Below are 51,269 nucleotides of genomic sequence, written 5' to 3'. Positions count from 1 at the left end.
CCGAGTACGAACGCGACTTCTGGCAGAGCCAGGAACGAGCCCCGCAGTCCGCCTGAAACAAGATCACCGGACTCTACGAAACTCGGGGCAGCTCAACTCGCCCACCGAGCAACCGCTTTGGGCCGCCCGGTGACCACCACCGCCGTGTGCCGCATCGAACGCACCCCACGACGCCCCGGTATCGACGCCCTCGTCGTCATTGCGGTCGCGCTGCGCGTCTCGCCCTCCGCACCGCTGCGGGAGCCAACCGCCCCTAGCCGGGCCGGCACTGCCTCTCCCCGCCCTTCCGCGATCAACACCCAAGGCGCCGCCCAGGGATGCCAGTCCCGCGCGCCGGATAAGGAACGTTCTTGCACCGCTCCCATGCCTGCCAAGTGAGACACCCCTTGCAACAACCTGCAATACGCCGTGTCTCCGCGCCGGCCGCGCACGCCGCCGATACGCTGCCGCGCCTCCACCGCCCCGAGGAAGTCGCAGCTGTCCTCGGCTGCTCTGCCTGGTGGGTCAAGGACCGCGCCCGCCGGCGGCTCATCCCGTTCACCCGCGTCGGCCGCGCCTACCGCTTTACCGGCGAACACCTTGCTGAGATCGTCCGCATGTACGAAGAGCGTCCGGACCGGAAAGCGCAGCGTCCCAGGGGCATCGTTACGTCCGCTCCAAAGCCCGCAACGCGGCAGCGCACCGAGACAGCCACGCCCACCGTGCGTCTCAAGGCCCGCCCTCCTAGGCACAGGCTCAAGCCACAGTACGGAACCGCCGCCTAACGCAGCCCAGCACGAGAGAAGGGAGGGAGAACAGTGGGGTACGCCGAGAAGCGCAGCGGCTACTGGCGTGGCCGGTACAAGATCGAAGACGGCAAGTACGGCACGGTCGCCGATTCCGTTGGCGCCGTCGTCAAATTCGCGACCAAGCGCGAGGCTAAACAGGCTGCAGACGCGGAAGAAGTTGCCGTCCGGCGCGGCCAGTGGCTAGACCCGGGCCTGGGCCAGGAGACCTTCGGCGAGTACGCGAGTCGCTGGTACGCGGGTCAGGATCTGGCCGCCTCGACGATGCAGAACTACAAGCGCCATATCGAGGAGCACCTTCTCCCCGACTTCGAGGACAAGGCGCTCGCGGGCATCCTGCGTACGGACGTCGCCGCCTGGGAGAAGAAGGAGAAGGCGGTGTACGCGGCTTCCAGCGTCAAGACCTGGCGCTCGACGCTTCACCTGATCTTCGAGGATGCGATCGACGAGGGCCTAATTACCTCCAACCCTGCGGCCAAGCGCCGTGGGCGTGGCAAGCGCGCCGGCCGCTCCCGGGACCGTGGCCCGGAGAAGGTCGTCACCGACGCCCTCGGCATCCTGCTGACCGCCGAGCGGGCCGCCCTGCTGTCCGGACGTGACGACGAGTTCGTCGCTGTCGTCCTTAAGGGCTACACGGGGAAGCGCTGGGGCGAAATCGTCGGCCTGGAAACGGGGTTCGTTCGCCCCGGTGCGTTCCGCGTCGAGTGGCAGCTGTACGAGCTGGACACCGGCGAGATGGTGCGCTGTCCGCCGAAGGATGACAGCTACCGCACCATCGATTCGGTGGGCTGGCTGTCATCTCTGGTGTTCGACCACATCGCCCGTACGAAGCCGACGCCCTGCCCCTGCCATGGGAGGACGTACGTCTTTCGCGGCCAGGGGGCCGCGCGTACCGGCGGTCACCAGGGCGCGAAGCTCATCGACGTCGCGCGGGTGGCCGGGGTCTCCACGGGGACGGTTTCCAACGTGCTTAACCGTCCCGACCGCGTTGCCGAGGCCACACGGGTGCGGGTGGAGACGGCCGTTTCCAACCTCGGCTTCGTACGGGGTGGCGCGATGTCGGAGCACGCGGCGCACTGGCGCCGAAACGGCTTCGCCACCTGGCTGTTCACTCCGGCGGCCTCCGGCTGGTACCCGAAAAAGGCACCACAGGAGGCCCGTCCTGTGCCGCTGCTCGGCGAGCCGTGGCCGGGAGTTCCGGTGCGAGGGCGCGGCGCCGCCGGCCGGGCCGACGCCTGCTGGCTCCCGATCGCCAAGGGCCTTACGCCTCACGGTCTCCGCCACACCCACCGCACGATGATGGAGGACCTCGGCACCGAGAAGGTCCTCATGGACCAGCGCATGGGCCACATCGACAGCTCTGTCTCGGCGCGCTACGCGCACGTCACCGCCGGCATGCGTCAGCGCCTCACGCTCGGCCTGACCCAGCGGTGGGAAGTCGCTCTCGATGCACGTCGCGCCATGTGCTTGACCTCGCCAGTTCGAGTTCTCGATCGTCTGCTGCGATCGAGGGGATAGAGCGGCTGGCCGATTGGAAGAGACGGGACTGTCTTAAGGACAGCCCCGTCTCTTCTGTGTCGAGCTGCTAGTCCGCTCCCAGCGACGGGTCAGGGCCGAAGTCGGTAACCTTCATGCGGGCAATGCCACCGGGCGGACTGGTCAAGGTGCCGCGCACACGGACGGGTATTCCGGCGTCGTGGCAGTGCACGGCGGTGTGATATTCCCTATCGGGGAGATCCATCCATACGGTGCGGCTGCGACGCTGAATGAGTGTTTGGACCCCGACGCGGCCGGTGTCGTCATCTGGGTGGCGACTGAGGTCGGTGACCACGCCGTAGATCAGGTGTTCTCGGGTGTAGATCTTGGTTTTGAGCTGTTCGGACACCAGGTCGACGATCTCGATCGCTTCGCGGTTGAATTCAACATGTGCTGGTGTCCCTGGTGGTGGCGCAGCCACACGGGACCAGTTGAAGGCCACGTCGAACGAGCTGACGGAGTCTGTGTTCACCACTTTGGCGAGGGCTTGGCACAGTTCGTAGGAGACTCCCTCGCCGATGGAGTCGTTGATCTCGCTCGGCGTGGGCTCGTGGCCTGCACCTGCCATGTCCTCCAGCACGCCTAGCGCGCGAGACATCGTGGCAGTCACTCGGCGGTCGAAGAGGGTCTCCTCGATCTGGACGTCGATGTGATCTTGACCCGGTGAGTAGACGTCCTCAGGGGAGCGCGCCTGGCTAATGATGGGCACGATGTAGGAGCCGCGGCGGGTCTGGCCCAGGCGAACGTCTCGTGCCTGGTCACGTGCCCGGGTGGGGAAGTTGCGGAAGTGGCCTTGCCGTCGGATGGTCGCTGCGGCGGAGGCCACCCGAAGGCGTTTGGCGGAGACGAAGAGTTCGTACCCGGACTGAAGCGGGATCGATCCGTCGCTCATCGATGGGTGAGAGGCACGAAGGTCGGTGACGTCGTTGTAGACCGTGGCGATGGCGTCGTGAACCGTCTGGGTTTCTGCGAACTCGACCCTTGCCAGGTCTTGGACGAGGATCCGTGCCCTTTTGGCGAAGTCCGGTGCGCCGGGTTTCATCGGGACCAGGACGACCTCGTCCGCCGGCCCCGGAAGACTCCATAGCTCGGCGACATCCCCGCCCGACACCGGTGCCCAGCCGGTGACCTTGAGGTAGCTGCGAATTTCTTCTGGGCCGAAGTCTGGGGTGATGTCCGCCATGTCAGCTCAACCCCGGAGCAGCGCTGGTGGTCATGCGACGCGCGGCATCGAACATGGTGCCCATGGCCTTCACGGTGAGCTCCTGGTGCTCAGGAAGGTGGATCGCAGTAGTGGCGCTGCTGGCGGCCTGTCCCATGCCGTAAAGGGAGGACCAGTAGCCGTGGCAGGCGAGGACTATCGAATCCGGCTGGTGAGTGACCCAACGCCCGATGTCGGGCGGAACGATGAGCAGAGCGAGGTGACCAGGCGCTGAGCGCTCCGGGTCACGTAACTTGTCGTAGGTCTCGATGTCCAGGTCGAAGCTGTAGCCGCTCCTGATGGTGCGCGGGTTCTGTGTGCACTTGAGCTGAATATCGACCATGAGCCCGCGCGAGCGGAGTGTTACGTCGACTCCGTCCTTGTCCACGTTCCAGTCACAGATCGTGTACCCGCCCTGTGTGGCTAAGGCGTGCACATAAGCGCGGCTGACTTGCTCCTTCTGCCAACTCGTTGCCTCAGCAGCCATGCCCACCCCCCGGTTGCGTGTTCGCGAGGATAAGTGGGATCTCTGGGGGAGGGAATAGCGCCTCGCGGGGCTTGCGCCATGCCGTTCCTCGCCAAACACAACGGGGATGCTGATTGGCGATCGCACAGGCCCCGGGGCGTGACTGCGGATGTGTGCTCGTCGCAAGATGCGATACCGCTTGGGAGACCCCGACCAAGATCTTCTCCCAGATTTCTCCCAAACGATCACCGGAGACGCAGAAAGGGCCTGATCCTCACTGAGGATCAGGCCCTTGACCTGCTGATTTGGCTGTCGGGGTGGCGGGATTTGAACCCACGACCTCTTCGTCCCGAACGAAGCGCGCTGCCAAGCTGCGCTACACCCCGATGTCGCTCGTGTCGCTGCGACATCGATTACTTTAGCCCACCGGCGCCCGCAGGCGAAATCCGGTTTTGGGCGGTGCGGACCGGTCAGAGGCCGGGGGTCAGCGTCAGTAGCGTGGCCTCCGGGGGGCACGCGAAGCGAACCGGGGTGTAGCGGTTCGTGCCGCAGCCCGCCGAGACGTGGAGGTAGGACGTGTGGCCCCCGGCGTCGTACGTCGAGAGGCCCCTCGCACGGTCCGTGTCCAGGTCGCAGTTGGTGACCACCGCCCCGTAGAAGGGGATGCGGAGCTGGCCGCCGTGGGTGTGGCCGCCCAGGATCAGGGGGTAGCCGTCCGACGTGAAGGCCTCCAGCATGCGGAGGTACGGGGCGTGGAGCACGCCGATCGAGAGGGCCGCGTCCGGGTCCGGGCCGCCCGCGACCTCGGCGTAGCGGTCGCGCTTGATGTGGGGGTCGTCCACGCCCGTGAAGGCGATCTCGTGGCCGTCGATCTTGAGCCGGCCGCGGGCGTTGGTGAGGCCGACCCAGCCCGCCTCGTCGAAGGCGTCGCGCATCGGCTCCCACGGGTTGTGGACGACGTTGACGGCCGGCGCGTTGCCGTTCAGACCGTGCTTGCCCTGGGCCTTCTCGAAGATGTAGCGCGCCGGGTTGCGCAGCGCGGGGCCGTAGTAGTCGTTGGAGCCGAAGACGTAGACGCCCGGGAACTCCATCAGCGGGCCCAGCGCGTCGAGGACCTCCGGTACGCCCTCCGGGTCGGAGAGGTTGTCGCCGGTGTTCACCACGAAGTCGGGGCGCAGGCCGGCCAGGGAGCGGAGCCAGCGCTGCTTCTTGCGCTGGCCGCGGACCATGTGGATGTCCGAGACCTGGAGGACCCGCACCGGTCGCATGCCCTCCGGAAGTACGGGTACGGAGACCCGTCGCAGGCGGAAGGAGCGGGCCTCGAAACCGGCGGCGTAGGCGATGCCGGCCACACCGACGGCCGCGATTCCCGCGGTGACTTTCAGGGGGACTCCGTAGCGTGCGCGCATGGTGTCATCGTCGCAGATTCGGGACGCCAGCCCGGACGCCAGCCCGGACGCCCGCCCGGGGCACACCTCGGCGGCCCGGGAAACCGAACGGCGCGCCGTGGGGGGTACCTGACACACTGTCCGCATGACCACGCTCAAGTCCAAGCTGCACGACGACCTCATCGCCGCGATCAGGGCACGCGACGAGCTGCGCTCCGCCACCCTCCGGCTGACCCTCGCCGCGATCTCCAAGGAAGAGGTCTCCGGCAAGGAGGCGCGCGAGCTCTCCGACGACGAGGTGCAGAAGGTGATCGCCAAGGAGGCCAAGAAGCGCCGTGAGGCGGCCGAGGCCTTCGCGCAGGGCGGGCGGGCCGAGCAGGCCGAGCGGGAGAAGGCGGAGGGCGTACTGCTCGACGCGTATCTGCCGCAGCAGCTGACCGACGACGAGCTCGGCGTGATCGTCGCGCAGGCCGTGGGCGAGGCGAAGGCCGCCGGTGCCGAGGGGCCGCGCGCGATGGGCGCCGTCATGAAGATCGTCGGACCGAAGGTCGCGGGGCGCGCCGAGGGCGGCCGGGTAGCCGCCGCCGTCAAGCAGAGCCTGGCGGGGAGCTGAACCACCGAAACATGAGCAGGAGCATGAGAGGGGCTCCCGCCGATCCTTGATCGGCGGGAGCCCCTTCTTCGTTCACGCCCAGGCTGGACTGGGCGGACTGGTCGGACTAGTCGAACGTGCCCTCCGGGAAGCCCGGGAACGGATTGCCCCCGTCGTTGTCGCCGCCGCCCGGGTCACCCGGCAGCCCACCAGGACCGTTGCCCGGGTCCTGGTCGCCGTTGTCACCGTCGCCGCCGTCACCCGCGTCGCCGTCCCCGCCGCGGTTGTCGCCACCACCGTTGTCGTTCCCGCCGTTGTCCCTCGGACGGTCCCTGTCCCCGTCGCCCTTGTCCTTCTCCGGGTTCGGGATGTGGATGGTGTTGAACGGGGGCGCTTCCTTGCCGTCGAGCGCACCGCTCATCGCGTCGCGCCAGATGGGTCCGGGTACGGCGCCACCGAAGACCTTGTCGTGGTACTGGCCGCCGATGGTGATGTCCACCATCTTCTTCTTGTGTGTCGGGTCACCGACCCACACCGCGCCCGCCATGTTCGGCGTGTAGCCCACGAACCACGCGGCGAGCCGGAAGTCGGTCGTACCCGTCTTGCCCGCGCTCGGCCTGCTGCCGAGGCCGGCCTCCTGGCCCGTACCGTCCTCGACCACGCCCTCCAGCAGCGTGTTTATGGTGTCGGCCGTCTTCTCCGACATCGCCCGCGAGCAGGTCGACTTCGGGACGTCCATCTCCTTGCCGTTCGGGCCGGTGATCGACTCGATGGCGATCGGGGTGCAGTACGTGCCGCGGTTGGCGAACGTCGCGTACCCGGACGCCATCGTCAGCGGCGACATCTCCTGCGTGCCCAGCGTGATCGACGGCACCTGGTCGATCGGCTTGCCGTTGGCACGCTCGACGCCCATCTTCCTGGCCAGCTCGGTCACCGGGCAGACGCCGATCTGGCTGATCAGCTGTACGTAGTAGGTGTTGACCGACTTGGCGGTCGCTTCCTTCATCCCGTACGGGCCGACCTCGGTCTCGTTCTCGTTCTCGACCGGGACGCCCTGGTCCGTCCACGGGCCCTTGCAGGTCTGCACCGGGCTCGGGTAGTCCATCTGGTACGGCGAGGGGTACGACTGCGTCGGCTGGATGCCCTGCTCCAGGGCCGCCGCCGCGACGATGGGCTTGAAGGTCGAGCCCGGCTGATAGCCGGCGCCGCCGCCCATGCTCTCGTCGACGGACAGGTTCATGTACGTCTCGTTCTTGCCGCCGCCGTACGGCCGCGACTGGCCCATCGCGAGGACCTTGCCGGTGCCCGGCTCGACGATCGACAGCGCGGTGGCGACCTGGTCCGTCTTGTAGACGTGGTTCTTGATCGAGTCCTGCGCCGAATCCTGCGCCTGCGGGTCGAGCGTCGTACGGATGGTCAGACCGCCCTGGTTCCAGACCTTGGCCCGGTCCTCCTGCGTCTTGCCGAAGGCGGGGTCGGTGAGGAACACCTTCCGTACGTAGTCGCAGAAGAAGCCCGCGCCCTTGACCGCCGTGATGCAGCCGTTCTTGGGACGGCTCACCTTCAGCGCGATCTCGGTGTTCTTCGCGCGGTCGGCCTCGGCCTGCGAGATGTCCTTCACGTCGGCCATGCGCTGGATCACGGTGTTACGGCGCTTGGTCGCCTCCTCCGTGTCGTTCACCGGGTCGTACCGGCTCGGCGACTGGACGATGCCCGCCAGCAGCGCCGCCTCCTCCAGCTTCAAGTCCTTCGCGGACTTGGAGAAGTAGCGGTGCGAGGCGGCCTCGATGCCGTACGCCTGCTGCCCGAAGAAGGTGATGTTCAGGTAGTTCTCAAGGATCTTCTTCTTGCCCAGCTCCTCCTCGACCTGGATCGCGAACTTGAGCTCGCGGATCTTGCGGCCGATGGTCTGCTGGGTGGCCTGGGCGACCTTGTCGGGGTCGTCGCCGGCCTCCTCGACGAAGACGTTCTTCACGTACTGCTGGGTGAGGGTCGACGCGCCCTGGGAGACGCCGCCCGACTGCGCGTTGCGATTGGCCGCGCGCAGAACGCCCTTGAGGTCGACCGCCCCGTGTTCGTAGAAGCGCGAGTCCTCGATCGCGACGATCGCCTTCTGCATGTAGGGCGAGATGTCGGTGAGAGGGACCACGGTCCGGTCGCGCGAGTAGACGGTGGCGATGGGGCCGCCGTCCTTGTCGAGGATCGTGGTGCGCTGACTGAGCGGCGGCGTCTTGAGATTGGCCGGGATCTCGTCGAATCCCTCGACCGTTCCCTTGGCCGCCAGGCCCAGAACTCCGAAGGCGGGCAAGGCGATTCCCGCCAGTACGGCTCCCGCGAGCACACTGACACCGAGGAACTTGGCGGCCTGCTGGGTCCCGGTCAGACCGCCGCCCGAGCGCTTCTTTGGCATGACAGCAGCCTACGTTCTCAATCGCCGGACACACACAAAGGCTCTGGCCTAAGCTGCACCCAACTGTCACAGCAGTGCGGTTTCGCACCAAGTCTCCGACGTGAACATCCGGCTAACCGTAAAGCGTCGGAAGTCCCGTCCGATTCCGCCCGGTACGTCCTCTGACGTCCGTTGTAACTCAGGAGAGTTGACCCGACTTGTCGGGTTCGTCGCGTATGTCCTCGGGTCACTCCCCTGGGTGATCTGCCGCGTACGCATAGTCCGTTCGGGCCATTCAAGATTGGGCCCGAAGGGGGTGTTGTGCTGTGCCCACCTTCCGTAACGTCCTCAACTGGCAGCGGTGAATATGCCGCTTCCGCCGTGGGGGAGCCTCGATTCGGGAGAGGACGGCGCCGGGATGGGCTGGGTAACCGACTGGAGTGCGCAAGCAGCATGCCGCACTACCGATCCGGATGAATTGTTCGTACAGGGCGCAGCGCAGAACAGGGCCAAGGCGGTGTGCACCGGATGCCCGGTGCGGACGGAGTGCCTGGCCGACGCGCTGGACAACCGCGTCGAATTCGGCGTGTGGGGCGGAATGACCGAGCGGGAGCGACGCGCATTGCTGCGCAGACGCCCCACTGTCACCTCATGGCGACGGCTGCTCGAAACCGCACGCACCGAGTACGAGCGCAGCGCGGGCATTCTGCCCGCCGGCCTTGAGGACGACGACGAGACGTACGGCACGCGCCATTACGTCGACGTCATCGACGAGACATGGGCGGCGGTGGGGTAGGCCGCCGTACGGCAGGCAAGCGGGTAGGCGCGGGTAACGAGCACGCGCCGGCACCAAGCAGGCACGTGCGGCGCAGGCAGGTACCGATGCGCCGGTACCAAGCACGCAGGTATGCGGAGCACGCCCTGGCGGGCGCCCCACACCCGTCGGCTACGCGGCCCCGGTCGCCGCGCTCCCGCCCGCGAGGCGGTCACCGATGGTCCGGAGCCCGGCGAGGTCGTGTACGTCGCCGGGCAGCGCCCCCACCTCGGCCACCGGCACCTCCGGGTGGAGCGCGGTGAAGCGGTCTCGGGTGCGCTGCTCACGCTTGAGCACCTGCATTCGCTCGGCATGCAGGCGCAGCAGACCGGCCGTCAGCTGATTCACCGACGGCTGTTCGGGCGACTGTGATTCCGGTTCCTGGTGCGGGAGTTGGTCGGTCGTGTGGGGTGCCTGGGGGGCATCGGGAGAGGAGCCCGCGGGGGCAGCGGCCTCACGAACACCATTCTTCCCGTGCGCCTGATCCACAATGCGGCCCTCTTCAAGATTTTCCGCGGCGGCCCGCGCCCGCTCGGCCGACAGCCGGGCGGCGCCGCTGCCGTGCACGCGGTTGAGGACCAGACCGGCGAGCGGCATCCCCTCGGCGGCCAGCCGCTCAACGAAGTACGCCGCCTCGCGCAGCGCGTCCCGCTCCGGCGCCGCGACCACCAGGAACGCCGTGCCGGGCGCCTGGAGCAGCCGGTACGTCGCGTCCGCGCGGGTACGGAAACCGCCGAACATCGTGTCCATGGCGGCCACGAACGTCTGCACGTCGCGGAGGAATTGGCCGCCGAGCAGCTTCCCGAGGGTGCCCGTCATCATCGACATCCCGACGTTCAGGAACTTCATCCCGGCCCGGCCGCCCATCTTCGCCGGGGCCATCAGCAGCCGGATGAACTTCCCGTCCAGGAACGAGCCCAGCCGCTTCGGCGCGTCCAGGAAGTCCAGCGCGGAGCGCGACGGCGGGGTGTCGACGACGATGAGATCCCACTCGTCGCGGGCCCGCAGCTGACCCAGCTTCTCCATCGCCATGTACTCCTGCGTGCCCGCGAAACCGGCCGACAGGGACTGGTAGAAGGGGTTCTCCAGGATGGCGCGTGCCCGGTCCTGGTCCGCGTGCGCCTCGACGATCTCGTCGAAGGTGCGCTTCATGTCGAGCATCATCGCGTGCAATTCGCCGGGGCCCTCGACGCCCTTGACCTGCCGCGGGGTGTTGTCGAGCGAGTCGATGCCCATGGACTGGGCGAGCCGGCGGGCCGGGTCGATCGTCAGCACGACCACCTTGCGGCCCCGTTCCGCCGCCCGTACGCCGAGAGCCGCCGCCGTCGTCGTCTTGCCGACACCGCCGGAACCGCAGCACACGATGATGCGCGTCTGCGGGTCGTCGAGCAGCGGATCGACTTCGAGCGGGGCCGCCGCCGGGTCCAGAGTCATCAGGCCTCCCCAAGATTCCGTAGCTCCCCCGCCAGGCGGTACAGACCGGCGAGGTCCATGCCCTCGCCGATCAGGGGGAGTTCGTACGTAGGCAGCCCGAGCTTCGCCAGAAGGGCGCGCTGCTCGCGCTCCAGCTCCACGCGCTGGGCGTGCTCGGCGGCCTGCTCCAGGAGCGGTCCCACGAGCTTCGTGGGCGCGCTCACCCCGGCCGCCGCGAGCGCCTTGGTGACCTCCTTACGACGGTCGCCCGCCACACCGTTGACCGCCTCCTCGTCGAGGACGTGCGGCCGCACCATGTTCACGATCACCTTGCCGACGGGCAGTTCGGCGCCGCGCAGCTCGCCGATGCCGTCGGCGGTCTCCTGGACCGGCATCTCCTCAAGGAGGGTCACCAGATGCACGGCGGTCTCGGGGGACTTGAGCACCCGCATGACGGCCTGCGCCTGGTTGTATATCGGCCCTATCTTCGCGAGCCCGGCCACCTCGTCGTTCACGTTCAGGAAGCGGGTGATGCGGCCGGTGGGCGGCGCGTCCATCACCACGTAGTCGTAACTGAACCGGCCCCGCTTGTCGCGGCGGCGTACGGCCTCGCACGCCTTGCCCGTCAGCAGGACGTCCCGGACGCCCGGCGCGATGGTGGTGGCGAAGTCGATGGCGCCGATCTTCTTCAGGGCGCGGCCCGCGCTGCCGAGCTTGTAGAACATCTGGAGGTAGTCGAGAAGCGCGCGCTCGGCGTCTATGGCCAGCGCGTACACCTCGCCGCCGCCCGGGGCGACGGCGATTTTCCGTTCCTCGTAGGGAAGCGCCTCCGTTTCGAAGAGCTGTGCGATGCCCTGTCTGCCCTCGACCTCTACAAGGAGGGTGCGCTTGCCCTCCGTCGCGAGGGCGAGCGCGAGGGCCGCGGCGACCGTGGTCTTACCGGTCCCGCCCTTGCCGCTGACGACCTGGAGCCTGCTCACACATTCGAGCCTAACCAGTAAGGCCGCGGGCTACGCACGAGGTCGTCCGGAGGCTCCGTACGAGATCCTCCCCGGGCTCCGTACGAGGTCGTGGCGCGGTGCCGATACAGTCGGCCCATGACGAAGTGGGAATACGCGACGGTGCCTCTTCTCGTGCACGCGACGAAGCAGATTCTGGACACCTGGGGCGAGGACGGCTGGGAGCTGGTCCAGGTCATTCCGGGGCCGAACAACCCCGAGCAGTTGGTGGCCTATCTGAAGCGAGAGAAGTCCGCGTGAGCGGCGTGGCCGAGGCGGCCCTCGCTGAACTGGGGCTGACGGTTCCGCAGGTCGTACCGCCTCTGGCGGCGTATCAGCCGGCCGTACGGTCCGGGGTGTACGTCTATACGGCGGGGCAGCTCCCGATGGTGGACGGCAAGCTTCCGGTGACCGGCAAGGTCGGCGCCGAGGTGACGCCGGAGGAGGCCAAGGACCTCGCCCGGGTCTGCGCGCTGAACGCGCTGGCCGCCGTGAAATCCGTCATCGGCGACCTGGACCGCGTGGAGCGCGTCGTGAAGGTCGTGGGGTTCGTCGCCTCCGCCTCGGACTTCACGGGCCAGCCGGCCGTCCTCAACGGGGCGAGCGAGCTGTTCGGGCAGGTCTTCGGTGACAAGGGTGTGCACGCGCGCAGTGCGGTGGGCGTCGCCGTCCTGCCGCTGGACGCCCCTGTCGAGATCGAGATCCAGGTGGAAGTGGCCGCGGACTGAGCGGACCGCCCGCGAGCCCGGCCCGGCGGCCCCCCGGTCGCAGTGGGGTGTCGTCACGCCGTCCCGGGCCGGCTCCGCGCCCTCCCGGGGCCCCCGGGCCCCGGGAAAGTGGCTCTCGAACATCGCCGGGGAAGCCCGTAGCATCCCGGCATGCCCAATGGTCAGTGGTTCCCGCCCGAGTGGTCCGGCCGCATCCGCGCGCTCGCTCAGGGGGAGCTGAGTGTCGCCCCCGCACGGCGGGCCGCGACTGTGATGCTGCTGCGCGATGCCATCGACGGACCCTCCGTACATATGCTGCGCCGAAGCACCTCCATGGCCTTCGCCGGAGGTGCCTACGCCTATCCGGGCGGCGGCGTCGACCCGCGCGACGACGACCGGCTCGTCCGCTGGGCGGGCCCGGGGCGCGACGTGTGGGCCCGGCGGCTCGGCGTGGACGCCGCGTCCGCGCAGGCCATCGTCTGCGCGGCGGTGCGCGAGACGTACGAGGAGGCCGGGGTCCTGCTCGCGGGGGAGACGGCCGAGACCGTCGTCGGCGACACCACGGGGGACGACTGGGAGGCCGACCGGGCCGCTCTCGTCGACCGTGAGCTGTCCTTCGCGGAATTCCTCGACCGGCGCGGTCTGACGCTGCGCAGCGACCTGCTGGCGGCCTGGACCCGCTGGATCACCCCGGAGTTCGAGCCCAAGAGGTACGACACCTGGTTCTTCGTTGCCGCGCTGCCGGCCGGGCAACGGACGCGCAACGCTTCTACGGAGGCCGACCACACGGTGTGGATCCGGCCCGCCGACGCGGCGCTCGGATACGACGAGGGCGAACTGCTGATGATGCCCCCCACCGTGGCGACCCTGCGCGAACTCCAGACGTACGGCTCCGCCGCCGAGGCTCTCGAAGCCGCCGCGGGGCGGGACCTCGCGCCCGTGCTGGCCAGACCGAGGGTGGAGGGTGACGAGGTGGTGCTCAGCTGGCCGGGCCAGGACGAGTTCACCAAGCGCGTGCCGCTGGTGGGCGGGGACCGATGACGGACGCGGCGGCTCTGCCGGGACAGCCGCGCGGAGGCGTCCTGTCGGGCGCCGCGACGGCCCGCGCGGTCAACGTGCTCGCGCCCAACGCGTCGGCGATGACCCTCGACGGCACGAACACCTGGATCCTGTCCGAGCCGGATTCGGCGCTCGCGGTCGTGATCGACCCCGGCCCGCTCGACGAGACGCATCTGCGGGCGGTCGTCGCCACCGCCGAGGAGGCCGGTAAGCGCGTCGCGCTGACCCTCCTCACCCACGGCCACCCGGACCACGCCGAGGGCGCGGCGCGCTTCGCCGAGCTGACGCGTACGCCCGTAAGGGCTCTGGACCCGGCCCTGCGCCTCGGTGACGAGGGGCTGGCGGCCGGTGACGTCGTCACCGAGGGCGGGCTGGAGCTGCGCGTCGTGGCGACCCCCGGGCACACCTCCGACTCGCTCTGCTTCCATCTGCCCGCCGACCGCGCGGTGCTGACGGGCGACACGATCCTCGGCCGCGGTACGACGATGGTGACCCACCCGGACGGCAGGCTCGGCGACTACGTCGACTCGCTGCGGCGGCTGCGCTCGCTGACGGTCGACGACGGCGTCCATACGGTCCTGCCGGGTCACGGCCCCGTACTGGAGGACGCGCAGGGAGCGGTCGAGTACTACCTCGCGCACCGCGCGAGCCGCCTCGCGCAGGTCGAGACGGCGGTGGAGGACGGCTACCGCTCGGCGGCGGAGATCGTGGCGCATGTGTACGGAGGCAGCGGCGTGGACCGGTCGCTGTGGCCGGCGGCGGAGTTGTCGGTGCGGGCGCAGCTGGAGTACTTGCGGGAGCACGGGCTGATCCCCGGGGCGTAGGACAGCTCGGGGGAGGGCCGCGGGGGCATGCGGAAGGCCGCCCGGCTCGGGGAGCTGGGCGGCCTTTCCGATGCGGTCCGGTCTTCTGTCGCGTCCGGGTCAGCGCGAGCGCTTCGCGAGGCGTTCGACGTCCAGCAGGATCACCGCGCGGGCCTCCAGACGCAGCCAGCCGCGCTGGGCGAAGTCGGCGAGCGCCTTGTTGACCGTCTCGCGGGACGCGCCGACCAGCTGGGCCAGCTCTTCCTGCGTCAGGTCGTGGACGACGTGAATGCCTTCCTCCGACTGCACGCCGAAGCGGCGCGACAGGTCGAGGAGCGCACGGGCGACACGACCCGGTACGTCGGAGAAGACCAGGTCGGACATCTGGTCGTTCGTCTTGCGCAGGCGCCGGGCGACGGCGCGCAGCAGCGCGGTGGCCACCTCGGGGCGGGCGTTCAGCCAGGGCTGGAGGTCGCCGTGGCCCAGGCCGAGGAGCTTGACCTCGGTGAGCGCGCTCGCGGTGGCGGTGCGCGGGCCCGGGTCGAACAGCGACAGCTCGCCGATCAGTTCGCCGGGGCCGAGGACGGCCAGCATGTTCTCCCGGCCGTCGGGGGACGTGCGGTGCAGTTTGACCTTGCCCTCGGTGACCACGTAGAGGCGGTCGCCGGGGTCGCCCTCGTGGAACAGCGCGTCGCCACGGGCGAGCGTCGTCTCACTCATCGAGGCGCGGAGCTCCGCGGCCTGCTCGTCGTCGAGCGCCGCGAAGAGCGGGGCGCGTCGTAGAACATCGTCCACGAAATCTCTCCTTGTCGACCTGCTCAGGGGACCGTCGATCCCATGATGCCGGACGTGCTGCATGTTCACGGGCGGCTCGGGCCGGAGGCGACTCTGTCTCCGTACCGGTCACCCGTTGTCGAAAACGTGCGATCAGTCACAAGTTTGACGTACAGCGGCCCCGGACCGTGCCCCGGGGCCCGATTCGGGTGGTGATCGGCCGGGGGCCGGGGCGGATGTCAGTGCAGGGCTCTAGGCTGGCCGGGTGTCCAACTCGCCGGTGAGAGGGCAGGCCAAGGGAGCTGGAAGAGTGTCACCGAAGCAGAATTCCGCTGTGGGCGAACAGCCCGCTGCGAAGTCGAAAAAAACCACAAAAGCTGCAAAACGTACGAGCACCGAGTCCGCGAGTGCCGACTCCACGAGTAGTGAGTCCGTGAGCTCCGAGCACGCGAGCGGCCGGTCCGGGAGCTCGAAGCCCGCGACCAGGGCCCCGAGCGCCAAGCGGCCGAAGAGCGCCAAGCCGGAGTCCCACCTGGGGATGGTCCGCCGTGCCCGCCGGATAAACCGCGAGCTGGCGGACGTCTATCCGTACGCCCACCCGGAGCTGGACTTCCGCAACCCCTTCGAGCTGCTCGTCGCCACGGTCCTGTCGGCCCAGACGACGGACCTGCGCGTCAATCAGACGACACCCGCGGTCTTCGCGAAGTACCCGACCCCGGAGGACATGGCAGCCGCCGTGCCCGAGGAGCTGGAGGAGGTCATCCGCCCCACCGGGTTCTTCCGTGCCAAGACGAGGTCGCTCATAGGGCTTTCGACGGCGCTGCGTGACCGTTACGACGGTGAGGTGCCCGGCACGCTGAAGGACCTCGTGACGCTGCCCGGCGTCGGCCGGAAGACGGCCAACGTGGTGCTGGGCAACGCTTTCGGTGTCCCCGGCCTGACCGTCGACACCCACTTCGGCCGGCTCGTGCGGCGCTGGAAGTGGACCGACCAGGAGGACCCGGAGAAGGTTGAGGCGGAGATCGCCGAGATCTTCCCCAAGAGCGAGTGGACGATGCTCTCGCACCGGATCATCTTCCATGGACGCCGGGTCTGCCACTCCCGTAAGCCCGCCTGCGGCGCCTGCCCGATCGCGCACCTCTGCCCCTCCTACGGAGAGGGCGAGACCGACCCGGAGAAGGCGAAGAAGCTGCTCAAGTACGAGATGGGCGGCTATCCGGGACAGCGGCTCTCCCCGCCGCCGGACTACCCGGGCAAGCCCGCACCGCCGCTCGGCACCCCCGCCGGGGCCGAATGACCGCCCGCGCGGTGAGCGCGCGGCGGGCCGGAGCCGTATCACCGGACAGACCGGCGCGGCTCAGGCGCCGACGGGCCGGCGGGCGGGAGAGGAAGGGCTGCGGCGTATGCGGGCTGGAACGATCCGGGCGACAGCGGGCGTTGTATGTCGGGGGTGCCGATGACACGGGCTGACACGCATGAAGCAAGGACCGCACAGACCGCGCGTACAACCGCACGTACAGCTGAGACGGCACGCGCCGCACGCACCGCGCGTGACGCACGAACCCACGAAAAGGCCGCACGAATCCGCGACGAAGCAGTGACCGACGTCCCCGTCACCACCGAAGGCCTGCCGGCATGGCTGGCCCCGGTGGTGCACGCCATGCGCACTGTGGCGCCGGAACATCTGAGCCGTTTCCTGCCGCCCGAGGACGGCGTCGGCCGGCAGTCCGCCGTGCTCATCCTCTTCGGTGAGGGCGAGCGCGGCCCGGAGCTGCTGCTGATGGAGCGCGCCAGCACTCTGCGCTCGCACGCCGGACAGGCCTCTTTCCCCGGCGGCGCCCTCGACCCCGAGGACGGCGATCCGGCGACGACCGGACCGCTGCGCGCCGCGCTGCGGGAGGCCGAGGAGGAGACCGGGCTCGACCCGGCCGGAGTCCAGCTCTTCGGCGTGCTGCCCAAGCTCTACATCCCGGTGAGCGAGTTCGTGGTGACCCCGGTCCTCGGCTGGTGGCACACCCCCACCCCGGTCGGCGCCGTCGATCTCGCGGAGACGGCCCGGGTCTTCGCCGTCCCCGTGGCGGATCTCACGGACCCGGCCAACCGCGTCATCGCCACGCACCCGAGCGGGGTCCACAGCCCCGCCTTCACGGTCGCCTCCGCGCTCGTATGGGGTTTCACCGCCGGGGTGATCGACCGCATTCTGCACTTCTCGGGCTGGGAGCGCCCGTGGGACCGCTCCAAGGAGGTCCCGCTCGACGGGCGCTCATGACACGCTTGCCCAATCGCTGTGCCGGCCTGGTTCCACGGGTTCGGCACAGCGATTCCGCCGCAGGTCCGTCCCCCCGCCCGACGGGGCGACGGGAGACGAATCCGCGAGGCTAGCGAGGCTATTGACAGTGAACGTGCTGGACATCGTGCTGCTGCTCGCGGCCGTGTGGTTCGCGATCGTCGGCTACCGCCAAGGCTTCGTCGTCGGCATCCTGTCGGTGATCGGTTTCCTCGGCGGCGGTCTCGTCGCGGTCTATCTGCTCCCGGTGCTCTGGGACCAGATCACCGAGGAGGCCGAGGTCACGACGACGGCCACGGTCGTCGCCGTCATCGTCGTGATCGTGTGCGCCTCCGTGGGACAGGCCTTCACCACCCATCTCGGCAACAAGCTCCGCCGCTACATCACCTGGTCACCGGCGCGCGCCGTGGACGCCACGGGCGGCGCGCTGGTCAATGTCGTCGCCATGCTGCTGGTCGCCTGGCTGATCGGCTCCGCCCTGGCCGGGACCTCGCTGCCGACGCTCGGCAAGGAGGTCCGTAACTCGAAGGTGCTGCTCGGCGTCTCGCGGGTGATGCCGGACCAGACGGCGACCTGGTTCACGGGCTTCTCCTCCGTCCTCGCGGAGAAGGGCTTCCCGCAGGTCTTCAGCCCGTTCGCCAACGAGCCGATCACCGCGGTCGACCCGCCGGACCCGGCGCTCGTCGGCAGCCCCGTCGCCGCCCGCGCGCAGCGCTCCATCGTCAAGGTGGTCGGTACGGCGCAGAGCTGCGGCAAGGTCCTCGAAGGCACCGGCTTCGTCTTCGCCGAGCGTCGCGTCATGACCAACGCGCACGTCGTGGGCGGCGTGGACGAACCGACCGTCCAGATAGGCGGCGAAGGCCGGCTGTACGACGCGAAGGTCGTCCTCTACGACTGGGAGCGCGACATCGCCGTCCTGGACGTGCCCGACCTGCGCGCCCCCGTGCTCCCGTTCACCGACGAGGACGCCCGCAGCGGCGACAGCGCGATCGTCGCCGGCTTCCCGGAGAACGGCGCGTACGACGTGCGCTCGGCCCGTGTCCGGGGCCGTATCGACGCGAACGGGCCGGACATCTACCGGCGGGGAGAAGTACGGCGCGACGTCTACTCGCTCTTCGCGACGGTCCGCCAGGGCAACTCCGGCGGCCCGCTGCTCACCACCGACGGCCGGGTGTACGGCGTGATCTTCGCCCGCTCGCTCGACGACCCGGACACCGGCTACGCGCTGACGGCCGACGAGATCCGCGAGGACATCGAGCGGGGCCGCACGGCCAACCAGCAGGTCGACAGCCAGGGCTGCGCGCTCTAGCTGTATTGACCCGGAGGGTTGAGCACACGACGTACGACCCGGACCGAGGACGGGCCGGGCCAGGGGTTCCCCGGTCCGGCCCGGCACTGTCCTCCGTTGTCCCCGCGATCAGTACGTCCGGCTCATTCCGGTCTTCGCTCCGGTCTTCGTTCCGGTGTTCCCTTGACGCTCCTACTCGCTCCCACTGCTTCCGCCGTGCCTAGCCGCGCTGATGCCGCAGCCGTGCCGAGACCCAACGGGCCCTTCGGCGGAGAATCAGTGGAATACCGAGTCGGAGATCATGCCCCTGATCTTCCGGGCCGCCCCTCTCATGGGTGATCGGCACAGAGGCCGAGCGGCGGTTGCGTGCTGCGTCACCGAAGTCGTGCGTCCAGCCCATACACGGACGTTTGCCCGGGGCCCATGGTCGGTAATCGCCCCGGCGTCGGCCAATTGGCCTATGCGCGAGGCAATTGGCTGCTCGTCGTACAAACGTTCTCGGGGTCACCCGTCGACCGGCCGGACACGGCGCTGATCAGCGGTCGGGCTCCGGATCCTTGAGCCAGTTGATGAGCTCCGTGGAGAAAGCCACGGGGTCCTCCTCCTGCGGAAAATGGCCCAGACCGTCGAACAGCCGCCAGCGGTAGGGCGCTTCGACGTACTCGGCGGATCCGGCCGTACTGCGCGTACGCATCGCCGAATCGAGCGACCCGTGCAGCTGGAGAGTCGGCACCCGCACCGGGCGCTTCATCCGGCGGTTGAACTGGATCCCGTCCGGCCGTGCCATCGACCGCACCATCCAGCGGTACGGCTCGATCGAGCAGTGCGCCGTTGACGGGATGGCCATCGCCCGCCGGTAGATGTCGACCGTCTTGTCGTCGGGGGGCTGCGGTCCCGACCAGCCGCGGATCAGCTCTCCCACCAACGCCCCTTCGCGGGCGACGAGCTGACGCTCGGGCAGCCACGGCCGCTGGAATCCCCAGATGTACGAGCCGGCCCGGCTCTGCGAGAAGTCCGACAGCATCGCCGAGCGCCAGCGGCGCGGGTGCGGCATCGACGACACCACGAGCCGGCGCACCAGCTTCGGCCGCATCACGGCGGCGGTCCAGGCGAGATACCCGCCCAGGTCGTGCCCGACGAGCGCGGCGTCCGGCTCGCCGAGCGAGCGGATCACACCGGTGATGTCGAGCGCCAGATTCGCGGGGTCGTACCCCCGGGGCGTACGGTCGCTGCCGCCCACGCCCCGCAGGTCCATCGCGACGGCCCGGTATCCGGCCTCGGCGAGCGCGGGCAATTGGTGCCGCCAGGTCCACCAGAACTGCGGGAAACCGTGCAGCAGCAGCACCATCGGCCCGTCGCCCATCTCGGCGATATGAAAGCGGGCTCCGTTGGCGGCCACGTCCCGGTGCGTCCAGGGACCGTCGAGGCGCACATCGGCCGCGACCGTCGCGGGAAGGCTGCCGGGGATGGAGTCGGGGCCGTTTTCGGGGGCGGTCATGCAGACGAGCGTGCCACAGTCTTGCCCGCCTCATGGACCGGGCGGGGATGCGGTTTGACCGTCTGGAGAACGGCGGCCGTTTCCTTGGCGGACGCGATGCTCTTCTCCGGCGGCTTGACCCGCTTGAACTTCCGCAGGGCGATCAGCGCCAGCAGCCCCGCGATGAGCAGAAACGCTCCTCCCACGATCAGGAACGACCACGCGAGCCCGAGGCCCCAGTTGTGAATCCCGTATGCGGCCGCGAAGCTCAGCACCGGCAGCGAGAAAAGTGCGAACACTCCCGCGATGCCGATCGCGGCGCCGCCCGTCGCGCTCCGCTTGACGTCCTCTCGCAGTTCGGCCTTGGCCAGCGCGATCTCGTCGTGCACCAGCGCGGACATCTCGGCCGTGGCCGAGGAGACCAACTGCCCGAGGCTGCGGTCCCCGTTGACCCGGACGGCTGGAACTCCGTCGACAACGGCGGTGGTGACAGCGGCATGGCTGCCGGGGTCGCTCATCGTTGACTCCCTCGTTTCGGCTGCGCTCTCGCAGATCTGGGGTTCTTCAGGCTCCGCGCCTTCAGATCATGCCGGATGTCAGATCATGCCGGACCGGCGCCGTCATCGCGCGTCGCTGCGGCGTGTTCAGCCAACCGGCGGTGTTCCGCCGCCTTCTTCTCGTACATGGCGGCCATTCTCAGGTGGTACTCCGGATTGTCCTGCTCGTAGATATCAGGAATACCGTCCATGTCCTCGTCGCGCTCCTCGGAGTCGTACAGCGCCTGGTATCTGCGGACCCTCAGCCGCACCAGTACGGCGGCGAGTAGGGCGGCGATCACCGAACCCGTCAGAACGGCCGCCTTCACCTCGTCCGTCAGTCCCGGGTCGCCGGTGAAGGCGAGTTCCCCGATGAGCAGCGAGACGGTGAAGCCGATTCCCGCGAGCGTCGACACGGCCAGGATGTCCGGCCAGGTCAGGTCCTCGTTCAGGGTCGCGCGGGTGAAGCGTGCGGCCAGCCAGGTCCCGCCGAAGATGCCGAGCGTCTTGCCGACGACGAGCCCGAGGACCACCCCCAGGGTCTCCGGCCGGGTGAAGACGTCGGCGAGCGCACCGCCGCTGATCGGGACACCCGCCGAGAAGAGCGCGAAGAGCGGCACGGCGAGACCGGCCGACAGAGGGCGGACGAGATGTTCGACGTGCTCGCCCGGGGACTGCTTCTCGCCCTCGCGCCTGACGCAGCGGAGCATCAGACCCATCGCGACGCCGGCGACGGTGGCGTGAACGCCGCTGTTGTACATCAGCGCCCAGATGACGAGGGCCAGCGGGACGTACACGTACCAGCCGCGCACGCCCTTCCTCAGGAGGAACCAGAAGACGACGAGCGCGGCGAAGGCCCCGGCCAGCGTCAGGAGGTCGATGTCGCTGGTGAAGAAGATCGCGATGATCAGGATCGCCAAGAGGTCGTCCACGACGGCGAGGGTGAGCAGGAAGGCGCGCAGCGCGGAGGGCAGTGAGGTGCCGAGGACGGCGAGCACGGCCAGCGCGAAGGCGATGTCGGTGGCTGTGGGGACGGCCCAGCCGTCGGTGGATCCGCCGCCCGCCACATTGACAAGTACATAGACGAGGGCGGGCATGACCATCCCGCAGAGCGCCGCGATCACCGGGAGGGCGGCGGCCTTCGGGTCGCGCAGCTCTCCGGCGACCAGTTCGCGCTTCAGCTCGATGCCGGCGACGAAGAAGAAGATCGTGAGCAGTCCGTCGGCGGCCCAGTGCCTGATCGAGAGGTCCAGGCCGAGCGATGCCGGGCCCAGATGGAAGTCGCCGACGGTCGTGTAACTGCCGCTGATGGGGGTGTTGGCCCAGATCAGCGCGGCGATCGCGGCGAGGAGGAGCAGAACACCGCCGACGGTCTCGGTCCGCAGCGTGCTCGCGAGATACGTCCGCTCGGGAAGCGGCAGGCGTCCGAGGAAGGTGCGCGGGGTGGCCACGAAGGGGTCCTCCGGTCGGTTCGGCGGCATGACAGATCACCTGCCGACCAGACTTCCCGGCGCACCTTTGGTTCCCTGTTACATCGTTGACGCGCCGCCCACTTTACAAAGAGGAGCCCCCGGCGCAATGCGCCGGGGGCTGCCACGTCGGCTCGGCCCTACGGATCAGTCCTCGCTGGTCGCGCTCGGGAGCTGGGTCTGGATCAGCTCCATCACCGAGGAGTCGGTGAGCGTCGTGACGTCACCGAGCTGACGATCCTCGGCGACATCGCGCAGCAGGCGCCGCATGATCTTGCCCGACCGGGTCTTCGGCAGCTCGGCCACCGGCAGGATCCGCCTCGGCTTGGCGATCGGCCCCAGCACCGTACTGACATGGTCGCGCAACTCGGCCACCAGGCCGTCGTCCACCGACGCCGTACCCCGCAGGATGACGAAGGCGACAATCGCCTGGCCGGTCGTCTCGTCCGCGGCGCCGACGACAGCCGCCTCGGCGATCTTCGGGTGCGAGACGAGCGCCGACTCGACCTCCGTGGTGGAGATGTTGTGGCCGGACACCAGCATCACGTCGTCGACCCGGCCCAGCAGCCAGAGGTCGCCGTCGTCGTCCTTCTTGGCGCCGTCGCCCGCGAAGTACTTGCCCTCGAACCGTGACCAGTAGGTGTCGATGAACCGCTGGTCGTCGCCCCAGATGGTGCGGAGCATCGACGGCCACGGCTCGGTGAGGACGAGGTATCCGCCGCCGCCGTCCGGCACCTCGTTGCCGTCGTCGTCCACGACCGTCGCCGAGATACCGGGGAGCGCGCGCTGCGCGGAGCCCGGCTTGGCGGCGGTGACGCCGGGCAGCGGGGAGATCATCATGCCGCCGGTCTCGGTCTGCCACCAGGTGTCCACGACCGGGGTCTTGCCGGCGCCGATGTTCTGCCGGTACCAGATCCAGGCCTCGGGGTTGATCGGCTCACCGACCGAGCCCAGGACGCGCAGCGACGACAGATCGAACTTGGCGGGGATGTCGTCCCCCCACTTCATGAACGTGCGGATCGCGGTCGGCGCCGTGTAGAGGAGCGTCACGCCGTACTTCTGGACGATCTCCCAGAACCGCCCCTGGTGCGGGGTGTCGGGCGTGCCCTCGTACATGACCTGCGTCGCGCCGTTGGCCAGTGGCCCGTACACGATGTACGAGTGGCCGGTCACCCAGCCGACATCGGCCGTGCACCAGTAGACGTCCGTCTCCGGCTTCAGGTCGAAGACCGCGTGGTGGGTGTACGCCACCTGGGTGAGATAGCCGCCCGAGGTGTGCAGGATGCCCTTGGGCTTACCCGTCGTGCCGGACGTGTACAGGATGAAGAGCGGGTGCTCCGCGTCGAACGGCTCCGGCGTGTGCTCGGCGGACTGGCGGTCGACGATGTCGTGCCACCACACGTCCCGGCCCTCGCTGAAGGCGGTGTCCTGGCCGGTGCGGCGTACCACCAGGACATGCTCGACCTGCGGACAGCGCGCGACGGCGTCGTCGATCGCGGGCTTGAGCGCGCTCGGCTTGCCGCGCCGGTAGCCGCCGTCGGAGGTGATGACGAGCTTGGCGTCGGCGTCCTGGATACGGGAGGCGACGGCCTCGGCCGAGAAGCCGCCGAAGACCACGGAGTGCGCGGCGCCGATGCGGGCGCAGGCCAGCATCGCGACGGCCGTCTCGGGGATCATCGGCATATAGATGGCGACGCGGTCGCCCTTGGTCACCCCGAGCTCGGTGAGCGCGTTCGCGGCCCGCGAGACCTCGTCCTTGAGGTCGGCGTAGGTGAGGGAGCGGCTGTCGCCCGGCTCGCCCTCGAAGTGGATGGCGACCCGGTCGCCGTTGCCCGCCTCGACGTGGCGGTCCACGCAGTTGTACGCGACATTGAGCTCGCCGTCCGCGAACCATTTCGCGAAGGGCGGGTTCGACCAGTCGAGGGTCTCGGTCGGTTCGGTGGCCCAGGTGAGCCGCCGGGCCTGCTCGGCCCAGAAGCCAAGCCTGTCCGCCGCGGCCTGCTCGTACGCCTCCGCTGTCACGTTGGCGTTGGCGGCCAGTTCAGCCGGTGGCGCGAACCTCCGCTCTTCCTTGAGCAGGTTGGAGAGGGAAGAGTGTTCGCTCATGCTTCCGTCTCCTCCTTGAGCAGGTTGGCCAGGCTTTCGTTGCTCACGACATCTCCCTTTCCCAGGGCGTCCTATGTGTCCCCGGGCCTAGCTCATCAGGCAGATGCCCGGGTGACAAGGGTCTTCAGGAAATTGGTTTAGACCTGTGCGGCCGGGCTGATGAGGGGGCGCAGGAGTAAGTGGCCCCGTTCCCCGGCTGTGGTGGGGAACGGGGCCACACATTCTCACGGATGCGGGAACGCGCCGGTTCAGGCGCGCGCCTCCTCGAATGCCGTCGGGGCCACCCGGTTGAACACCTCGTCGGTCCTGTCGGCGTGGCCGTCCTCCTGTCCGTCGGAGGCCAGCAGATACGCCTGCGCCTCACCGACATGGAAGTACATGCCGTGCAGTTGGAGCCTGCCCTCGGCGAGGCCCCGGGCCACCGCCTTATGGGCCCGCAGATGCTCCAACTGCTGGACGACGTTGGTGAGACAGAGCTGCTCGACCGCGTCGGCGGGCAGTCGCCCGGAGATCCTGGCCCACGCGTGATCGCGGCTCCTCATCCGCTCCAGGCTCGGCCGGCCGTGCCGGAGCCAGCGGGTGAGGGGGGAGGACGGTGGAACGGTGGTGCGGGTGGCTGTGTGGGTGGCGGGGTGCGGGCCGGCCTTGGGGGCGACGCGCCGGGGCTCGTTGTCGGGGGCCTTGAGGAGGGCCTGCATCGCGCCGCATCCCGAGTGCCCGCAGACCGTGATCGATTGGACCCGGAGGACATCGACCGCGTACTCGATCGCCGCCGCCACCGAGTCGTCCTGCCCTTCCGCGCCCTCCTCTCCAGGAAGAGGGACCAGATTGCCGACATTGCGGACGGTGAACAGATCGCCCGGACCGCTCGCCGTGATCATGCTCGTCACCAGACGGGAGTCGGCGCAGGTGAGAAAGAGCTGGGACGGCTGCTGGCCCTCGCGCGCCAGGCGCGCCAACTCGCCGCGGACGAGCGGAGCCGTATTGCGCTGGAACGAGCTGAGCCCACTGGCGAGTTGTCCGCCCTGGATCTTGCTCGACACCTGTACGCGGTCGGCCTTCCGCCCCTGAGTCGTCGGGGGCTGCTCGACCAGGTCGCCGCAGTGGTGGTTTCGCCACGGTGTCCACGGCCGACAGCAGGTGCTCGACTGCGACACAGGCTCGGCGGGCTCGGCGATACGGGCCCCCGATCTGCCGGTGAACTCGACCGTCCCGCCCTGCGACAGATGCGCGACCTGCCAGTCGTGCAGCGCCTCGTACGCCGCGTGATCCATGAACGACCCGTCCAACTCGACCACGCAGTTGCTCCCCTGCGGCACCTGGTGCAGCAGGCGGCTCAGCCGCGGGACGGCCAGGAACGTCAACTGGCCGCGCGCGTGCAGCCGGTGGACCCCGTCGTGCTCGTCCATCGTGATCCGTGTCCGGGTGAGCCGGTGCAGCGCCACGGCGACCGCCAGGGCGACACCGATCGCCACCCCTTCCAGGACGCCGGTGAACACCACTCCGGCCAGCGTCCCTACATAGACGAGCAGTTCGCGATTGCGCCGGACGCTGCGCACGTGCGTGATGTTGACCATCTGGACACCGATCACCATGACCAGCGCGGCGAGCGCGGCCAGCGGGATCAGGTCGAGCACGGACACCAGGAAGAGCGCGGCGACGGCGATCCACAGCCCGTGCAGCATCGTCGAGTGCCGGCTGATCCCGCCCGCGGCCACGTTGGCGGCGCTGCGGACGGCGACGCCGGTGATCGGCAGTCCGCCGAGGGCGCCGGAGACGATGTTCGCCGCGCCCTGTCCGGTCAGCTCCCGGTCGAGCCGGGCACGCGGGATCTGGATGGCCGGCTCCTTGCGGGCGGCCACCAGCTTGTCGACGGCGACGGCCGAAAGGAGTGACTCGACGCTGGCGACCAGGGTGACGGTGAGGACGGCGGCGAGCAGCCCGAGCGCCGGCCCCTGCGGGAACTCGGGGAGCGCGTGGCTGCTCCAGGAGGGCAGATCGACCCGGTCGAGGCTCAGCCCCGCGAGCACGGCCGCGGCGGTCGCCGCCGCGACTGCCGCGAGGGCGGCGGGCACCTTCCGCGCGATCCGCCCCGTACGCCCGGGGATACGCGGCCAGGCGAGGAGGACGGCCACGGTCAGCGCGCTCACCGAGACCGCGCCCGGGTGCAGATCGGCCAACTGGGAGGGCAGCCCCTGGACGTTGGCCACGGCGGAACTCTGCGGGGTGCCGCCGAGGACGATGTGCAACTGCGCGAGCGCGATCGTGACGCCGATGCCCGCCAGCATGCCGTGCACGATCGCCGGGCTCACCGCGAGCGCCGAGCGGGCGACGCGCAGGGCGGAGAGGCCGAGTTGGACACAGCCCGCGAGGACGGTGATGGCGCAGGTGGTGCGCCAGCCGTACTGATGGATCAGATCGGCGGTGACGACGGTCAGACCGGCCGCCGGACCGCTGACCTGGAGGGGCGCGCCGCCGAAGCGGCCGACCACGAGGCCGCCGACGGCCGCGGCGACGAGACCGGCCTGGAGGGGTGCGCCGGTGGCGAGCGCGATGCCGAGGGAGAGCGGCAGCGCGATCAGGAAGACCGAGATGGAGGCGGAGAAGTCCGCTCCGGCGATCCGGAATCCCCGCGGCCGTCCGGGCGGTGGAGTGTCCGCTTTCTGTTGGTGCTCCGGGCTCCGCCGACGGTTCGCGCGCAGGAACCGTGGCAGCAGCGACGCCCGTCGCTCGTGGACCGGGGGAGAGGCGTGGTTCGTGTGAGGGCGGTGGGGCTGGTCTTCACGGGTGGGGACGCAGGCAGACATGGTTCCCGTCTCCTCCGGGGCAGCGCGGTCGCGGGATATGGGGGGACGCGGCCGTGGGTCACGGCGTGCAGTAGCGGGATCATCAACAATCAGTAAATGGATCGTAATGGAGAGTAAAGATTGAGGCATGACTTTCGGGGCAAATGGGGCAAACATTCACCCGTAGCGGTGATTAGTCATTTTGTCCGGCTTGTCATACCGGATCCCCTCGGGTCCCAGTGCGACGTTGTCGGCGCTCGGCGCCGTGCTCGGCGTGTCGGCGCTTCAACGCACAGAACCGAGGGAAGAGGTGGGCGGATGCTGGCCGCCAGAAAGAGGATCGCCTGCGGCACTGCCGTGACGGCGTTGGCAGTCGGGCTCGCCGGATGTTCCGGGTCGGGCTCACCGGAGACGAAGCCCGGGACCACGGCAGGGACCGAGGCCGAGGGAGGCGCCCACGGAGCGAAGAAGGGGCCGCCCAAGAGTGCGGTGCGGCTCATCGGCGACGGCTCGACCGCGTACACCGGCGGCCAGCCCGGGGTCCTTGAGCCGGAGCGTCTGAAGCCCGGTCAGAAGCCGCCGCAGTTCGTGGTGTTCTCCTGGGACGGCGCCGGCGAGGACAGCCAGAAGCTCTTCTCCCACTTCCGCGAGGTGGGCAAGAAGTACGACGCGAAGATGACGTACTTCCTCAGCGGTGTCTATCTGCTGCCGAAGGACAAGTCCACGCAGTACAGCCCGCCGCAGCACGCGGTCGGCCGCTCGGACATCGGCTTCAACGACGCCGAGGGCATCAAGAACACGCTGCGCGAGCTGCGCGGCGCCTGGCAGGACGGCAACGAGATCGGCACCCACTTCAACGGGCACTTCTGCGGCGCGGACGGCGGCGTCGGCACCTGGTCCGTCGAGGAGTGGAAGAGCGAGATCAGCCAGGCCAAGGCCTTCGTCAAGAACTGGAAGACCAACAGCGGCCTGACGACCGAGCCCCCGCTGCCCTTCGACTACGAGAAGGAACTCGTCGGCGCCCGCACGCCCTGCCTGGAAGGGCAGAAGAACATGATGCGCGCGGCGCGGACGATGGGTTTCCGCTACGACTCCAGCGGTGTCGGCAACCAGGTCTGGCCGAAGAAGGCCGAGGGCATGTGGGACATCCCGCTCCAGCTTGTTCCGGTGCCCGGCCGGAAGTTCGAGACGCTCTCGATGGACTACAACTTCATGTTCAACCAGTCGAAGACGGTCAACGGCGACCCGTCCCAGCACGCGTACTGGGGCAACCAGATGCGCGACGGGCTGCTCCAGGCCTTCGGCCGCGCCTACGACGGCAACCGCGCGCCGCTGATCATCGGCAACCACTTCGAGTCGTGGAACGGCGGCACGTACATGCGCGCCGTCGAGGAGACGATCAAGACCGTCTGTGTGAAGGACGGCGTGCGGTGCGTGTCGTTCAAGGAGCTCGTGGACTGGCTGGACGCGCAGGACCCGGAGACGCTCGAAAGACTGCGGGGGCTGGGCGTCGGCCAGAAGCCGGCGACCGGCTGGCAGGCGTATCTGACGGCGCCCAGGGCGCCCGCCTCGCCGCCGGCCGCGGCGGGACCGGACGCGGGGCCGGGCTCGGGGCCGGGTCCTGAAGGGGGTCCTGCCGACGGGCAGTGAGTTGAGTGTCCGTCAGTTTCGGGAGGGGTGAGTGGTGAGAAGGGTGGATGCGGGCGGCACGTCGATGTGCCGCCCGCACCCACCGCCGCGGTCAGCTCGGCTGCGGGAGCGCCGCCTCCTCGCGGAGTACGAACGACGGGTCGACCTGTGCGGCCAGGTCCGCGCCAGTCTTGGCATTGCCCCAGCTCTCCGCGTTCCTGAGGTGGAAGTGCACCATCTGCCGCGTGTAGCGCTCCCAGTCCCTGTACGCGTACGAGTCCTCCGCCGCGTCCTCCAGCATCTGAAGCGCCACGCGGTTCTCCGCCTCCAGCAGCTCGAACGGGGCGGGGCGGCCCTTCTCCATGGACCGCACCCAGTTCGAGTGCCCGACGGTGACGAGCAGGTCGTCGCCCACCTCGTCCTGGAGGAAGTCCACGTCGTCCTGGGCCTGGACCTTGTTGCCGACGACGTTCAGCGCGATGCCGAAGTCCCGCGCGTACTCCTTGTACTGGCGGTAGACGGACACGCCCTTGCGCGTCGGCTCGACCACCAGGAACGTCATGTCGAACCGGGTGAACAACCCGGACGCGAACGAGTCCGAGCCCGCCGTCATGTCGACGACCACGTACTCGTCCGGGCCGTCGACGAGGTGGTTCAGGCAGAGTTCGACCGCGCCGACCTTGGAGTGGTAGCAGGCCACCCCCAGGTCGGACTCGGTGAAGGGTCCCGTGGCCATCAGCCGGACCTCGCCGTCGTCCAGCTGGACGGTGCGGGCGCAGGCGTCGTACACCGGATTGGACTCGCGGACCCGCAGGAGCTGGGAGCCCTCGCCCGGAGGTGTCGTCTTGATCATCGAATCCGCGGAGGTGATCCGCTGGTTGGTGCCCCGCAGGTACTCCTTGATGAGCGGCAGATGCGCGCCCATCGCCGGCAGCGCGGCGCTCTGGGCCTCGTCGAGACCGAGCGCGGCCCCGAGATGCTGGTTGATGTCGGCGTCCACCGCGATGACGGGAGCCTCGTTGGCGGTCAGATGGCGGATGAAGAGCGAGGCCAGCGTCGTCTTGCCACTGCCGCCCTTCCCCACGAAAGCGATCTTCATGTTCACCTAGCGTAGTGGTCATGTCGCTGTGCGCTGCCACGTCGGGTGAAGAAGACCACTCCAACGTGGGGCGTGCGCTGTGGGCGCGTAGCCTTGCTACCTATGAGTACGACAGCCCCGAACGCTTCGCCCGCTCCGCGAGGACACGACCCTCTCGCGGCTCTGGGCTCCCTGCCGGGCGTCCCCGACGCGGTGGATTCGGTGCGGAAGGCGGTCGACCGCGTCTACGGGCACCGCGTGATGAGACGGCGTAGCAACGAGGTCACCTCGGAGGCCGCGCTGCGTGCCGCGCGTGGGTCGGCGGCGCTCTCCGGCGCGGACTGGGCGCTCGAAGAGGTGCGCAGGCGCAGCGACTTCGGAGCCGCGGCCGACGCGCTGACGGTGGGAGCCGCGCTGCGGTTGACGGCTGAGGCGGGCCAACTCCTCTCGATCTGGCGGCAGTCACCGGTGCGGGTGCTGGCCCGGCTGCATCTGGTGGCGGCCGGCGGCGCGGGCACGCGTGCCGGTGCGGATACGGCTCCGGCCGCGGGCGTCGCCGGGGAGACGGTCGGGCGGCCGAGGCTGGCCGGTGAACCGGTCGTCGAGACACCGGGGCCCGAGAGCCCCAAGCCACTGATCGAGGCGCCGCTGCCCCCCGCCGACGAGGTGGCCGGACGGCTCGACGGGCTCTCCGAGTTGGTGATCGCGGGGAGTTCGGCACCCGCGCTCGTCACGGCCGCGGTGGTGCACGGCGAACTGCTCGCGCTGCGTCCCTTCGGCTCGTACAACGGCATGGTGGCGCGGGCCGCCGAGCGGATCGTGCTGGTCGGCAGCGGGCTCGATCCGAAGTCGATCTGCCCGTCCGAGGTCGGGCACGCCGAGCTGGGGCGTGCCGCGTACATGGCGGCCTTCGACGGCTATCTGTCGGGGACACCGCACGGGATGGCGGCCTGGATCGCGCACTGCGGGCGCGCGGTCGAGCTGGGTGTCCGGGAGTCCACGGCCGTATGCGAGGCGCTTCAGCGGGGCGCGGCCTGAGGCGTGGCCGGTTCAACCCCTGGACGCGGCGGCACCAACAGAAATGCGGCGGTACCGAAGAGGCACCGCCGCTCGCACGTCCACCGAGTTACCAAGCGTCCTCGTAGTTTTGCCCATCAGGTCGGGAACTTGGCCCGTCACCTGGTGCGGCTGGCCCGTATTCGACGGGTCGACGTCGCGTGGGTACTCGGTTTTCATGCTCGGTCCGTGGGGCCTGAGTGCGTTTGAAGGTCATCCTCTCGGATGTCCTTGGTCTCGCGGGCCGTTGATTCCTTTGTACTCCTGTCCGCGGAGAAGCGAAAGACCTCGCTCCATGACTTTACTTTTAGGTTCAAATATGGACGAACTTCCCGACCATGGCCGGTCAGGTCACGCGGAGGCCGCCTGACGGCGCCGACTCGCGTACCAGACCAGTCCCGCCGTGGCGGCTGCCGCGCCCACCGCTGCCGCCGCGACGAGCGCCGGCCGCGGAGGCATGGAGAACGCGGGCAGCCGCTGCTTCAGCCGGACCGGCCGGTTGAAGACGAGAATCGGCCAATCGCGGGCCGTCGCCTCACGCCGCAGCGCCCTGTCCGGATTGACCGCGTACGGATGGCCGACCGACTGGAGCATCGGCAGGTCGGTGGCGGAGTCGCTATAGGCGTAACAGCGGTCCAGGTCGTAACCCTCGGACGCGGCGAGCGCCTTGACCGCCGCGGCCTTGGTCGGCCCGTAGGCGTAGTACTCGATCTCGCCGGTGAAGCAGCCGTCCCCGCCGACGACCATGCGGGTCGCCACGACCCTGTCGGCGCCGAGGAGTTCGCCGATCGGCTCGACGACCTCCGCGCCGGACGTGGAGACGATCACCACATCGCGTCCGGCCGTGTGGTGATCTTCGATGAGGGAGGCGGCCTCGTCGTAGATGATGGGGTCGATGAGATCGTGCAGCGTCTCGGCGACGATCTCCTTGACCTGCTGGACGTTCCAGCCCTTGCAGAGCGCGGAGAGGTACTCGCGCATGCGCTCCATCTGATCGTGATCCGCGCCACCGGCGAGAAAGACGAACTGCGTGTATGCGGTGCGCAGTACGGCCCGGCGGTTGATCAGTCCGCCTTGATAGAAGGACTTGCTGAAGGTCAACGTCGACGACTTCGCAATGACCGTCTTGTCCAGGTCAAAGAAGGCCGCTGTGCGAGGCAAGGAGTGGTTTTCCACGAAGTCGAGCATAGGCGCCCACCATTCGGCGTAAGGTACGGCGCGTGGGTTTGCCTGAGAAGGCTCTCGGGTACACCATGGAAGTCACGGATCGTTCGCGACCGTGCTCACCTGGTCCGGCTCCTCCCCCCCCGAGTCGGTCTGGGGGACGACCCCCGCTCTCCCCCCCGGCGGGGGTCGTCGCATGTCCGGACGCGTTTTTGAGGCTCGGGCCTCCGCTCTCCGCACACCCCTTCCTCTCGTGGCGCTTCGCGTGCGCGGGTCTGGTTCGCACTCTACTCGTCACTGTGCGTAGTTGCCAGGGTGCTCTGGGAAGTCACCGGTATGAGCTACGGAGATATTCACAACCGGCAAGTTATCCACAGCTTTTGAGCAAGATCCACACGTTTTTTCCGCGCGATGCAAGGTGATTTCCCACCGCGAAAGTTCGCGGTAGCCGGAATCGCAGATGCCGGATCACTCCGAGATCGCTGAGAGCCCACTGAGCGGATGCCCTTCAGGTGTCCCGGGTGATGTGGGTGAGCGCCTTCCGCGGTGACCGCGGACGTTGATCCGGGATCACGGTAATAGGGGGTGGAGAGAATGGCTGGATTCATGACGTCCGAGCGCTCGCCGGTCGCCGAAGGGCACCGGACCGGACCGCTGATCGTGACCGAGGACGCCGACCTGCTCGACGATCTGCTGCGGCTGTGCGCCGCGGCGGGCGCCGAGCCGGAGGTGCACCACTCGGTGCCCGAGCGACGGGGCGGCTGGGAGTCCGCGCCGCTGGTGCTGGTGGGCGACGACGCGGCCGTCCGGTGTCGGTCCGCGACCCGGCGCCCAGGGGTGTTGCTGGTCGGCCGGGACCAGGACGACCCGGACGTATGGCGGCGGGCCGTCGAGATCGGCGCCGACTGTGTGCTCCGCCTGCCCGACGCCGAGAGCTGGCTCGTCGACCGGATCGCCGACGTCGCCGAAGGGGTGGGGCGGCAGGCGCTGACCGTCGGGGTGATCGGCGGCCGGGGCGGGGCCGGGGCTTCGACGCTGGCCTGCGCCCTGGCCGTCACGGCGGCCCGCCAAGGGCTGCGGACCATGCTCATCGACGGTGACCCGCTCGGTGGTGGGCTCGACGTACTGCTCGGCGGCGAGCGGGCCGAGGGCCGCCGGTGGCCGGATTTCGCCGCTTCCAAGGGACGGGTGGCGGGGGGTGCGCTGGAGGAGTCACTGCCCCGGCTGCACGATCTGCGCCTGCTGAGCTGGGATCGCGGTGACTCCGTCCTCGTCCGGCCGGAGGCCATGCGGTCCGTCCTCGCGGCGGCCCGCAGGAGGGGCGGCGTCGTGGTCGTGGATCTCCCGCGCCGGATCGACGAGGCCGGGGCGGAGGCGCTGGCGCAGTTGGACGTCGGCCTGCTGGTGGTGCCGGGGGAGCTGCGGGCCGTCGCGGCCGCGAGCAGGGTCGCGTCCTTGGTGGGCATGGTCCTGCCGGACCTGAGGGCGGTCGTCCGTGGGCCGTACGCCACCGGGCTGGACGACAGGTGGGTGGCGGACGCGCTGCGGCTGCCGCTCGTGGGTGAACTTCCCGCGGAGCCGGGCCTGTTGGCCGCCCAGGAAGGCGGGTCGCCGCCAGGGGCGAGCGTGCGGGGTCCGCTGGCGCGGTTCTGCGCCGCTTTCTGGGAGCGGGCGCTCGCGGGCGCCGGGGACGGGAGCGTGACCGCGTGAGCGCCGTGGCGCGGGTGAGGGGCGCGCAGGTCGGTGGAGCGCTCCTGGACGCCGTACGGCAGCGTCTGGCGGAGAGCGGGGCCGAGCCGACCCCGGCGCGCGTGGCGGCGGCTCTGAGGGCCCAGGGGAGGCTCCTGGGGGACACGGAAGTGCTCGGCGCGGCAGAGGAGTTGAGGCGCGAGCTGGTGGGGACGGGCCCGCTGGAGCCCTTGCTGGCCGATCCCGCCGTGACCGACGTGCTGGTCTCGGCGCCCGACCGGGTCTGGGTGGACCGGGGCGGCGGGCTGGAGCTGACGGACGTGTCGTTCGCGGACGCCTCGGCCGTACGGAGGCTGGCGCAGCGGCTCGCCGCCGTGGCGGGCAGACGGCTGGACGACGCGCGCCCCTGGGTGGACGCCCGGCTGCCCGACGGGACACGTATGCACGCGGTGCTGCCCCCGGTGGCCGTCGGATCGACGTATCTGTCGCTGCGGGTCGTACGTCCCCGGGCCTTCTCCCCGGCCGAACTGACCGCCGCCGGGACGCTGCCGCCAGGTGGTGAGGGGCTGCTGCGGGCGCTGATCGAGGCGCGGGTGTCATTCCTGATCAGCGGCGGCACGGGCTCGGGGAAGACGACGCTCCTCTCGGCCCTGCTCGGTCTGGTGGGGGAGTGCGAGCGGATCGTACTGGCCGAGGACTCGGCGGAGTTGAGGCCGGACCACCCGCATGTGGTGCGTCTGGAGGCGCGGCCCGCGAACCAGGAAGGCGCGGGCGAGGTGACCCTGCGGGACCTGGTGCGCCAGGCACTGCGGATGAGGCCCGACCGATTGGTGGTCGGGGAGGTGCGAGGAGCGGAGGTGACTGAGCTCCTCGCCGCCTTGAACACCGGTCATGAAGGAGGCTGCGGGACGGTTCACGCGAATACCGCCGCTGATGTTCCCGCGCGGCTTGAGGCACTGGGAACGGCCGCCGGCCTCAACCGGGCCGCTCTGCACAGCCAGTTGGCGGCGGCGTTGTCGGTGGTGCTCCATCTCGTACGGGACCGGGCCGGGCGCCGCCGTATCGCCGAGGTGCGTGTGCTGGAGCGTGACCCGGCGGGGCTGGTGGTGACGGTGCCCGCGCTGCGCTGGGCCGCGGAGGGGTTCGCGTACGAACGGGGCTGGCCGAGGCTGCGGTCGCTGATCGGGGGTGCGCTGTGATGGCGACGCCGTTCCCGATCCCGGCCGCCATGCCGCCGGCCGTCTTCTGCGCGGCCCTGTGCGTGGCGCTGGCGGCCTGGGAGCGGCTGGACCGGGGGCGGGCGTCCCGGCGGGCGGAGTTGCTGTTCGGCGTCGGTGGTGGCGCTGGGCGCATGATCGGGACCGGGCCGGCGGTGGGGTTCAAGGCGGCCCCGACCTGGCGGCGCGCGGCGAAAGCGATTCGAGATCGGCTGACCGGGCTTGGGAAGGAGTGGTTCTGTCTGCCTGTCGCGGCGGCGCTCGCTCTGTGGGGCGAGTCGGTTCTGCCGCTGGTCGCGGGCGCGGCGGCCGTGCCGCTCGTGGGACGACGGCTGCGGGCCGCGGAGCGGAGACGCGCCGCGGAGCTGCGGGCCGGGGCCGTGCGGGGCCTGTGCGACGTCCTCGTGGGGGAGTTGAGAGCCGGGGCGCAGCCGGCGGAAGGCCTCACGGCGGCGGTCCGGGCCGCCGGCCGTGACCTGAGCGGCCCGGAACTCGCCCTGGTGGTCGCGGCCGCCCGCTTCGGCGGCGATGTCCCCGGGGCCCTGCGCAAGGCGGCCCGGCAACGGGGTGCGGAAGGCCTGGTCGGGGTCGCGGCCTGCTGGCGCGTCGCGGTGGACGGTGGAGCGGGACTGGCCGCCGGACTCGACAGGCTTCGTGCGGCCTTACGGGCGCAGCAGGACCAACGCGACTCCATGCGCGCGCAGTTGGCCGGCGCGTGGTCCACGGTCGTGGTGCTGGCGCTGCTGCCCGTGGTGGGCCTGGCGATGGGCTGGGCCATGGGCGCCGACCCGATGGGCGTCCTGCTGCACACTCCCGCCGGGCTGGGCTGTCTGGTGGTCGGCGGGCTGCTGGAGGCGATGGGTTTCTGGTGGGCCGGGCGGATCGTGCGGGGCGGGGGTGCGTCATGAACGGGCGGTTCGCGGATGGGGACTTTGTGCACAGCCTGTGGGTGACGGTGTGGTCGCTGGCGGCGGTGATGTCCGTGGTCCTCGCGTGGTCGGAGTGGCGTCGCGAACGGGCCGGGCGCGGGCGGATGGTGGCGCTGCTCGACATGGAGGTGTCGCCCGCTCGGCGCGGCGCGCGGCCGGAGTACGGAGCGTGGCTCCGGCGATGGGGTCCGCCGCTGGGGGCCGTGTGCCTCGGCTGGGCCGTGATCGGCGGACCGGTCGGGCCGGCGGTGGGGCTCGCGGGCGCGTACGGCGTCTGGCGATGGCTACGAACCCGTAAGCCGGACGTCGGCGCGGCGACGGACGAGGACGCGGGCGAGGCCGCGCGGCAATTGCCGCTCGCCGCCGATCTGTTGGCCGCCTGCGTCTCGGCCGGCGCCGGTCCGCGCGAGGCGGCGGAGGCGGTGGGTGAGTCGCTGGGCGGGCCGGTGGGCGACCGGCTGGTGAGTACGGCGGCGGCCCTGCGGCTCGGGGGCGAACCGGTCCGGACGTGGGGGCGGTTCGGCGAGATACCGGGCGCCGCCGAGCTGGCCCGCTGTCTGGAGCGGGCCGGGTCCACGGGGGCGCCGGCGGCGGAGGCGGTCTCCCGGGTGGCCGACGACCTCAGGGCGGAACGTGCCCGGCAGGCCGCGGCCCGCGCGGGCCGGGCCCAGGTGCTGATCACCGCTCCGGTGGGGCTGTGCTTCCTGCCCGCCTTCCTGGCGGTGGGAGTCGCCCCGGTGGTGATCGGCCTGGCGACCGGGCTGCTGCGCGGCAACTGAGCCGTGCTGCGAACTACTTCGACTGTGCTGATCCAGCTGATCCAACGGGAGGTTGACATGAAGATGCGGGTGGGGCTGTCGGGACGGCAGGCGTGGCGTGTGGTGGAGGCGGCGAGCAGGGTGAGCCGACTGCGCCGGAGCAGGGTCCGGGTCGGCGTGCGGACGGACTCGGGGATGGCGAGTGCCGAATACGCGATGGGGACTCTCGCCGCGTGCGGCTTCGCCGCGGTGCTCTACAAGGTGGTCACGAGTGGGCCCGTCGCCGGCGCCCTGGAATCGGTCATCGGGAATGCCCTCGATGCGAAGTTCTGAGAGCGGGACGGTCGGTGCCTCCCGGACGCCTTGGGGGTACGGCGACCGGGGGTCGGTGACGGCGGAGGCGGCCGTGGCGGTACCGGCGCTGGTGGTGTTCGTCGCGGCGCTGCTGTGGGCTTTGACGGCCGCCGCCGCGCAGATCCAGTGCGTGGACGCCGCCAGGGCGGGGGCTCGGGCGGCCGCCCGGTCCGAGCCCCGGGCGGCGGCGGTGGAAGCCGCGCGCTCGGCCGCCCCGGAGGGTGCCCAGGTCACGCTGGGGCGGTCGGACGACCTGTGGCGGGTCCGGGTGGAGGCCCCGACCCCGGGACCGCACGGCATCGCGCTGACGCTCGCCGCCGAAGCGGTGGCACCGGCCGAGGACGCCGCGCCGGGCGGAGCGGTGCCATGAGCCGGGATCGGGGGTCGGCGACGGTGTGGGCCGCCATGGCCGCGACCGCGCTGTGTGCGGTGTTCGCGGTGATCCTCGCCATGGGGCAGGCGGTCGTGGCCAGGCACCGCGCGGGCTCGGCAGCCGATCTGGCGGCGCTGGCGGCGGCCGGGCACGCGCTGAGGGGAACGGAGGCGGCCTGCGCGCGGGCGGCCGAGGTGGCAGGGGCGCAGGGCGCGGAGGTGGTGCGGTGCGCGGTCGCCGGTGAGATCGCCGACGTGACCGCGCGGGCCGCCTTCGGCCCGTACAGCCCAACGGTCAGGTCCCGCGCGGGCCACCGGACGCGCTGACGGCGCCTGCGCCCGCCCCAGGGCCGGCGCGCCGGACAGCCGGATCCGAAAGGCTAGGCCGTGTCTGAGACATAGCGCCGTCCGCCCGCAGGGCGGAGGATCGTTCTCGTACTGGACGTACGTGGATGAGTCCGACAACACGGCGAGCGTGCGTGCCGGGCGTCGCGCGCCAGGCGGGATTTGTCAGACACGGCCTAGCCCGTGACCTCGGCTCCGGTCTCGGCCGTCCGCGGCCCCGGCAGGTCCGCCGGGTCCGGCGTACCCGCCGACATCGACGGTGGCGCCGATCGCAGGAGTTCGCCCAGGAGCCGTACCGCCGCGCGTTTGTGCAGGGGCTCGTTGCCGTTGCCGCACTTCGGAGACTGGATGCACGACGGGCAGCCCGCCTCGCACTCGCACGAGGCGATCGCCTCGCGGGTGGCGGTGAGCCACTCGCGCGCCGTGTGGAAGGCGCGTTCCGCGAAGCCCGCGCCACCCGGGTGGCCGTCGTACACGAAGACAGTCGGCAGCAGCGTGTCCGGGTGGAGCGGTACGGACACGCCGCCGATGTCCCGGCGGTCGCAGGTCGCGAACAGCGGGAGCATCCCGATGGACGCGTGCTCGGCGGCGTGCAGGGCGCCGCCCAACTGCTCGGGGTTCACCCGGGCGGCGTCGAGTTGGTCCTCGGTGACCGTCCACCAGACGGCCCGGGTGCGCAGGGTGCGGGGAGGCAGATCGAGCTTGCTCTCGCCCAGGACCTCGCCGGTGATGAGCCGGCGGCGGAGGAAGGAGACGACCTGGTTGGTGACCTCGACGGAGCCGTAACAGAGGCGCCCGCCGCCCCAGGGGATCTCGGTGTCGGTTTCGAGGACGGAGATGGCGGTGGTGTCGCGCGCGGTCGTGGAGTACGGCGGACTGGCCTCCTCGACGAGCGCGACCGAGTCCGCCAGATCCAGCCGCTTCACCAGATAGGTACGCCCCTGGTGGAGATGGACCGCGCCGTCGTGCACGGCGGTGTGGGAGGCCGGTTCGTCGACGGTGCCCAGCAGCCTGCCCGTGCCCGCCTCGACGATCTGGACGGGCCGGCCGCCCTCACCCCGGATGTCCGCGAGATCGGCGGCCCGCTCGCGGCGCGTCCAGTACCAGCCGGTGGTGCGCCGCCGCAGCAGACCGGCTTCGACGAGCTGCGGCAGCAGCTCGGGCACGGCAGGGCCGAAGAGTTCCAGATCGGCTTCGGTGAGCGGCAGTTCGGCCGCGGCCGCGCACAGATGGGGGGCGAGGACGTACGGGTTGTCCGGGTCGAGCACGGTCGACTCGACGGGCTGCTGGAACAGCGCCTCGGGGTGGTGGACGAGGAACGTGTCCAGCGGATCGTCCCTGGCGACCAGGATGGCCAGCGCGCCCCGCCCGGCACGCCCGGCTCGGCCCGCCTGCTGCCACAGGGAGGCGCGGGTGCCCGGATAGCCGGCGATGACCACGGCGTCGAGCCCGGAGACGTCGATGCCCAGCTCCAGGGCCGTGGTGGCGGCGAGGCCGAGAAGCTCGCCGGAGTGCAGGGCGCGTTCCAGCGCGCGGCGCTCCTCGGCGAGGTAGCCGCCCCGGTAGGCCGCGACGCGTTTCACGAGGGAGGGGTCGACCTCGGCGAGGCGTTCCTGGGCGATGACGGAGACCAGTTCGGCGCCACGCCGGGAGCGTACGAAAGCGACCGAACGGACGCCCTGAAGGGTCAGGTCGGTCAGGATGTCGGCCGTCTCCGCCGTGGCGGTGCGACGGACAGGCGCGCCCTTCTCGCCGTGGAATTCGGTGAGAGGCGGCTCCCAGAGCGCGAAGACGGCCTCGCCGCGAGGCGAGGCGTCGTCGGACACCTCGTGGACGGGCAGGCCGGTGAGCCGCCCGGCGGCCCGCGCGGGCTCGGCGGCGGTGGCCGAGGCGAGCAGGAAGACGGGTTCGGAGCCGTACCGGGCGCAGACCCGCCGCAGCCGGCGCAGGACCTGGGCGACGTGGGAGCCGAAGACGCCGCGGTAGGTGTGGCACTCGTCGATGACGACGTAGCGCAGGGCACGCAGGAAGGAGGACCAGCGGGGGTGGGCCGGGAGGATCCCGCGGTGCAGCATGTCGGGGTTGGTGAGCACGTAGTTGGCGTACTGGCGCACCCATTCGCGCTCCTCGACGGGCGTGTCGCCGTCGTACACGGCGGGGCGCACGCCGTTGCCGAGCGGTGCGGCGAGCGCCTTCACGGCGCGCCGCTGGTCGGCCGCGAGCGCCTTCGTCGGGGAGAGGTACAGGGCGGTCGTGCCCCGGCCGTTCGGTGCCTCGGAGCCGTCCAGGAGCGCGGTGAGCACCGGCGCGAGGTAGGCGAGGGACTTGCCGGACGCCGTGCCGGTGGCGATCACGACGGATTCGCCGTCCAGGGCGTGCTCGGCGGCCGTGGCCTGGTGGGCCCACGGATGGTCCACCCCGGCCAGCTCAATGGCGTTGATCACTTCTGGCCGGATGCGGTCGGGCCAGACGGCATGGCGACCCGCACGCGGGGGCAAGTGCTCCGTATGGGTGATGCGCGCAGCCCGGCCCGGCCCCGCGGTGAGCCGGTCCAGGACCGTACTGGGGGAAGGGCGGGAGTCCCCGCTCTCAGGCGGCCTGCCAGGACCGTGATTCGTGGCCATCGGCACCGAGTGTGTCACTGGCGTGGCGGACAATGGTCCTAAGGCGTCGTGCATGGATGCCGGTAAGTGATTGAATGCCATCGCGGCTGGCGATACGCCCCCTGGCTCCGTCGGGAGAGACCCGAGGGGCGACCGCTCGATTGCAAGGTGCTGGAGGATCCGTGGACCTGTCCCTGTCGACTCGCAATGTGTCCGGCCCCGGTGGCGACCGTACGGTCGTCGAGGTCGGTGGCGAGATTGATGTGTATACCGCGCCCAAGCTGCGCGAGCAGTTGGTCGAGTTGGTGAACGACGGCAGTTACCACCTGGTCGTCGACATGGAGGGTGTGGACTTCCTCGACTCGACCGGTCTCGGCGTGCTCGTGGGTGGACTCAAGCGTGTGCGTGCCCACGAGGGCTCGCTGCGTCTGGTCTGCAACCAGGAGCGCATTCTCAAGATCTTCCGGATCACTGGCCTGACCAAGGTGTTCCCCATTCACACCACGGTCGAAGAGGCCGTCGCCGCCACCGACTGAGGCCGGCCGGAGGCTTTCGGAAGGAAGGGCAGGGGGCACCGGGCGTTTCAGCCCGGGGCGCCCGAGCCCCAGTTTTCGCACGCTCGTACGTCTGAGGGGGATCGCATGGCCACCGTTGAACTCCGCTTCAGCGCCCAGCCCGAGCACGTCAGGACGGCCCGTCTGGTGGCGGCTGCCGTGGCGCGCCGGGCCGGTGTCGACGAAGCAGTGTTGGACGAGGTCAGGCTCGCTGTCGGTGAGGCGTGCAGCCGCGCGGTCAATCTGCACCGCACCCACGGCATCACCGCGCCCGTGCGGGTGGTGCTGAACGAGGAGGAGAAGGTTTTCTCCATCGAGGTCGGTGACGGGGTGCCCGCCCCGGGCACCGCGGCGGCGGCCGAGAACGTGCCGGTCTCCCGCAGGTCCGTCCTCGCGGGCGACCTCTACGAGACGGACAGCGGCGACGGCGAGGACGAGATGGGCCTCGCGGTCATCAGCGGTCTCGTCGACGACGTGGAAGTGACCTCCGACGACCACGGCGGCGTCATCCGGATGAGCTGGCCGACCGCCTCGGCGGTCGCGCTCCCCTGAATACGCGTGTGCGTACGCTCCGGGGCGGGCGGCCTGCCCGTCCGGGGCGGCTCGCCGTCGGAGCGGCCGCGCGAGCGTGATCCAATTTCTTTGAGGCCCTGCTGAGCAGGGCCTTTTCTATTTCACCGGGGAAATTGATCACGAATCAATGCGCTCATCCCATTACGCATTTCGGAGCGCGTTTCAAGGCCCGATCATTTGCGACACCGTAAGTCAAGGTCAATTACACGGGGCGCACTCTGTTTTGATCAGCTTCCGCTCCCTACAATCCGTCCATCTTGAGCGCTGAGCGTCAAGGAGGACGAATGGCGGGGCACATCGATCAACAACTGTCCGAGCACCCCACTTCTCTCGCTGCCGCGATACTCACGGACGGCAACAGACTGATCGTGATCGTCATCGCGGTCATCGCGCTGGCGGCGCTGCTCGTCGCCCAGCGGCTGGTCCGTCAGGTGCTGGCGGCCGACGAGGGCACCGATTCCATGAAGGAGATCGCGGCCGCTGTACAGGAAGGCGCGAATGCCTATCTGGCACGGCAGCTGCGCACCCTCGGCGTTTTCGCCGTGGTGGTGTTCTTCCTGCTGTTGTTGCTGCCGGCCGACGGCTGGTCGGAACGCGCGGGACGTTCACTGTTCTTCCTGGTGGGTGCGCTTTTCTCGGCGGCCACCGGATACTTCGGCATGCGCCTCGCCGTACGCAGCAATGTGCGCGTCGCCGCGGCCGCGCGAGAGGCTACCCCGGCGGAGGGAGAACCGGAAAAGGATCTGACCGCTGTCGCGCACAAAGCAATGAAGATCGCATTCCGTACCGGTGGCGTGGTCGGCATGGTCACCGTGGGCCTCGGCCTGCTGGGCGCCTCCTGCGTGGTCCTCGTCTACGCCGAGGACGCGCCCAAGGTGCTGGAGGGCTTCGGTCTCGGCGCCGCGCTGATCGCGATGTTCATGCGTGTCGGTGGCGGCATCTTCACCAAGGCCGCCGACGTCGGCGCCGACCTCGTCGGCAAGGTCGAGCAGGGCATCCCGGAGGACGACCCGCGCAACGCGGCGACCATCGCCGACAACGTCGGGGACAACGTGGGCGACTGCGCCGGTATGGCGGCCGACCTCTTCGAGTCCTACGCCGTGACGCTCGTCGCCGCGCTCATCCTCGGCACCGCCGCGTTCGGCAACTTCGGGCTCGGCTTTCCGCTGATAGTCCCCGCGATCGGAGTCATCACGGCGATGATCGGCATCTTCGCGGTCGCGCCGCGGGCCTCCGACCGCAGCGGGATGACCGCGATCAACCGCGGCTTCTTCATCTCCGCGGTGATCTCGCTGGTCCTGGTGGCCGTGGCGGCGTACACGTATCTGCCGTCCACGTACGCGGAGTTGGACGGTGTGACGGCCGAGGAGATCACCTCGCACTCCGGTGACCCGAGGACGTTCGCACTGGTCGCCGTCGCCATCGGCATCGTCCTCGCGGCGCTGATCCAGCAGCTCACCGGCTATTTCACCGAGACCAACCGGCGCCCGGTGCGCGACATCGGCAAATCGGCGCTCACCGGGCCGGCGACCGTCGTCCTGGCCGGTGTGGCCATAGGTCTGGAGTCCGCCGTCTACACCGCGCTGCTGATCGGTCTCGGTGTGTACGGGGCATTCCTGCTCGGTGGTACGTCGATAATGCTCGCGCTCTTCGCGGTGGCGCTGGCCGGTACGGGTCTGCTCACCACCGTCGGCGTCATCGTCGCCATGGACACGTTCGGCCCCGTCTCCGACAACGCTCAGGGCATCGCCGAGATGTCCGGGGACGTCGAGGGCGCGGGCGCGCAGGTGCTCACCGACCTCGACGCCGTGGGAAACACCACGAAGGCCATCACCAAGGGCATCGCCATCGCGACCGCCGTACTGGCGGCGGCGGCGCTCTTCGGCTCGTACCGCGACGCCATCGCCACAGCGGTGTCGGACGTGGGGGCGAAGGCCGACGAGATGAGCCTGAGTCTCGACATCTCCCAGCCCAACAACCTGGTTGGACTGATCCTCGGCGCCGCGGTCGTGTTCCTCTTCTCGGGGCTCGCGATCAACGCCGTGTCGCGGTCGGCGGGTTCGGTGGTCTACGAGGTGCGGCGGCAGTTCCGCGAGCACCCCGGGATCATGGACTACACGGAGAAGCCGGAGTACGGGCGCGTCGTCGACATCTGTACGAAGGACGCGTTGCGGGAGCTGGCGACGCCAGGTCTGCTGGCCGTGCTCACCCCGATCGCGGTCGGGTTCTCGCTCGGCGTCGGCGCGCTGGGCTCGTTCCTGGCCGGCGCGATCGGTACCGGCACGCTGATGGCCGTCTTCCTCGCCAACTCCGGCGGGGCGTGGGACAACGCCAAGAAACTCGTCGAGGACGGCCACCACGGCGGCAAGGGCAGCGACGCCCACGCCGCGACCGTGATCGGCGACACGGTCGGCGACCCGTTCAAGGACACGGCGGGACCGGCGATAAACCCGCTGCTGAAGGTCATGAACCTGGTGGCGCTGCTGATCGCTCCGGCGGTGGTGCAGTTCAGCTACGGGGACGACGCCAACGCCGGAGTACGCGCGGTGGTCGCGGTCCTGTCGATCGCCGTCATCGTCGGAGCGGTGTACGTCTCCAAGCGGCGCTCGGTGACCGTCGACGACGGGGGCGACGGCGGAGGCGGGGCCGGGGACGGGACGACCAAGTCGCCGGATCCGGCGGTGGCTTCGTAGGCACGGTGGGTAATCGCCTCGTCACGATTGCGGCGGGGTGGAGCTCAACTGGTGGGCGGGCGGCGCGTCTTGACGCGTCGCCCGCCCGTTTTCCGTGATCCGCGGGGCGGTGGCGTGAGCGGTCTCTCCCTTGGTGCAAATATCCGCAATAGCTGATTCATCGGACACTCGGCGTGCGGTAGTCGTGCACTTGGCGTGTATGTTCCGGGGCCGAGAGCCTTGGAAGGGACCCAATCCGGTGAACAAGAAGCTCGCAGCCGCGCTGTCCGGCGGTTCGGTACTGCTCATGGCGCTGTCGGGGTGCAGTGACGACAGTGGCAGCAAGGTGAACGACTGGGCCAAGAAGGTCTGCGACCAGGTCCAGCCGCAGCTGACGAAGATCGCCAACGCCAACGCCTCGATCCAGCAGGCGACCTCGGACAGCAGCACGCCCGCCGACGTCCAGAAGACCGACGCGGCCGCCTTCCAGTCCATCTCGGACGCCTACAAGGCGCTGGGCGCGGCCGTGAACTCGGCGGGCGCCCCGCCCGTCGACGACGGCGAGACGACCCAGAAGGAGGCGGTCAGCGAGCTCAACGCCACCTCCACGGCGTACGCGGGGCTCAAGACCAAGGTCGACGACCTCGACATCAAGGATCAGGCGAAATTCGCGGACGGCCTCAAGGGCGTCGCCGACGAACTCGACAAGCTCAGCAAGAGCGGTGACGAGGCGCTGCGGAAGCTTCAGTCCGGTGATGTCGGGGCGGCGATGGCCAAGCAGCCCGGCTGCCAGCGGCCGAAGACGTCGGCGTCCGCCGGCCAGTCCTCCTGAGGCGCCCGGCCTTCTGCCGATTCGTCAGGAGAACGCCCAGCGGTCAGAAGAACGCCCCGTAGTACGTAGGCCTCGCAGTACCGCTCTCGGACGCGAATCCCGCGGCCCGGCACCCCATCCCGGGGACCGGGCCGCAGGCGTTTGTCAGTGGCAGCCGCCACAATGGAGAGGTGAGTACGCCCAGCCTTCCCGCGCCCGACAACTCGCCCCGACTGCGCGAGGCCCTGCTCGCCGCCGACTTCACCGTCGACGGCCTGCTGGACCTGCTCGGCGCGCCCGCGTACGCCGCGCTGGCCCGCAGCGAGACCGTGCCCGCCCTGCGGGCCACCCGTGGCGACAGCCCGCTCGAAACGCTCGTCAGACTCTTCCTGCTCCAGCGGGCGGTCCCGGCCGGGCGAGCCCGCGCGGCGCTCCCGCTGGCGGAGTGCCTGGCCGACGGCTGGGTCGTGGAGAACAGCGGAGCGGACGGCGGCGCGGCGGCTGGAGCGACGGCCGGCACGGCGGCCTCCACGGAAGGCGGTACCGGCAGCGACGAAGACGACGTGTTCGTCAGGGCCATCGTGGACGTGCGCCCGTACGGCGGCCCGGAAGGAGAGGACTGGTTCATCGTCTCCGACCTCGGCTGCTCGGTCGGCGGCGCCTCCGGGGCCACCGGCCACGGCGAGGGCGTGGTCCTCGGCGTCGGCGGGGCGTCCACGACCCTCGCCGGACTCACCGTCCGTAGACCGGTCGCCAGGGCCCTGGACGTCGGCACCGGATCCGGCATCCAGGCACTTCACGCGGCGCGGCACGCCACCGCGGTCACCGCCACCGACCTCAACCCGCGTGCGCTGGAGTTCGCCCGGCTGACCCTCGCCCTGTCCGGGGCGCCCGCCGCCGATCTGCGTGAGGGGTCGCTGTTCGAGCCGGTCGACGGCGAGACGTACGACCTGATCGTGTCGAACCCACCGTTCGTGATCTCGCCCGGCGCCCGGCTCACCTACCGCGACGGCGGCATGGGCGGCGACGACCTGTGCCGGACGCTCGTCCAGGAGACGGGCGACCGCCTCGCCGACGGGGGGTACGCGCACTTCCTCGCCAACTGGCAGCACGTGGAGGGCGAGGAGTGGCAGGACCGGCTCCGGTCCTGGGTGCCGCGCGGCTGCGACGCCTGGATCGTGCAGCGTGAGGTGCAGGACGTGACGCAGTACGCGGAGCTGTGGCTGCGCGACAGCGGCGACCACCGGGAGGACCCGGAGGCGTACGAGTCGCGGTACGAGGCGTGGCTGGACGAGTTCGAGGCGCGGAAGACCAAGGCTGTCGGCTTCGGCTGGATCACCCTCAGGAAGTCGGGTTACGAGCTGCCGTCGGTGGTCGTGGAGGAGTGGCCGCACCCGGTCGAGCAGCCGCTCGGCGAGACCGTCCTGGCCCACTTCGAGCGGCAGGACTATCTGCGCACGCACGACGACGCCGCGTTGCTCACCGCTCATTTCGCGCTCGCCCCCGAGGTCGTCCAGGAGCAGGTCGGGCTGCCCGGCGCGGAGGACCCCGAGCATGTGGTGCTGCGCCAGAACCGCGGCATGCGGCGGGCGACGAAGGTGGACACGGTCGCCGCGGGCTTCACCGGGGTCTGCGACGGCTCGCTGAGCGCCGGACGGATCCTGGACGCGATCGCCCAGCTCATGGGGGAGGACCCGGTGCTGCTGCGCGACCGGACGCCGCAGGCGATCCGGTCGCTGGTGGAGGAGGGCTTCCTGCTGCCGGTGGCGGCGTCCGCGGCCTGACGGGCCGGGCGCCTCACAGACGGGACTGGATGCGCGCGGCCCGAGCCCGGCCGACGAGACACCCCGCCGCCTTTGCCTCTGGCGTATTTCCGGTGGCCCCCGCGACGGAGACCGTACGGCCGCAGATGGCGGGTGCCGGAGCCCGCCTCGTACGTCGCGCGCGGGGCGCCGCCCGCGTACCGGCACCCGGCGGACGCCGCGCGGGTGAACCCCCGCGCCGTTCACGCGGAATTCGCGCCAATGACGCTCCGAGGTGCCAGCCTCGGCCTGCGGAGCCGCGCGGTTCCGGGAATCGAACGGGGTACGGGCATGGAGAGCGGGCCGGCGATCTTCGCGGGGGCGGCGTTCGCGCTGTTCGGAGCGGCGCTGCTGCTGTGGACAGGAGCGCGCGTGCTGCACCGCGCCCCCGTGGCGCACGGTGTCAGCCCTGCGACTTCCATCACCCTGGCGACGCTCACGGGCGCGTCGTTCCTGGCCCTCGGCGTCTGGTGCTTCGGCCGGATCTGATCCCTGCCCCTGAGGGACGGCCCGGCGCCTTTGGGACCGGCGCGCCCGACCGGTCGTACGGCGCCCGATCATGCCGGGATCCCGCCCGGGGTATGCCCACCACCGACCCCCGGGACCTGCGGCGAAGCGCTTCCGCCGACCCGCCGCCGACCCGCTCCGTACGGAGCTCACGGGCTGTCCGGCACGGTGGGCACCTGGGTCCGGGCGGCAGAAACGTGTGGACTCGGGTTACCGTTCGAGTGGCCGTTGCGGTCTTTCGCCGTTTGACACGGGGGCGGGTTGTACCGTCACACTCCGCAGCGAAGCAGCGTCATAGCGGGGCATGTCCTGCCCCGCGCTGCCGCACTGCCGTACCGCGTCAGGCTGTACGGGCCATCGAGTGCCGACCGGAGAGAAGAGCGAAGTTGTCCCCGACCAGCGAGACCGGACACGCCGGCCGCCGACTCGTCATTGTCGAGTCGCCTGCCAAGGCGAAGACAATCAAGGGCTACCTCGGCCCGGGATATGTCGTCGAGGCGAGCGTGGGGCACATCCGCGACCTCCCGAACGGCGCCGCCGAGGTGCCCGAGAAGTACACCGGCGAGGTGCGCCGCCTCGGTGTGGACGTCGAACACGACTTCCAGCCGATCTACGTCGTCAACGCCGACAAGAAGTCCCAGGTCAGAAAGCTCAAGGAGCTGCTGGCCGACTCCGACGAACTCTTCCTCGCCACCGATGAGGACCGCGAGGGCGAAGCCATCGCGTGGCATCTCCAGGAAGTCCTCAAGCCCAAGGTCCCGGTCCACCGGATGGTCTTCCACGAGATCACCAAGGAAGCGATCAGGGCCGCCGTCGCCAACCCCCGCCAGCTCAACAAGCTGATGGTGGACGCGCAGGAGACGCGCCGGATCCTCGACCGGCTCTACGGCTACGAGGTGTCGCCGGTCCTGTGGAAGAAGGTCATGCGCGGCCTGTCCGCCGGCCGTGTCCAGTCCGTCGCCACCCGGCTCGTCGTCGAGCGCGAACGCGAGCGCATCGCCTTCCGCTCCGCCGAGTACTGGGACCTGACGGGCACCTTCGGCACCGGCCGTACCGGCGACGCCTCGGACCCCTCCGTACTGAACGCACGCCTGTCGGCCGTCGACGGCCGCCGTGTCGCCCAGGGCCGCGACTTCGGCTCGGACGGGCAGCTCAAGTCCGACCAGGTGCTGCATCTCGACGAGACCGACGCGCACGCGCTGGCCACCGCCCTCCAGGACGCCTCGTTCGCCGTCCGCTCCGTCGAGTCGAAGCCGTACCGCCGCTCCCCGTACGCCCCCTTCCGTACGACGACGCTTCAGCAGGAGGCCTCGCGCAAGCTGGGCTTCGGGGCGAAGTCGACGATGCAGGTCGCGCAGAAGCTGTACGAGAACGGCTTCATCACCTATATGCGTACGGACTCCACGACCCTGTCCGCCACCGCCGTCTCGGCGGCGCGGGCGCAGGTCACGCAGTTGTACGGGGCGAGCTATCTGCCCGACAAGCCGCGTACGTACGCCGGCAAGGTCAAGAACGCGCAGGAGGCGCACGAGGCGATCCGCCCCTCCGGGGACCGCTTCCGTACGCCCGCCGAGACCGGTCTGACCGGCGATCAGTTCCGGCTCTACGAGCTGATCTGGAAGCGGACCGTCGCCTCCCAGATGAAGGACGCGGTCGGCAACAGCGTCACCGTCAAGATCGCGGGAATGTCGAGCGACGGCCGGGACGCCGAGTTCTCGGCGTCCGGCAAGACGATCACCTTCCACGGCTTCATGAAGGCCTATGTAGAAGGCGCCGACGACCCGAACGCCGAACTCGACGACCGTGAGCGCCGGCTGCCGCAGGTCGCCGAGGGCGACGCGCTCTCCGTGGAAGAGATCACCGTCGACGGCCACGCCACCAAGCCGCCGGCCCGCTACACCGAAGCGTCGCTGGTCAAGGAGTTGGAAGAGCGCGAGATCGGTCGCCCGTCGACGTACGCGTCGATCATCGGCACGATCCTCGACCGCGGCTACGTCTTCAAGAAGGGCACGGCGCTGGTCCCGTCGTTCCTCTCCTTCGCCGTGGTGAATCTGCTGGAGACGCACTTCGGCCGGCTCGTCGACTACGACTTCACCGCACGGATGGAGGACGACCTCGACCGCATCGCGCGGGGGGAGGCGCAGTCCGTGCCGTGGCTCAAGCGGTTCTACTTCGGTACCGGTGACGGCTCGGACGGCGCGGCTGCCACCGCGAGCGCCGCCGTGGCGGGCAACGGGGACGGGGACCACCTGGGCGGGCTCAAGGAGCTCGTCACGGACCTCGGCGCCATCGACGCCCGCGAGATCTCGTCCTTCCCGATCGGCGACGGCATCATGCTGCGCGTCGGCCGCTACGGGCCGTACGTCGAGCGCGGCGAGAAGGACGCGGAGGGCCACCAGCGGGCCGATGTGCCCGAGGATCTGGCGCCCGACGAGCTGACCGTCGAGTACGCGGAGGAGCTGCTGGCCAAGCCGAGCGGCGATTTCGAGCTCGGTGTGGACCCGCAGAGCGGGCATCAGATCGTTGCCAGGGACGGGCGTTACGGCCCGTACGTGACCGAGGTTCTGCCCGACGGCACCCCGAAGACCGGGAAGAACGCCGTCAAGCCGCGCACCGCCTCGCTGTTCAAGTCGATGTCGCTGGACACGGTGACGCTGGCGGACGCGCTCAAGCTGATGTCGCTGCCGCGAGTGGTCGGTACGGACGCCGAGGGCGTCGAGATCACCGCGCAGAACGGCCGTTACGGCCCGTATCTCAAGAAGGGCACCGACTCGCGCTCGCTGACCAGCGAGGACCAGCTCTTCGATATCACGCTGGACGAGGCTCTGGCGATTTACGCCCAGCCGAAGCAGCGGGGCCGGGCGGCGGCGAAGCCTCCTTTGAAGGAACTCGGGACGGACCCGGTGAGCGGGAGCCCGGTCGTCGTGAAGGACGGCCGCTTCGGGGCGTACGTCACCGACGGCGAGACGAACGCGACGCTGCGGACGGACGACAGCGTCGAGGAGATTACGCCGGAGCGCGGTTACGAGCTGCTCGCCGAGAAGCGCGCCAAGGGACCCGCCAAGAAGAAGACGGCGAAGAAGGCCCCGGCGAAGAAGGCCACCGCCAAGAAGGCTCCTGCCAAGAAGACGACGACGACGGCGAAGAAGACCGCGGCCAAGAAGACGACGACGGCCGCCAAGAAGACCGCCACGAAGTCGACGGCCGCGAAGAAGTCGACGGCGTCGTCCCGTACGGGAACGGACACGAGCACCAACTCGGACGCCGGCAGCGACGAGTAGGGCACGTAGAACGGTGTGACCACCGCACGGAGCCTCCACGGGGATCGCCCGGAGGCCCGTGCGGTGGCCGTTTGTTCGGGCGGGCCTCCGAGCACGGGCGGGCTCCGGATAGGCTGGGCGGATGACGCGAGCCGAGCAGCCAACGGTCGTGAGCCCCACCTCCGACTCCGACGCACTTGCCGCAGACTCACGAGAGCGTGCCGTACGAGCTTTGTTGCGATTCCCTCCGCTGCGGCGGTTGTGGGGCGCACAGCTCGTTGGCGGCATCGGCGATGCACTCGCCCTTCTCGTGCTTCTGCTGCTGTCGTTGCAGGCGGCGGTCGCCGAGGGCTCGTTCGGGGCGGGATACCGGGGGGTGGCGTTCGCCGTCGCAGCGGTGTTCGGTTCCCGGATCCTTGCCACAGTGCTCTTCGGAGCCGTACTCCTCGGGCCGCTCGCCGCCCTCACCGCGCCCGGAACCGGGACGCGGGCGTCCGGAGCGCGGGCGTCCAAGGGCCGGGCAGCCAAGGGCGGGGCGCCCGGCACCCCCGCGGATGCCGGGGCCGACGCAGCGAGCGGCGCCAGGAGCGAGGCCGACAGCGGTACCAAGGGCGGTCCGCTGGACCGTCGCTGGACGATGATCGTGGCCGACGGCGTACGCCTCGCCCTGCTCATCGTCGCGCCGCTCTGGCTCGACTGGAGCCCCGAGAACGCCCTGCCGATCCTTCTCAGTACGGTCTTCGTCGCCGGCGTGGCCGAGCGCTTCTGGACGGTGGCCAAGGAGAGCGCGGCGCCCGCCCTGCTCCCCGCGGCGCCGCCGGAAAGCGCCGCTGTACGCCCGATGCCCGACCACCTCGACGCGCTGCGTCGTCTCTCGCTGCGCACGAGCTTCGTCGCGATCCCCGTGGCCGCCGCCGTCCTGCTCGTCGTCACACTGATCGGCAACCTGATCGGCACGGGCGTCGAGTGGTTCTCGCTGCACCAGGCGGCCCTCGGCTCGTACGTCGCGGCCGGACTGTTCG

General features: G+C 70.1%; 44 protein-coding genes and 1 tRNA gene (1 of these 45 cut by a window edge). 28 read left to right on the top strand and 17 right to left on the bottom strand.

All coding sequences use genetic code 11. The features are described 5' to 3' along the window. The first annotated feature begins 401 nt into the window (after nucleotides 1–401). Nucleotides 402–764 carry a helix-turn-helix domain-containing protein gene (locus ACIBBB_RS31445; protein ID WP_398988034.1) on the top strand — a complete coding sequence of 121 codons (363 nt, stop codon included), beginning with the start codon at nucleotides 402–404 and terminating at the stop codon, nucleotides 762–764. 33 nt (nucleotides 765–797) lie between these two features. After that, nucleotides 798–2,303, top strand: coding sequence for a LacI family DNA-binding transcriptional regulator (locus ACIBBB_RS31440; protein WP_398988006.1), 1,506 nt, complete (start codon nucleotides 798–800; stop codon nucleotides 2,301–2,303). Nucleotides 2,304–2,370: 67 nt separating this feature from the next. Here ACIBBB_RS31440 and ACIBBB_RS31435 read toward each other — a convergent pair whose 3' ends face one another. From ACIBBB_RS31435 to ACIBBB_RS31420, 4 genes are all read right to left on the bottom strand, one after another. After that, a complete protein-coding gene (locus ACIBBB_RS31435) occupies nucleotides 2,371–3,504 on the bottom strand; it encodes a hypothetical protein (protein ID WP_398988004.1) in 1,134 nt (377 codons plus the stop codon). Between the two features lies 1 nt (nucleotide 3,505). Continuing rightward, a complete protein-coding gene (locus tag ACIBBB_RS31430) occupies nucleotides 3,506–4,009 on the bottom strand; it encodes a DUF4365 domain-containing protein (protein ID WP_398988002.1) in 504 nt (167 codons plus the stop codon). A gap of 291 nt (nucleotides 4,010–4,300) precedes the next feature. After that, nucleotides 4,301–4,374, bottom strand: a tRNA-Pro gene (locus tag ACIBBB_RS31425). 84 nt (nucleotides 4,375–4,458) lie between these two features. Continuing rightward, complete coding sequence (locus tag ACIBBB_RS31420; RefSeq protein WP_398988000.1) at nucleotides 4,459–5,397, bottom strand: metallophosphoesterase; 939 nt, start codon at nucleotides 5,395–5,397, stop codon at nucleotides 4,459–4,461. A gap of 124 nt (nucleotides 5,398–5,521) precedes the next feature. Between ACIBBB_RS31420 and ACIBBB_RS31415 the strand changes: the two genes are divergently transcribed. Continuing rightward, nucleotides 5,522–5,989, top strand: coding sequence for a GatB/YqeY domain-containing protein (locus ACIBBB_RS31415; protein ID WP_398987998.1), 468 nt, complete (start codon nucleotides 5,522–5,524; stop codon nucleotides 5,987–5,989). A gap of 106 nt (nucleotides 5,990–6,095) precedes the next feature. Here the strand turns inward: ACIBBB_RS31415 and ACIBBB_RS31410 are convergent, their stop codons facing one another. Then, entirely contained in the window at nucleotides 6,096–8,378 is a 2,283-nt protein-coding gene (locus ACIBBB_RS31410) for a transglycosylase domain-containing protein (protein WP_398987996.1), read from the bottom strand. Nucleotides 8,379–8,775: 397 nt separating this feature from the next. On the opposite strand from ACIBBB_RS31410, the gene ACIBBB_RS31405 reads away from it, so the two are divergent. Beyond that, nucleotides 8,776–9,153 (top strand): WhiB family transcriptional regulator, encoded by a 378-nt coding sequence (locus tag ACIBBB_RS31405; RefSeq protein WP_398988032.1) that lies wholly within the window; start codon nucleotides 8,776–8,778, stop codon nucleotides 9,151–9,153. 150 nt (nucleotides 9,154–9,303) lie between these two features. Here ACIBBB_RS31405 and ACIBBB_RS31400 read toward each other — a convergent pair whose 3' ends face one another. Further along, nucleotides 9,304–10,605 carry an ArsA family ATPase gene (locus ACIBBB_RS31400; protein WP_398987994.1) on the bottom strand — a complete coding sequence of 434 codons (1,302 nt, stop codon included), beginning with the start codon at nucleotides 10,603–10,605 and terminating at the stop codon, nucleotides 9,304–9,306. After that, nucleotides 10,605–11,564: an ArsA family ATPase gene (locus tag ACIBBB_RS31395; protein ID WP_398987992.1), complete on the bottom strand. Its 960-nt coding sequence runs from the start codon at nucleotides 11,562–11,564 to the stop codon at nucleotides 10,605–10,607. The genes ACIBBB_RS31400 and ACIBBB_RS31395 overlap by 1 nt, the downstream gene beginning before the upstream one ends. Before the next feature lie 117 nt (nucleotides 11,565–11,681). On the opposite strand from ACIBBB_RS31395, the gene ACIBBB_RS31390 reads away from it, so the two are divergent. The 4 genes from ACIBBB_RS31390 (at nucleotide 11,682) to ACIBBB_RS31375 (ending at nucleotide 14,172) form a co-directional block, all read left to right on the top strand. Further along, the gene (locus ACIBBB_RS31390) at nucleotides 11,682–11,843 is read left to right on the top strand and encodes a DUF4177 domain-containing protein (protein ID WP_023539689.1); all 162 of its coding nucleotides are present in this window, start codon (nucleotides 11,682–11,684) and stop codon (nucleotides 11,841–11,843) included. After that, nucleotides 11,840–12,310: a RidA family protein gene (locus ACIBBB_RS31385; protein ID WP_398987990.1), complete on the top strand. Its 471-nt coding sequence runs from the start codon at nucleotides 11,840–11,842 to the stop codon at nucleotides 12,308–12,310. The genes ACIBBB_RS31390 and ACIBBB_RS31385 overlap by 4 nt, the downstream gene beginning before the upstream one ends. A 150-nt stretch (nucleotides 12,311–12,460) precedes the next feature. Then, a complete protein-coding gene (locus ACIBBB_RS31380; protein WP_398987988.1) occupies nucleotides 12,461–13,330 on the top strand; it encodes an NUDIX hydrolase in 870 nt (289 codons plus the stop codon). Next, nucleotides 13,327–14,172 (top strand): MBL fold metallo-hydrolase, encoded by an 846-nt coding sequence (locus ACIBBB_RS31375; protein WP_398987986.1) that lies wholly within the window; start codon nucleotides 13,327–13,329, stop codon nucleotides 14,170–14,172. The genes ACIBBB_RS31380 and ACIBBB_RS31375 overlap by 4 nt, the downstream gene beginning before the upstream one ends. A gap of 99 nt (nucleotides 14,173–14,271) precedes the next feature. Here the strand turns inward: ACIBBB_RS31375 and ACIBBB_RS31370 are convergent, their stop codons facing one another. Next, nucleotides 14,272–14,946, bottom strand: a complete 675-nt coding sequence (locus tag ACIBBB_RS31370) for a Crp/Fnr family transcriptional regulator (RefSeq protein WP_023539685.1) — start codon at nucleotides 14,944–14,946, stop codon at nucleotides 14,272–14,274. Between the two features lie 289 nt (nucleotides 14,947–15,235). Between ACIBBB_RS31370 and nth the strand changes: the two genes are divergently transcribed. From nth to ACIBBB_RS31355, 3 genes are all read left to right on the top strand, one after another. Next, a complete protein-coding gene (gene nth / locus ACIBBB_RS31365) occupies nucleotides 15,236–16,222 on the top strand; it encodes an endonuclease III (RefSeq protein WP_398987983.1) in 987 nt (328 codons plus the stop codon). 300 nt (nucleotides 16,223–16,522) lie between these two features. Next, nucleotides 16,523–17,194: an NUDIX hydrolase gene (locus ACIBBB_RS31360; RefSeq protein WP_398987981.1), complete on the top strand. Its 672-nt coding sequence runs from the start codon at nucleotides 16,523–16,525 to the stop codon at nucleotides 17,192–17,194. Between the two features lie 127 nt (nucleotides 17,195–17,321). Beyond that, on the top strand, nucleotides 17,322–18,521 hold the full coding sequence (locus ACIBBB_RS31355) for a MarP family serine protease (protein ID WP_398987979.1): 1,200 nt from the start codon (nucleotides 17,322–17,324) through the stop codon (nucleotides 18,519–18,521). 199 nt (nucleotides 18,522–18,720) lie between these two features. Here ACIBBB_RS31355 and ACIBBB_RS31350 read toward each other — a convergent pair whose 3' ends face one another. The 6 genes from ACIBBB_RS31350 to ACIBBB_RS31325 all read right to left on the bottom strand — a co-directional run bounded on the left by ACIBBB_RS31350 (nucleotide 18,721) and on the right by ACIBBB_RS31325 (nucleotide 26,895). Next, complete coding sequence (locus ACIBBB_RS31350) at nucleotides 18,721–18,900, bottom strand: hypothetical protein (protein ID WP_229700978.1); 180 nt, start codon at nucleotides 18,898–18,900, stop codon at nucleotides 18,721–18,723. Between the two features lie 135 nt (nucleotides 18,901–19,035). Continuing rightward, nucleotides 19,036–19,998, bottom strand: a complete 963-nt coding sequence (locus ACIBBB_RS31345) for an alpha/beta fold hydrolase (protein ID WP_398987977.1) — start codon at nucleotides 19,996–19,998, stop codon at nucleotides 19,036–19,038. Continuing rightward, nucleotides 19,995–20,495: a phage holin family protein gene (locus tag ACIBBB_RS31340; protein ID WP_398987975.1), complete on the bottom strand. Its 501-nt coding sequence runs from the start codon at nucleotides 20,493–20,495 to the stop codon at nucleotides 19,995–19,997. The genes ACIBBB_RS31345 and ACIBBB_RS31340 overlap by 4 nt, the downstream gene beginning before the upstream one ends. An 83-nt stretch (nucleotides 20,496–20,578) precedes the next feature. Beyond that, nucleotides 20,579–21,994 carry a Na+/H+ antiporter NhaA gene (gene nhaA / locus ACIBBB_RS31335; RefSeq protein ID WP_398987973.1) on the bottom strand — a complete coding sequence of 472 codons (1,416 nt, stop codon included), beginning with the start codon at nucleotides 21,992–21,994 and terminating at the stop codon, nucleotides 20,579–20,581. A 135-nt stretch (nucleotides 21,995–22,129) separates the two neighbouring features. Continuing rightward, nucleotides 22,130–24,088, bottom strand: coding sequence for an acetate--CoA ligase (gene acs, locus ACIBBB_RS31330; RefSeq protein ID WP_398987971.1), 1,959 nt, complete (start codon nucleotides 24,086–24,088; stop codon nucleotides 22,130–22,132). Between the two features lie 248 nt (nucleotides 24,089–24,336). Then, nucleotides 24,337–26,895 (bottom strand): SulP family inorganic anion transporter, encoded by a 2,559-nt coding sequence (locus tag ACIBBB_RS31325; RefSeq protein WP_398987969.1) that lies wholly within the window; start codon nucleotides 26,893–26,895, stop codon nucleotides 24,337–24,339. A 297-nt stretch (nucleotides 26,896–27,192) separates the two neighbouring features. Between ACIBBB_RS31325 and ACIBBB_RS31320 the strand changes: the two genes are divergently transcribed. Then, a complete protein-coding gene (locus tag ACIBBB_RS31320) occupies nucleotides 27,193–28,524 on the top strand; it encodes a hypothetical protein (protein ID WP_398987967.1) in 1,332 nt (443 codons plus the stop codon). A 91-nt stretch (nucleotides 28,525–28,615) separates the two neighbouring features. On the opposite strand, the gene ACIBBB_RS31315 is transcribed toward ACIBBB_RS31320, so the two are convergent. Next, nucleotides 28,616–29,602: an ATP-binding protein gene (locus ACIBBB_RS31315; protein WP_398987965.1), complete on the bottom strand. Its 987-nt coding sequence runs from the start codon at nucleotides 29,600–29,602 to the stop codon at nucleotides 28,616–28,618. Between the two features lie 102 nt (nucleotides 29,603–29,704). On the opposite strand from ACIBBB_RS31315, the gene ACIBBB_RS31310 reads away from it, so the two are divergent. After that, nucleotides 29,705–30,619 (top strand): oxidoreductase, encoded by a 915-nt coding sequence (locus ACIBBB_RS31310; protein WP_398987963.1) that lies wholly within the window; start codon nucleotides 29,705–29,707, stop codon nucleotides 30,617–30,619. Between the two features lie 369 nt (nucleotides 30,620–30,988). Here the strand turns inward: ACIBBB_RS31310 and ACIBBB_RS31305 are convergent, their stop codons facing one another. Continuing rightward, a complete protein-coding gene (locus tag ACIBBB_RS31305) occupies nucleotides 30,989–31,825 on the bottom strand; it encodes an HAD family hydrolase (RefSeq protein ID WP_398987961.1) in 837 nt (278 codons plus the stop codon). Between the two features lie 570 nt (nucleotides 31,826–32,395). On the opposite strand from ACIBBB_RS31305, the gene ssd reads away from it, so the two are divergent. The 7 genes from ssd to ACIBBB_RS31270 are packed head-to-tail and all read left to right on the top strand — an operon-like array spanning nucleotide 32,396 to nucleotide 37,447. Beyond that, nucleotides 32,396–33,511: a septum site-determining protein Ssd gene (ssd, locus tag ACIBBB_RS31300; protein WP_398987959.1), complete on the top strand. Its 1,116-nt coding sequence runs from the start codon at nucleotides 32,396–32,398 to the stop codon at nucleotides 33,509–33,511. Continuing rightward, nucleotides 33,508–34,689: a TadA family conjugal transfer-associated ATPase gene (locus tag ACIBBB_RS31295; protein WP_398987957.1), complete on the top strand. Its 1,182-nt coding sequence runs from the start codon at nucleotides 33,508–33,510 to the stop codon at nucleotides 34,687–34,689. Before ssd ends, ACIBBB_RS31295 begins: the two co-directional genes overlap by 4 nt. Then, complete coding sequence (locus ACIBBB_RS31290; protein WP_398987955.1) at nucleotides 34,689–35,615, top strand: type II secretion system F family protein; 927 nt, start codon at nucleotides 34,689–34,691, stop codon at nucleotides 35,613–35,615. Before ACIBBB_RS31295 ends, ACIBBB_RS31290 begins: the two co-directional genes overlap by 1 nt. Beyond that, the gene (locus tag ACIBBB_RS31285) at nucleotides 35,612–36,415 is read left to right on the top strand and encodes a type II secretion system F family protein (RefSeq protein WP_398987953.1); all 804 of its coding nucleotides are present in this window, start codon (nucleotides 35,612–35,614) and stop codon (nucleotides 36,413–36,415) included. The genes ACIBBB_RS31290 and ACIBBB_RS31285 overlap by 4 nt, the downstream gene beginning before the upstream one ends. Before the next feature lie 57 nt (nucleotides 36,416–36,472). After that, complete coding sequence (locus ACIBBB_RS31280; RefSeq protein WP_398987951.1) at nucleotides 36,473–36,727, top strand: DUF4244 domain-containing protein; 255 nt, start codon at nucleotides 36,473–36,475, stop codon at nucleotides 36,725–36,727. Then, entirely contained in the window at nucleotides 36,714–37,118 is a 405-nt protein-coding gene (locus ACIBBB_RS31275; RefSeq protein WP_398987949.1) for a TadE family type IV pilus minor pilin, read from the top strand. Before ACIBBB_RS31280 ends, ACIBBB_RS31275 begins: the two co-directional genes overlap by 14 nt. Continuing rightward, nucleotides 37,115–37,447, top strand: a complete 333-nt coding sequence (locus ACIBBB_RS31270) for an Rv3654c family TadE-like protein (protein WP_398987947.1) — start codon at nucleotides 37,115–37,117, stop codon at nucleotides 37,445–37,447. Before ACIBBB_RS31275 ends, ACIBBB_RS31270 begins: the two co-directional genes overlap by 4 nt. Before the next feature lie 194 nt (nucleotides 37,448–37,641). On the opposite strand, the gene ACIBBB_RS31265 is transcribed toward ACIBBB_RS31270, so the two are convergent. After that, nucleotides 37,642–40,170, bottom strand: a complete 2,529-nt coding sequence (locus ACIBBB_RS31265) for a DEAD/DEAH box helicase (protein WP_398987945.1) — start codon at nucleotides 40,168–40,170, stop codon at nucleotides 37,642–37,644. Nucleotides 40,171–40,250: 80 nt separating this feature from the next. Here ACIBBB_RS31265 and bldG point away from each other — a divergent pair, with 80 nt between their 5' ends. The 8 genes from bldG to tmk all read left to right on the top strand — a co-directional run. Further along, a complete protein-coding gene (gene bldG / locus ACIBBB_RS31260) occupies nucleotides 40,251–40,604 on the top strand; it encodes an anti-sigma factor antagonist BldG (RefSeq protein WP_078075833.1) in 354 nt (117 codons plus the stop codon). A 105-nt stretch (nucleotides 40,605–40,709) separates the two neighbouring features. After that, nucleotides 40,710–41,174, top strand: a complete 465-nt coding sequence (locus tag ACIBBB_RS31255; protein WP_398987943.1) for an ATP-binding protein — start codon at nucleotides 40,710–40,712, stop codon at nucleotides 41,172–41,174. 305 nt (nucleotides 41,175–41,479) lie between these two features. After that, nucleotides 41,480–43,888, top strand: coding sequence for a sodium-translocating pyrophosphatase (locus tag ACIBBB_RS31250; RefSeq protein WP_398987941.1), 2,409 nt, complete (start codon nucleotides 41,480–41,482; stop codon nucleotides 43,886–43,888). A gap of 238 nt (nucleotides 43,889–44,126) precedes the next feature. After that, the gene (locus tag ACIBBB_RS31245; protein ID WP_398987939.1) at nucleotides 44,127–44,699 is read left to right on the top strand and encodes a small secreted protein; all 573 of its coding nucleotides are present in this window, start codon (nucleotides 44,127–44,129) and stop codon (nucleotides 44,697–44,699) included. A 170-nt stretch (nucleotides 44,700–44,869) separates the two neighbouring features. After that, nucleotides 44,870–46,462 carry a methyltransferase gene (locus tag ACIBBB_RS31240; protein WP_398987937.1) on the top strand — a complete coding sequence of 531 codons (1,593 nt, stop codon included), beginning with the start codon at nucleotides 44,870–44,872 and terminating at the stop codon, nucleotides 46,460–46,462. A gap of 309 nt (nucleotides 46,463–46,771) precedes the next feature. Further along, nucleotides 46,772–46,969: a hypothetical protein gene (locus ACIBBB_RS31235; protein WP_398987935.1), complete on the top strand. Its 198-nt coding sequence runs from the start codon at nucleotides 46,772–46,774 to the stop codon at nucleotides 46,967–46,969. Between the two features lie 404 nt (nucleotides 46,970–47,373). Further along, complete coding sequence (gene topA / locus ACIBBB_RS31230; RefSeq protein ID WP_398987933.1) at nucleotides 47,374–50,268, top strand: type I DNA topoisomerase; 2,895 nt, start codon at nucleotides 47,374–47,376, stop codon at nucleotides 50,266–50,268. Nucleotides 50,269–50,389: 121 nt separating this feature from the next. Further along, on the top strand, nucleotides 50,390–51,269 hold the beginning of the coding sequence (gene tmk, locus ACIBBB_RS31225) for a dTMP kinase (protein WP_398987931.1). Its footprint extends 2,549 nt past the window's final position; the window shows 880 of its 3,429 coding nt (coding positions 1–880); it begins with the start codon at nucleotides 50,390–50,392; the stop codon falls past the right edge of the window.

The sequence above is a fragment of the Streptomyces sp. NPDC051217 genome (genome assembly GCF_044455465.1).
Taxonomy (GTDB): domain Bacteria; phylum Actinomycetota; class Actinomycetes; order Streptomycetales; family Streptomycetaceae; genus Streptomyces.
This window is presented reverse-complemented; position numbering and strand designations above follow the sequence as displayed.

Excerpts from the sequence above, each read along its gene's own strand:
- ACIBBB_RS31435 (WP_398988004.1), bottom strand. The coding sequence starts at position 3,504 with ATGGCGGACATCACCCCAGACTTCGGCCCAGAAGAAATTCGCAGCTAC.
- ACIBBB_RS31430 (WP_398988002.1), bottom strand. The coding sequence starts at position 4,009 with ATGGCTGCTGAGGCAACGAGTTGGCAGAAGGAGCAAGTCAGCCGCGCT.
- ACIBBB_RS31420 (WP_398988000.1), bottom strand. The coding sequence starts at position 5,397 with ATGCGCGCACGCTACGGAGTCCCCCTGAAAGTCACCGCGGGAATCGCG.
- ACIBBB_RS31415 (WP_398987998.1), top strand. The coding sequence starts at position 5,522 with ATGACCACGCTCAAGTCCAAGCTGCACGACGACCTCATCGCCGCGATC.
- ACIBBB_RS31410 (WP_398987996.1), bottom strand. The coding sequence starts at position 8,378 with ATGCCAAAGAAGCGCTCGGGCGGCGGTCTGACCGGGACCCAGCAGGCC.
- ACIBBB_RS31405 (WP_398988032.1), top strand. The coding sequence starts at position 8,776 with ATGGGCTGGGTAACCGACTGGAGTGCGCAAGCAGCATGCCGCACTACC.
- ACIBBB_RS31400 (WP_398987994.1), bottom strand. The coding sequence starts at position 10,605 with ATGACTCTGGACCCGGCGGCGGCCCCGCTCGAAGTCGATCCGCTGCTC.
- ACIBBB_RS31390 (WP_023539689.1), top strand. The coding sequence starts at position 11,682 with ATGACGAAGTGGGAATACGCGACGGTGCCTCTTCTCGTGCACGCGACG.
- ACIBBB_RS31380 (WP_398987988.1), top strand. The coding sequence starts at position 12,461 with ATGCCCAATGGTCAGTGGTTCCCGCCCGAGTGGTCCGGCCGCATCCGC.
- ACIBBB_RS31375 (WP_398987986.1), top strand. The coding sequence starts at position 13,327 with ATGACGGACGCGGCGGCTCTGCCGGGACAGCCGCGCGGAGGCGTCCTG.
- ACIBBB_RS31350 (WP_229700978.1), bottom strand. The coding sequence starts at position 18,900 with ATGGGCTGGACGCACGACTTCGGTGACGCAGCACGCAACCGCCGCTCG.
- ACIBBB_RS31345 (WP_398987977.1), bottom strand. The coding sequence starts at position 19,998 with ATGACCGCCCCCGAAAACGGCCCCGACTCCATCCCCGGCAGCCTTCCC.
- ACIBBB_RS31340 (WP_398987975.1), bottom strand. The coding sequence starts at position 20,495 with ATGAGCGACCCCGGCAGCCATGCCGCTGTCACCACCGCCGTTGTCGAC.
- nhaA (WP_398987973.1), bottom strand. The coding sequence starts at position 21,994 with ATGCCGCCGAACCGACCGGAGGACCCCTTCGTGGCCACCCCGCGCACC.
- acs (WP_398987971.1), bottom strand. The coding sequence starts at position 24,088 with ATGAGCGAACACTCTTCCCTCTCCAACCTGCTCAAGGAAGAGCGGAGG.
- ACIBBB_RS31325 (WP_398987969.1), bottom strand. The coding sequence starts at position 26,895 with ATGTCTGCCTGCGTCCCCACCCGTGAAGACCAGCCCCACCGCCCTCAC.
- ACIBBB_RS31320 (WP_398987967.1), top strand. The coding sequence starts at position 27,193 with ATGCTGGCCGCCAGAAAGAGGATCGCCTGCGGCACTGCCGTGACGGCG.
- ACIBBB_RS31315 (WP_398987965.1), bottom strand. The coding sequence starts at position 29,602 with ATGAAGATCGCTTTCGTGGGGAAGGGCGGCAGTGGCAAGACGACGCTG.
- ACIBBB_RS31310 (WP_398987963.1), top strand. The coding sequence starts at position 29,705 with ATGAGTACGACAGCCCCGAACGCTTCGCCCGCTCCGCGAGGACACGAC.
- ACIBBB_RS31305 (WP_398987961.1), bottom strand. The coding sequence starts at position 31,825 with ATGCTCGACTTCGTGGAAAACCACTCCTTGCCTCGCACAGCGGCCTTC.
- ssd (WP_398987959.1), top strand. The coding sequence starts at position 32,396 with ATGGCTGGATTCATGACGTCCGAGCGCTCGCCGGTCGCCGAAGGGCAC.
- ACIBBB_RS31290 (WP_398987955.1), top strand. The coding sequence starts at position 34,689 with ATGGCGACGCCGTTCCCGATCCCGGCCGCCATGCCGCCGGCCGTCTTC.
- ACIBBB_RS31285 (WP_398987953.1), top strand. The coding sequence starts at position 35,612 with ATGAACGGGCGGTTCGCGGATGGGGACTTTGTGCACAGCCTGTGGGTG.
- ACIBBB_RS31280 (WP_398987951.1), top strand. The coding sequence starts at position 36,473 with ATGAAGATGCGGGTGGGGCTGTCGGGACGGCAGGCGTGGCGTGTGGTG.
- ACIBBB_RS31275 (WP_398987949.1), top strand. The coding sequence starts at position 36,714 with ATGCGAAGTTCTGAGAGCGGGACGGTCGGTGCCTCCCGGACGCCTTGG.
- ACIBBB_RS31270 (WP_398987947.1), top strand. The coding sequence starts at position 37,115 with ATGAGCCGGGATCGGGGGTCGGCGACGGTGTGGGCCGCCATGGCCGCG.
- ACIBBB_RS31265 (WP_398987945.1), bottom strand. The coding sequence starts at position 40,170 with ATGGCATTCAATCACTTACCGGCATCCATGCACGACGCCTTAGGACCA.
- ACIBBB_RS31255 (WP_398987943.1), top strand. The coding sequence starts at position 40,710 with ATGGCCACCGTTGAACTCCGCTTCAGCGCCCAGCCCGAGCACGTCAGG.
- ACIBBB_RS31250 (WP_398987941.1), top strand. The coding sequence starts at position 41,480 with ATGGCGGGGCACATCGATCAACAACTGTCCGAGCACCCCACTTCTCTC.
- ACIBBB_RS31235 (WP_398987935.1), top strand. The coding sequence starts at position 46,772 with ATGGAGAGCGGGCCGGCGATCTTCGCGGGGGCGGCGTTCGCGCTGTTC.